The 57,671-nt window shown below is 50.9% G+C and carries 54 protein-coding genes (2 of these 54 running past the window's edge); 45 read left to right on the forward strand and 9 right to left on the reverse strand.

The window, feature by feature from the left end:
* The 14 genes from istB to ETHHA_RS09450 all read left to right on the forward strand — a co-directional run.
* A protein-coding gene (gene istB / locus ETHHA_RS09385) for an IS21-like element helper ATPase IstB (RefSeq protein ID WP_013485743.1) crosses the window boundary here: on the forward strand, positions 1 to 522 show its 3' portion. 276 nt of this gene lie to the left of the window's left edge; 522 of the gene's 798 nt are visible here — the last part of the coding sequence; the start codon falls outside the window, past its left edge; the stop codon is at positions 520 to 522.
* A gap of 445 nt (positions 523 to 967) precedes the next feature.
* Positions 968 to 1,645 carry a response regulator transcription factor gene (locus ETHHA_RS09390; RefSeq protein WP_013485744.1) on the forward strand — a complete coding sequence of 226 codons (678 nt, stop codon included), beginning with the start codon at positions 968 to 970 and terminating at the stop codon, positions 1,643 to 1,645.
* Positions 1,642 to 2,880: a sensor histidine kinase gene (locus ETHHA_RS09395; protein WP_013485745.1), complete on the forward strand. Its 1,239-nt coding sequence runs from the start codon at positions 1,642 to 1,644 to the stop codon at positions 2,878 to 2,880. The genes ETHHA_RS09390 and ETHHA_RS09395 overlap by 4 nt, the downstream gene beginning before the upstream one ends.
* Before the next feature lie 96 nt (positions 2,881 to 2,976).
* Positions 2,977 to 3,657: an ABC transporter ATP-binding protein gene (locus ETHHA_RS09400; protein ID WP_041686807.1), complete on the forward strand. Its 681-nt coding sequence runs from the start codon at positions 2,977 to 2,979 to the stop codon at positions 3,655 to 3,657.
* A gap of 2 nt (positions 3,658 to 3,659) precedes the next feature.
* On the forward strand, positions 3,660 to 6,266 hold the full coding sequence (locus ETHHA_RS09405) for an ABC transporter permease (protein ID WP_041686808.1): 2,607 nt from the start codon (positions 3,660 to 3,662) through the stop codon (positions 6,264 to 6,266).
* A 5-nt stretch (positions 6,267 to 6,271) separates the two neighbouring features.
* Positions 6,272 to 6,718 carry a GntR family transcriptional regulator gene (locus ETHHA_RS14630; RefSeq protein ID WP_013485748.1) on the forward strand — a complete coding sequence of 149 codons (447 nt, stop codon included), beginning with the start codon at positions 6,272 to 6,274 and terminating at the stop codon, positions 6,716 to 6,718.
* A gap of 610 nt (positions 6,719 to 7,328) precedes the next feature.
* Positions 7,329 to 7,754 carry a sigma-70 family RNA polymerase sigma factor gene (locus ETHHA_RS09415; protein WP_013485749.1) on the forward strand — a complete coding sequence of 142 codons (426 nt, stop codon included), beginning with the start codon at positions 7,329 to 7,331 and terminating at the stop codon, positions 7,752 to 7,754.
* Between the two features lie 592 nt (positions 7,755 to 8,346).
* Positions 8,347 to 8,538: a hypothetical protein gene (locus ETHHA_RS09420; protein WP_013485750.1), complete on the forward strand. Its 192-nt coding sequence runs from the start codon at positions 8,347 to 8,349 to the stop codon at positions 8,536 to 8,538.
* A gap of 276 nt (positions 8,539 to 8,814) precedes the next feature.
* Positions 8,815 to 9,633, forward strand: a complete 819-nt coding sequence (locus ETHHA_RS09425; RefSeq protein ID WP_013485751.1) for a ParA family protein — start codon at positions 8,815 to 8,817, stop codon at positions 9,631 to 9,633.
* Positions 9,590 to 10,519, forward strand: a complete 930-nt coding sequence (locus ETHHA_RS09430) for a ParB/RepB/Spo0J family partition protein (protein ID WP_013485752.1) — start codon at positions 9,590 to 9,592, stop codon at positions 10,517 to 10,519. Before ETHHA_RS09425 ends, ETHHA_RS09430 begins: the two co-directional genes overlap by 44 nt.
* A 67-nt stretch (positions 10,520 to 10,586) precedes the next feature.
* Entirely contained in the window at positions 10,587 to 11,180 is a 594-nt protein-coding gene (locus ETHHA_RS09435) for a hypothetical protein (RefSeq protein ID WP_013485753.1), read from the forward strand.
* 43 nt (positions 11,181 to 11,223) lie between these two features.
* Positions 11,224 to 11,814, forward strand: coding sequence for a hypothetical protein (locus ETHHA_RS09440; RefSeq protein WP_013485754.1), 591 nt, complete (start codon positions 11,224 to 11,226; stop codon positions 11,812 to 11,814).
* A 66-nt stretch (positions 11,815 to 11,880) separates the two neighbouring features.
* Positions 11,881 to 13,743 carry a DUF5057 domain-containing protein gene (locus ETHHA_RS09445; protein WP_013485755.1) on the forward strand — a complete coding sequence of 621 codons (1,863 nt, stop codon included), beginning with the start codon at positions 11,881 to 11,883 and terminating at the stop codon, positions 13,741 to 13,743.
* A 28-nt stretch (positions 13,744 to 13,771) separates the two neighbouring features.
* Positions 13,772 to 14,653 carry a DUF6017 domain-containing protein gene (locus ETHHA_RS09450; RefSeq protein WP_013485756.1) on the forward strand — a complete coding sequence of 294 codons (882 nt, stop codon included), beginning with the start codon at positions 13,772 to 13,774 and terminating at the stop codon, positions 14,651 to 14,653.
* Positions 14,654 to 14,746: 93 nt separating this feature from the next.
* On the opposite strand, the gene ETHHA_RS09455 is transcribed toward ETHHA_RS09450, so the two are convergent.
* From ETHHA_RS09455 to ETHHA_RS09475, 5 genes are all read right to left on the reverse strand, one after another.
* The gene (locus ETHHA_RS09455) at positions 14,747 to 15,142 is read right to left on the reverse strand and encodes an arsenate reductase ArsC (RefSeq protein WP_013485757.1); all 396 of its coding nucleotides are present in this window, start codon (positions 15,140 to 15,142) and stop codon (positions 14,747 to 14,749) included.
* Positions 15,143 to 15,164: 22 nt separating this feature from the next.
* Complete coding sequence (locus ETHHA_RS09460) at positions 15,165 to 15,509, reverse strand: thioredoxin family protein (RefSeq protein ID WP_013485758.1); 345 nt, start codon at positions 15,507 to 15,509, stop codon at positions 15,165 to 15,167.
* 35 nt (positions 15,510 to 15,544) lie between these two features.
* A complete protein-coding gene (locus tag ETHHA_RS09465) occupies positions 15,545 to 16,306 on the reverse strand; it encodes a DUF2703 domain-containing protein (protein ID WP_013485759.1) in 762 nt (253 codons plus the stop codon).
* 13 nt (positions 16,307 to 16,319) lie between these two features.
* Complete coding sequence (locus ETHHA_RS09470; protein WP_013485760.1) at positions 16,320 to 17,333, reverse strand: permease; 1,014 nt, start codon at positions 17,331 to 17,333, stop codon at positions 16,320 to 16,322.
* Positions 17,334 to 17,425: 92 nt separating this feature from the next.
* Positions 17,426 to 17,737, reverse strand: coding sequence for an ArsR/SmtB family transcription factor (locus tag ETHHA_RS09475; RefSeq protein ID WP_013485761.1), 312 nt, complete (start codon positions 17,735 to 17,737; stop codon positions 17,426 to 17,428).
* 171 nt (positions 17,738 to 17,908) lie between these two features.
* On the opposite strand from ETHHA_RS09475, the gene ETHHA_RS09480 reads away from it, so the two are divergent.
* The 18 genes from ETHHA_RS09480 (at position 17,909) to ETHHA_RS09565 (ending at position 34,415) form a co-directional block, all read left to right on the forward strand.
* Complete coding sequence (locus ETHHA_RS09480) at positions 17,909 to 18,274, forward strand: DUF7768 domain-containing protein (protein WP_013485762.1); 366 nt, start codon at positions 17,909 to 17,911, stop codon at positions 18,272 to 18,274.
* 1 nt (position 18,275) lies between these two features.
* A complete protein-coding gene (locus tag ETHHA_RS09485; RefSeq protein ID WP_013485763.1) occupies positions 18,276 to 18,488 on the forward strand; it encodes a hypothetical protein in 213 nt (70 codons plus the stop codon).
* A gap of 36 nt (positions 18,489 to 18,524) precedes the next feature.
* Positions 18,525 to 19,016: a PcfB family protein gene (locus tag ETHHA_RS09490; protein WP_013485764.1), complete on the forward strand. Its 492-nt coding sequence runs from the start codon at positions 18,525 to 18,527 to the stop codon at positions 19,014 to 19,016.
* Entirely contained in the window at positions 19,013 to 20,803 is a 1,791-nt protein-coding gene (locus ETHHA_RS09495) for a VirD4-like conjugal transfer protein, CD1115 family (protein ID WP_013485765.1), read from the forward strand. Before ETHHA_RS09490 ends, ETHHA_RS09495 begins: the two co-directional genes overlap by 4 nt.
* Positions 20,804 to 20,843: 40 nt before the next feature.
* A complete protein-coding gene (locus tag ETHHA_RS09500; protein WP_013485766.1) occupies positions 20,844 to 21,059 on the forward strand; it encodes a Maff2 family mobile element protein in 216 nt (71 codons plus the stop codon).
* A gap of 122 nt (positions 21,060 to 21,181) precedes the next feature.
* Entirely contained in the window at positions 21,182 to 21,991 is an 810-nt protein-coding gene (locus ETHHA_RS09505) for a VirB6/TrbL-like conjugal transfer protein, CD1112 family (RefSeq protein ID WP_423219406.1), read from the forward strand.
* A 16-nt stretch (positions 21,992 to 22,007) separates the two neighbouring features.
* Entirely contained in the window at positions 22,008 to 22,418 is a 411-nt protein-coding gene (locus ETHHA_RS09510; RefSeq protein ID WP_013485768.1) for a hypothetical protein, read from the forward strand.
* Positions 22,419 to 22,877 (forward strand): PrgI family protein, encoded by a 459-nt coding sequence (locus ETHHA_RS09515; protein WP_013485769.1) that lies wholly within the window; start codon positions 22,419 to 22,421, stop codon positions 22,875 to 22,877. It abuts the gene before it with no gap.
* Positions 22,777 to 25,200: a VirB4-like conjugal transfer ATPase, CD1110 family gene (locus ETHHA_RS09520; protein ID WP_041686809.1), complete on the forward strand. Its 2,424-nt coding sequence runs from the start codon at positions 22,777 to 22,779 to the stop codon at positions 25,198 to 25,200. Before ETHHA_RS09515 ends, ETHHA_RS09520 begins: the two co-directional genes overlap by 101 nt.
* A gap of 84 nt (positions 25,201 to 25,284) precedes the next feature.
* On the forward strand, positions 25,285 to 25,827 hold the full coding sequence (locus ETHHA_RS09525; RefSeq protein WP_013485771.1) for an NYN domain-containing protein: 543 nt from the start codon (positions 25,285 to 25,287) through the stop codon (positions 25,825 to 25,827).
* A gap of 75 nt (positions 25,828 to 25,902) precedes the next feature.
* Positions 25,903 to 27,630 (forward strand): C40 family peptidase, encoded by a 1,728-nt coding sequence (locus tag ETHHA_RS09530; protein ID WP_013485772.1) that lies wholly within the window; start codon positions 25,903 to 25,905, stop codon positions 27,628 to 27,630.
* Positions 27,631 to 27,649: 19 nt separating this feature from the next.
* Positions 27,650 to 27,895 (forward strand): DUF4315 family protein, encoded by a 246-nt coding sequence (locus ETHHA_RS09535; RefSeq protein WP_013485773.1) that lies wholly within the window; start codon positions 27,650 to 27,652, stop codon positions 27,893 to 27,895.
* Positions 27,882 to 28,592, forward strand: a complete 711-nt coding sequence (locus tag ETHHA_RS09540; protein WP_013485774.1) for a DUF4366 domain-containing protein — start codon at positions 27,882 to 27,884, stop codon at positions 28,590 to 28,592. The genes ETHHA_RS09535 and ETHHA_RS09540 overlap by 14 nt, the downstream gene beginning before the upstream one ends.
* A gap of 156 nt (positions 28,593 to 28,748) precedes the next feature.
* Complete coding sequence (locus ETHHA_RS09545) at positions 28,749 to 30,809, forward strand: DNA topoisomerase 3 (RefSeq protein WP_013485776.1); 2,061 nt, start codon at positions 28,749 to 28,751, stop codon at positions 30,807 to 30,809.
* Positions 30,806 to 31,108, forward strand: coding sequence for a hypothetical protein (locus ETHHA_RS09550; RefSeq protein WP_013485777.1), 303 nt, complete (start codon positions 30,806 to 30,808; stop codon positions 31,106 to 31,108). The genes ETHHA_RS09545 and ETHHA_RS09550 overlap by 4 nt, the downstream gene beginning before the upstream one ends.
* Positions 31,109 to 31,191: 83 nt before the next feature.
* Entirely contained in the window at positions 31,192 to 33,645 is a 2,454-nt protein-coding gene (locus ETHHA_RS16455; RefSeq protein WP_013485778.1) for a YodL domain-containing protein, read from the forward strand.
* A 1-nt stretch (position 33,646) separates the two neighbouring features.
* On the forward strand, positions 33,647 to 33,865 hold the full coding sequence (locus tag ETHHA_RS09560; RefSeq protein ID WP_013485779.1) for a transposon-transfer assisting family protein: 219 nt from the start codon (positions 33,647 to 33,649) through the stop codon (positions 33,863 to 33,865).
* A gap of 79 nt (positions 33,866 to 33,944) precedes the next feature.
* Positions 33,945 to 34,415 (forward strand): GNAT family N-acetyltransferase, encoded by a 471-nt coding sequence (locus ETHHA_RS09565; RefSeq protein WP_013485780.1) that lies wholly within the window; start codon positions 33,945 to 33,947, stop codon positions 34,413 to 34,415.
* Positions 34,416 to 35,014: 599 nt separating this feature from the next.
* Here ETHHA_RS09565 and ETHHA_RS16120 read toward each other — a convergent pair.
* Complete coding sequence (locus ETHHA_RS16120) at positions 35,015 to 35,263, reverse strand: hypothetical protein (RefSeq protein WP_242822064.1); 249 nt, start codon at positions 35,261 to 35,263, stop codon at positions 35,015 to 35,017.
* Between the two features lie 22 nt (positions 35,264 to 35,285).
* Between ETHHA_RS16120 and ETHHA_RS16125 the strand changes: the two genes are divergently transcribed.
* Together ETHHA_RS16125 and ETHHA_RS16460 are read left to right on the forward strand one after the other, a co-directional pair.
* Positions 35,286 to 35,639 carry a TnpV protein gene (locus tag ETHHA_RS16125; RefSeq protein WP_242822065.1) on the forward strand — a complete coding sequence of 118 codons (354 nt, stop codon included), beginning with the start codon at positions 35,286 to 35,288 and terminating at the stop codon, positions 35,637 to 35,639.
* Positions 35,640 to 35,824: 185 nt separating this feature from the next.
* Entirely contained in the window at positions 35,825 to 41,899 is a 6,075-nt protein-coding gene (locus tag ETHHA_RS16460; protein ID WP_479723654.1) for a DEAD/DEAH box helicase family protein, read from the forward strand.
* Between the two features lie 21 nt (positions 41,900 to 41,920).
* Here the strand turns inward: ETHHA_RS16460 and ETHHA_RS09575 are convergent, their stop codons facing one another.
* The gene (locus ETHHA_RS09575; RefSeq protein WP_013485782.1) at positions 41,921 to 42,181 is read right to left on the reverse strand and encodes a hypothetical protein; all 261 of its coding nucleotides are present in this window, start codon (positions 42,179 to 42,181) and stop codon (positions 41,921 to 41,923) included.
* 67 nt (positions 42,182 to 42,248) lie between these two features.
* On the opposite strand from ETHHA_RS09575, the gene ETHHA_RS09580 reads away from it, so the two are divergent.
* From ETHHA_RS09580 to ETHHA_RS09590, 3 genes are all read left to right on the forward strand, one after another.
* Complete coding sequence (locus tag ETHHA_RS09580; protein ID WP_013485783.1) at positions 42,249 to 43,013, forward strand: DUF3849 domain-containing protein; 765 nt, start codon at positions 42,249 to 42,251, stop codon at positions 43,011 to 43,013.
* A 1-nt stretch (position 43,014) separates the two neighbouring features.
* A complete protein-coding gene (locus ETHHA_RS09585; RefSeq protein WP_013485784.1) occupies positions 43,015 to 43,353 on the forward strand; it encodes a plasmid mobilization protein in 339 nt (112 codons plus the stop codon).
* 128 nt (positions 43,354 to 43,481) lie between these two features.
* The gene (locus ETHHA_RS09590; protein ID WP_013485785.1) at positions 43,482 to 43,772 is read left to right on the forward strand and encodes a CD1845 family protein; all 291 of its coding nucleotides are present in this window, start codon (positions 43,482 to 43,484) and stop codon (positions 43,770 to 43,772) included.
* Positions 43,773 to 43,836: 64 nt separating this feature from the next.
* On the opposite strand, the gene ETHHA_RS09595 is transcribed toward ETHHA_RS09590, so the two are convergent.
* Both ETHHA_RS09595 and ETHHA_RS09600 read right to left on the reverse strand, forming a co-directional pair.
* Positions 43,837 to 45,429, reverse strand: coding sequence for a hypothetical protein (locus ETHHA_RS09595; RefSeq protein WP_013485786.1), 1,593 nt, complete (start codon positions 45,427 to 45,429; stop codon positions 43,837 to 43,839).
* 166 nt (positions 45,430 to 45,595) lie between these two features.
* Positions 45,596 to 46,354, reverse strand: coding sequence for an abortive infection family protein (locus tag ETHHA_RS09600; protein WP_013485787.1), 759 nt, complete (start codon positions 46,352 to 46,354; stop codon positions 45,596 to 45,598).
* Between the two features lie 284 nt (positions 46,355 to 46,638).
* Between ETHHA_RS09600 and ETHHA_RS09605 the strand changes: the two genes are divergently transcribed.
* The 8 genes from ETHHA_RS09605 to ETHHA_RS09640 form a co-directional block, all read left to right on the forward strand.
* Positions 46,639 to 48,045 (forward strand): relaxase/mobilization nuclease domain-containing protein, encoded by a 1,407-nt coding sequence (locus ETHHA_RS09605; RefSeq protein ID WP_013485788.1) that lies wholly within the window; start codon positions 46,639 to 46,641, stop codon positions 48,043 to 48,045.
* A 250-nt stretch (positions 48,046 to 48,295) separates the two neighbouring features.
* A complete protein-coding gene (locus ETHHA_RS09610; protein WP_013485789.1) occupies positions 48,296 to 48,505 on the forward strand; it encodes a helix-turn-helix domain-containing protein in 210 nt (69 codons plus the stop codon).
* A 284-nt stretch (positions 48,506 to 48,789) separates the two neighbouring features.
* Positions 48,790 to 49,599: a TIGR02391 family protein gene (locus tag ETHHA_RS09615; RefSeq protein WP_013485790.1), complete on the forward strand. Its 810-nt coding sequence runs from the start codon at positions 48,790 to 48,792 to the stop codon at positions 49,597 to 49,599.
* 98 nt (positions 49,600 to 49,697) lie between these two features.
* Positions 49,698 to 51,233, forward strand: a complete 1,536-nt coding sequence (locus ETHHA_RS09620) for a toll/interleukin-1 receptor domain-containing protein (protein WP_013485791.1) — start codon at positions 49,698 to 49,700, stop codon at positions 51,231 to 51,233.
* A 17-nt stretch (positions 51,234 to 51,250) separates the two neighbouring features.
* Positions 51,251 to 53,131: a site-specific DNA-methyltransferase gene (locus tag ETHHA_RS09625; RefSeq protein ID WP_013485792.1), complete on the forward strand. Its 1,881-nt coding sequence runs from the start codon at positions 51,251 to 51,253 to the stop codon at positions 53,129 to 53,131.
* Positions 53,132 to 53,164: 33 nt separating this feature from the next.
* A complete protein-coding gene (locus ETHHA_RS09630; protein WP_013485793.1) occupies positions 53,165 to 54,370 on the forward strand; it encodes an ImmA/IrrE family metallo-endopeptidase in 1,206 nt (401 codons plus the stop codon).
* On the forward strand, positions 54,355 to 54,843 hold the full coding sequence (locus ETHHA_RS09635) for a DUF4411 family protein (RefSeq protein WP_013485794.1): 489 nt from the start codon (positions 54,355 to 54,357) through the stop codon (positions 54,841 to 54,843). The genes ETHHA_RS09630 and ETHHA_RS09635 overlap by 16 nt, the downstream gene beginning before the upstream one ends.
* A gap of 36 nt (positions 54,844 to 54,879) precedes the next feature.
* Positions 54,880 to 57,671 carry the 5' portion of a type III restriction-modification system endonuclease gene (locus ETHHA_RS09640; RefSeq protein WP_013485795.1) on the forward strand. It continues 337 nt past the right edge of the window, so 2,792 of the gene's 3,129 nt are visible here — the first part of the coding sequence; its start codon is at positions 54,880 to 54,882; its stop codon lies off the right edge, out of view.

The following is a 57,671-nucleotide window of genomic DNA, read 5'->3' on the forward strand; positions in this document are numbered from 1 at the left end:
CTGGCTACCATGCGTTTCCTTGAAAACGGAGAGAATATCGTCTTCCTCGGCCCGCCCGGTGTGGGCAAGACCCATCTGGCCTCAGCACTGGGGCTGGTTGCCGCCAAGCATCGATTCTCCACCTATTACATCAACTGCCACACCCTAATTGAGCAGCTCAAAAAGGCTCATTTTGAGAATAGACTACCGGACAAGCTCAAAACTCTGGGCAAGTACAAAATGCTCATCATTGACGAAATTGGCTATCTCCCGATGGATATTCAGGGGGCGAATCTGTTTTTTCAACTGATTGCGAGACGTTATGAGAGAGTCTCCACGATCTTTACCTCCAATAAGACCTTTTCCCAATGGAATGAGATCTTCGCCGACGTCACTATCGCCTTTGCAATCCTAGACCGTGTTTTGCACCACTGCACCGTTGTCAATATCAAGGGTGAGAGCTATCGCCTTAAAGAGCGAAAGGAGTACATGAAGCAGAAGCAGCACATCGTCAACACCCTTTTCGAGCAGGGCCAAAACTAATTTTTCAACATTTCCTTACCGCTGTTTTCATGCATTTTTTAACTGGCGAAAACCTGCAAATTCAAATCGGCGTTGACACAACGTGGATCAAATTTTGCGGGTAGATCTGCCGGACAGGCAGCGTGAACAGGAACGGGGAAAACAGTGAGAAATGCGTTTGATTTCATGGCGCAAAAGCGCACCTCATGGCGTCCGCGAGGATGCACAGCCGCCCCTGAAAGGGGCGTTCGCAAAAATGGCCGCGAGGCCCATTTTTGCCAGGGGGATGGGGGGCGGGATGCCCTCAACAAGCAGCCTTCGGGTACCCGAAGGCATTGCTTGCGCGCGCGGGCACACACGGGTTAGTTCAGTTATTTGCACATGCAGAAGATATTGTGATATGCTATGACCATAAAAATACTTTTGTTATTTTATCAGAAATTTATATGGAAGGATAATCAAAAATATGGACTACATATTGTTGATAGAAGATGATACTGATCTGGCAGCCGGTTTGCTTTTTACCTTTCAAGAAGAAGGTTTTAAAACGTTGCATGCCGCTTGTGCCGCCGAAGCCAGAGCCAGTTTCAAGAACAAATTTGATTTGGTGGTGCTCGACATCATGCTTCCGGACGGTAATGGATACGACCTCTGCAAAGAGATCCGCGCATTTTCGGATGTTCCCATCTTATTTTTAACATCCTGTGATGATGAGGCGAATACTATTACGGCGCTTGACGGTGGCGGCGACGACTATGTGACCAAACCGTTTAAGCTGGATGTTCTGCTTTCCCGCATCCGGGCGCATCTGCGCCGCCGGAACACACAGCCGCCTCAAGCACCATTTTGTGGAGGTGTGCGTCTGGATGACGCACAGGGGCGCGCTTTTGCGGCAGAGCAGGATCTGCGTCTGACGTTGACGGAATACCGTCTGCTTTCCTTGCTGACGCGTAACGCGGGACTGATTCTGAAACGCGGCCAGCTCTTAGACGCTTTATGGGACGGCAAGGGCGATTTCGTGGATGACAACACACTTTCCGTTCATATCCGGCACCTGCGGGAGAAACTCAGTACGGCAGGCAGCGGGGTTTCCATCCGCACCGTGCGCGGGCTGGGTTATCGGTTAGAGGAGCATGCGACATGAATCTTTGGAGAAGCAAAGGATTTCGACGTACATTTTTGCTGTTCTTGTCTCTGTTTGCCGTGCTAACGATGACCGCTCTCATGGTTTTGTGGCAAAACGGACAGGCCATGACGGCGGCGCTCGTGCGGCAGGATATCGCACTGGCGGGCGGCATGGCGCGCGGCCAACCGACAAAATCGCTCTCTATCCTCACCGGGGAAACGACGTCGGCGGACTTGGACGCTGGTCAAAATCTGCTTGCACCTTACAGTTACAATCAAGAGCTGCCGCTTGCTGCCAGCCGCACCTACCAGCAGATTTTTGACCGGCAGATACTCACGTTTGCCGCGTGCGCCGTCGCTTTGTTTTTGGCCGCTCTTGCGGTGTTTGGAGGCTATGCTGTCCGCATGAACCGCAAGTTCCGCGGCTTGTCGCAGAAGATCGCTTCGGGTGAGTTTTCTGATGCCGAATCCAACCGGGAGGATGGGGATTACGCTGCTTTAGAAGAAGCGGTTTCCGCTCTGGCACGCCGCGCGGATTTTCATGTGCAGGCGCTTCAAAAAGACAAGAACTTTTTGAAAAACCTGCTCTCGGACATTTCTCATCAGATCAAAACGCCCTTGGCGGGCTTGCGGATGTACTGTGACATCCTGCTTTCAAAGCCTGACTTATCGACTGAACAGCGCGTGGACTTTTTGCAGCGCAGCAAACGGCAGATCGAGCGCACGGACTGGCTGGTACAGGGTTTGCTGAAAATGGCGCGCGTGGAAGCGGGGGCAATACGGATGAACCTACGCGATGCCTATCTGGTGGACACAGTCGAGGAGACCGTCGAGCCCTTTACCGAATGGGCACAGCGGCAACAGATTCGTCTGGACGCACAGGTTTCCCCTGATCTGCATTTCAGGCACGATACGGAATGGGTGGCTGAAGCACTGGCCAATTTGATTAAAAACGCGCTGGAGCACACGCCCGCAGGCGGCACGGTCATGATCCGCGCGGAAGAAACGCCGCTAACGGTATCGGTGCACGTGAAGGATAACGGCGAAGGCATCACGCCGGAGGAAATCCCGCACATCTTCGAGCGATTCTACCGCAAAGGCGGCGCGCATACGCAAAATGCCGGAATCGGACTTTCTCTTGCCAAAGAACTGATCGAAAAAAACGGCGGTGAGATTTTCGCGGACAGCACGCCGGGACAAGGCAGCGCCTTTATTGTGACTTTCCTTAAACAGCTTCCTCCGTCCCAATCTTAAGAAATCTTCACCTGAAATTCACTTTAAAATAAGATAAGCGCGTCAAAATGGAGGTGCGGGCAAGAAAATAGGATCAGGAGAAGGGGCGAATTGCAGATGCGTATTGTCATGACAAAGGATTTGTGCAAGGTGTACGGCAAGGGGGAGACCGCCGTACAGGCACTGAAAAGCGTGAATATCGAGGTGGAACAGGGTGAATTTGTCGCCATCGCGGGCGCTTCCGGCAGCGGCAAGTCTACTTTGCTGCACATGTTGGGCGCAGTGGATCTGCCCACCTCCGGCAAAGTGTTGATTGAAAACCGAGACATCTACAAAGAAAGCGAAAAAGGGCTTTCCGTCTTCCGAAGGCGAAAGATCGGCTTTGTTTTTCAGTTTTACAACCTCATCCCGGTGTTGACAGCGGAAGAAAACATCAAGGTGCCGCTTTCGCTGGATGGCAAAGAGCCGGACCCGGCATTTTTGAACGAACTGATCGACACGCTGGGGCTGACCGAGCGGCGAAATCATCTGCCCAACCAGCTTTCGGGCGGGCAGCAGCAGCGCGTCGCCATCGGGCGTGCCATCATCCACAAACCCGCCATCGTGCTTGCGGACGAACCGACCGGCAACCTTGACACGCAAAATGGGCGCGAGATCATCACGCTGCTCAAAAACTCCGTGCGCAAATTCGGACAGACGCTCATCCTTATCACGCATGATCCTGCCATCGCCGCGCAGGCCGACCGCGTCATCCGCATGCAGGATGGGCAGGTGGTGGAAGGGAGGGCGCGGGCGTGAACATGTTTGGCCTCAGCCTGCGCTACATGCGCATGCAGAAAAAGCGTTCCATCCTCACCGCAATCGGCATCACGCTGGCGGTCGCGCTGGTGGCGGGCACCGGCATGCTCATCTCCAGCTTTCAGAACATGCAGATTCAGAGCGCGACGGCAAGCACCGGAAGCTGGCATTATCAGATCACAGGCATCCAGACAGAGGCGCAGGCGCAGACGTTGGCACACAACGTCTTGTTTCAAAGGGCAGGTATTACGGCGGAGGATACCGCCCTATTTTTAGAAGACAAACTGCGCAACACAGCGGTGCAGGCAAAGCCGTATTTAACCCTTCGGGAAACGGATGCGGCGGCGCGTTCTATGCTGCCCTTTACGCTCACCAAGGGCCGCATGCCCAAAAGCAGCGGCGAAATTGCGCTCAGTACCGGAGCACTTTCTCTATTTGCATCCGCACCCGCAATGGGAGACAGCGTTACCCTTCCGGTGGGAACATACGCCTACGCGGAGTCTGCCAATGGATCTGGCCAGAAGTTTGATAAGACGTTTACACAAACCGGCACGCGCACCTTTACCGTGGTCGGCTTTTACCGTGTGGGTTCCGCACAATGGCAGTGGAGCGCGGCGCAGGAGGCGGTTACGACACTGCCGTCCGGTGGCGGCCATACTTATTCCGCTTATGTGCAGATCAAGTCGGGGCTGCCCTTTTATGATTCCGTCGTGAAAGCGGTGCTGGCGGCGGGGATTTCCAAAGACAACATCCATGAAAATGGTCTGGTAGACTGGCTGGGGCAATCCAGCAACACCCGTATCCGGACGATTTTCATCTCTGTTTTTCTGATTTTGGCGATTGTCATTCTTTTGGTGGCGTCGTTGGTGATCCGCAATGCATTTGCCATGTCGGTTTCGGAAAAGATCGGGCAGATCGGCACGCTGCGGTGTTTGGGCGCGTCGCCGCGTCAGGTACGCCATTTGGTGCTTTCCGAGGCGCTCATTCTTTGGGGCATTTCGCTGCCAGTTGGGTTTGGCGGCGGCGCGCTGGCCATCGGTATCGTCACCTATGCCATCCGCAGCATAGACCCAAATGAATTCGGCCATTTTGCGTTGGCGGTGTCCGCGTGGCCTTTCGGGGCTGCCGCTGCTTTGAGCCTGCTCACCGTGCTGCTTTCCGCTGCCGGACCCATCCGCACCGGCACACGCGTCTCTTTGGTGGAGGCGGTGCGCGGCGGAGCAACCTATCGGGATGATCGTATTCGGCACAACAGGCGTGGCCGTGTGTTGGGCAAACTGTTCGGTTTTCCCGCCCTGCTGGCGGCCAAAAACATCCGGCGTAACCCCAAGCGGTTTCGCACGACGCTATTGTCCGTCATCGTCAGCGTGGTGCTGTTCTTTGCGGTGGGCGGATTCACCATCGGCATCGGCGCGTCCATTCAGAATGTTGTCAACGGGATGAGCTGCGATTACCAGTTTTTTTTGGACGACATCAGACAGCCACAGTCCACCACGGCGCTGAACACCTTGGAAAGCGAGGCGGCAAAGAGCCCATATGTGGCCGCCGTCCAGCGAACATTCGAATCGACCTTTTCCATGCAAATACCGATCAAGAGGGTTCCGTCCGGATACTTGGAGGCTTATAAAGCGTTTACAGGAACGAGCCGCGTGGACAAATCGCAAAGTGACACCCTGCTGGCCGGGGTCAATATTTTGAGCATCAACCGGCAAAATTACAAAACTTTAAAGTTTACGGGAAAAGCGCCCACTTATGACGAATTGCTTGCCATGCCAAACGGCGTGCTCTTTTGCCAGACAGAAACGCTGACTTCGGGCCGAGGCCGCATTACGACGCTGCGCTTTGCCGATTATCAGGTGGGTGACACGCTTCAGTTTAATCTTTCACAGCACCGGATGAGCACACCGCTCCTCTCACGAGATTTTATTGTAAAAATCGCGGGCGTTCTGGCGGAAAAGCCGTGGTATGCATATAACGCCGAAGGCTACATTCTTGTGCCGCAGGAGCGGGCGGCACAGTATGACCCATATGAGTGGACTTCTTCTTCCGAAACGGCCGATTTGTCGCTGCGTATTCGATATGTCAAAGGAGCCGAAGACAAAGCCGATGCCCAAATGCAGAATCTGGCACAGACGGTTGCCAGACCGGCTGGGCTTGGCTATTCCTCAGACTACCAAAGCTCCAAAACCAGCCGAAATATGTTTCTCATCATGCAGATTTTCGTCTATGGGTTTGCGGGGGTCATTATCCTGATCTGCTGCATCAATATTTTCAACACGGTGCACGCCAACCTGCAAGGGCGTAAGCGGGAGATCGCCATGTCCCGCGCGGTGGGTATGGACAAAGGGCAGCTTCTGCGCATGCTGCTGCTGGAATGCGGCCTGTATGGACTGATTGGTTCCATATGGGGCGGCATTATCGGTTATCCCATCCAGCTTTTGCTGTTAAAACAATTTGGGTACATTATCTCCGCAGATGCACAATCGCCGGCGATTTTTCTGCTTCTGTCATTCCTCTTCTCCATTGGACTGGGCCTGCTCGCCGGGTATTCCTCTATCCGCGAGATGTTGCGCGCGCCAATCGTCGATGAGATTCGGGCGCAGGAGTAACCGTGATGGAAGATATCTGTGAGGCGTTCCATATTGACAAAAAACTTTCCGTTCCGCTTTTCAAACAGATCATTGTGCAGATTGAGCATTTCATCTTATTGGATATTTGGAAGACCGATACGGTATTACCGTCTTTGCGCACATTGGCGTCTCACTTGAATATAAACGTGAACACCGTGCAAAAATCGTATACTATTCTGAAAGATCAGAATATAATCTATGTATACCACAGTGAGAAGTGGTTGATCTCTGAAAATGCAAAGCACATTTTGCAGTTGGAGTACGAAAAAAGACTTGATGAGTTGTATGAAATTGCTTTTGAGCTATACTTAATGCATGTGGATCAGGCGGAAGTGATTTTTCGCATCCGGCAGGCTTATTTTGATGTTGAAACTTATAAAAAGCATTTAATGGAGAAATGCGGTTCGACATATCTCTCGTCAACCACATAACACAATCAGGTAATAACAACGTGAAAACCAACTTAGCCTATAATACACCATTTTACAAAAACAATGTAAGTTTGAAGGGCTTGGGAAATCAGGCCATTGTGCAAAGAAACTAAGCGACGCTCCGTATGGAACTAAATGCAAAATGACAATCTGAAACTTGATGTGGTTTACCTGCTTTTTTAAATGAAACTCCTGTATAGAGCGAGGCTAAGGTGCTATGCGCTTTAGCCTCGCTTTAATATTGGGCAAACAGTTGGTTCAATTATGACATGCATGTCGGTTCCCGGCGTGTCGCTATAAGTGGCATTTGGGGGGCGGTTTTGTGAGCAAGTTGTTTCAGTGGTTAATTAAAATGACTGCTTTGGTAGAAAATTGTCTTTATTCCAAAGAATCTGAAGCATCATCAAATAAAATTATAATTAATTTTTCAATCAGCATTCAGCTCCTGATAGTGTCGAAAAATGTCGAGCAGCAAGTCGTAAACTTGCTGTCCGGCATTTTTTATTGTCCATTTTGATCAACGCGAAATAACAGGACATCCGGGTTGCCGATCACCGCCTTCTCTGTTTTGGTTTGTTCCCACCCAGAACATCAAAACGGAGAAATCAAAATGACAACCATTAATCTTCGGGATTATTACCCTTCTCTTTATGCAACCGACAGTTTCATCGAAGTCTCGGACGAGGTGGCAGATGCTTTTATCGCGTCGGAGCAGAATGAGAGAGCTTACCAGCGTCGCAGATTCTACAATAAGGCGCAATATTCCCTTGACCAAGACGACGGCATTGAGGAGGCCATATTACACAAGGAGCCGTCTGTCGAATATGTTTTTGATCGTGAATCAACGGTCACACATATCCTTGCGATCCTGGAAACCTTGCCGAAGAAGCAGGCTCGGCGTATTTACACCCTCTACTTTTTGGGTGTCGGCAAATCGACGATTGCGAAGGAGGCGGGCATCACGAAGCGTGCTCTCAATATCAGTATCCAGTGCGGTCTGCGGTACATCAGAAAGGAATTGCTGAAATTTCTATAAAAAGTTTTTCCCGATTTGCCGATTTTTCTCATGGTATATAGAGGGACGTTTTTTCAGCCCCTCGCCCAGCACCTTGAAAATAGAATATCCAGTATTCAGGCTTTCCTTCCGCTGTGTGCCGCTGTTGCGGCGAAGCGACGCGGGATAAACGCCATGACTGCTTGCGGGCTTGCCAGAGAGGCCCGTCAACACAGATCGCATCTAAGGCACGAGCGACACATTTGTTCCCGCATGCCGGTGCGGTTCGCCGGTTGCCATGACCCGCAGCGAAAAGGATACCGTCCATTCGCCCCTTGGCGGGGGGATACCGCGAACAAGGCGTGGGCAGCTCGCAACTGCCAAACCACCTGTCGGCAGTATCACGGATACCGGGGCGCTTCAAGCGCCACAAGCCACCGATAAGCCTGAATGCTCCCCCATACCGGGGGAGAGCTGAGGGGAGGCCCAGCGCCGCCCTGAGAATACGGTATGATGTTCGTAAATACGATTTGCGCTTTCATCTCGAAGATGGAAGACTTGTCGCCACAAGCCGGTTGCCGCGCTTGTGGCGCATGGTGTTCCATCTTCCAAGTCCCGAAAGGAGTGTATTTTCATGCGCTTTTCCAAAGAACTGCATCTGGTAAATCTGCCTGCTGGCTCCAATCTTTCTGCGCCGGAAATTTTACAAACTGAAATTGACGGCTGTTCCGTCACGATGCACTTTGCCGCCGCCTCGAACGATACCGCGATGAAGCAGGTGCGGGAAACGCTCAAAGGTGCCTATCTGCGCTCCATTTCTGAATAAAGGCCTCCCCCGACACATTTGCATTTCGTTGTCCGCTATGGGATAATTTCCATAGAGCCTGTACCTTGAAAAAAGAACATTGAACATGCGTTATTCGGGAAGGTGAAAATGAAGAAGCAAAAGCTCAGTATTCATGCGGGTTTGCGGCGAAGTGGCTCTCGGCCAAACCCTCTCTCAAACCTGAAAAACCCGGCTGAATGACGAATTGCATATCATTTTAGGACGTTCCTGCTTATGGAACGTCCTTTTTTATTTCAGCGGGAGGTGAAAAGTCGAATGACAAACGTAATTGCCGTTGCCAACCAAAAGGGCGGCGTCGGCAAGACCACGACCTGCGCCAACCTCGGCATCGGGCTGGCGCAGGAAGGGAAAAAGGTGCTGTTGGTGGACAGCGATCCGCAAGGTTCCCTGACCATCAGTTTGGGCAATTCCCAGCCCGACCAACTGTCTGTGACGCTGGCGACGGTGATGGGTAAGGTGCTGACGGATGAAGCCATAGACCCAAGGGAGGGACTTCTGCATCATGACGAGGGCGTCGATCTCATGCCCGCCAACATCGAACTTTCCGGAATGGAGGTTTCGCTCGTCAACGCCATGAGCCGCGAGAAGGTCCTGAAGCAATATTTGGACGGCGTGAAGCGCCAATACGACTACGTGCTTCTGGATTGTCCCCCAACGCTGGGGATGCTGACCGTCAACGCGCTGGCCGCAGCCGACAGCGTTCTTATTCCCGTTCAGGCGCAGTATCTACCGGCCAAGGGCCTCGAACAGCTTTTGCAGACAATCAACAAGGTGCGGCGGCAGATCAATCCGAAGCTCAAAATTGACGGCATTCTGCTGACAATGGTGGACAGCCGTACCAACTACGCCAAAGAAATCAGCGCCCTGCTGCGTGATACCTACGGCTCAAAGCTGAAAGTATTTGATGTGGAAATTCCCCATTCCGTCCGCGCCGCCGAAATCAGCGCGGAGGGCAGGAGTATTTTCGCTCACGACCCGAAGGGCAAGGTCGCCGAAGCGTACCGGGAGTTGACGAAGGAGGTGTTGAAGATTGAAAAGCAGCGCCAAAAACATAAGTCTGAACAGCTACGATGATATTTTCTCCACGGAGGAAACCCGCGAGGACGCCAAGCGGGAAAAGGTCACGGATATGCCGCTTTCGGAGCTGCACCCGTTCCCCGACCATCCGTTTCAGGTACGGGACGATGATTCCATGAAAGAAACCGTGGAAAGTATCAAGGAATACGGCGTATTGGTTCCCGCCATCGTCCGTTCCCGCGCGGACGGCGGCTATGAGCTGATTTCCGGCCACCGGCGCAAACACGCCTGCGAACTAGCGGGGCTTCCCACCATGCCGGTGATCGTCCGCGATCTGGACGATGACGCCGCGACCATTATCATGGTTGACAGCAACATCCAGCGTGAAAATATCCTGCCGAGCGAACGGGCCAAGGCGTACAAAATGAAGCTGGAGGCCATACGGCGGCAGGCTGGACGACCATCCAAAGAAAATGTGCCGCAAGTTGCGGCTAATTTCCGTAGTGATGATGAAATAGCGAAAGGAGCCAATATCAGTGGCGATACTGTGCGCCGATATATCCGGCTGAACGAGCTGTCGCCGGAACTTCAACAGATGGTGGACGATAAAAAAATCGCCATGACCCCCGCCGTGGAGCTGTCGTACCTCAAGCCGGAGGAACAGACGCTTTTACTGGACACCATCGAAAGCGAACAGGCCACCCCCTCGCTCTCGCAGGCCCAGCGGCTGAAAAAATTCAGTCAGGAGGGGCATCTCAACGAGGACAGTATGCTTGCCATCATGTCGGAGGAGAAGAAGCCGGAGAAAAACGACCTGACCATTAAGGCGGATAAGCTCCAAAAATATTTCCCAAAATCGTATACCCCGCAGCAGATGGAGCAGGTCATTATCCGGCTGCTGGACGGATGGCAGAAAAGACGGCAGCGGGATCAGGAGAGATAATACACGACGTTTCAGGCGTTCCGAAAGGAGCGCCTTTTTTTATGTCTGAATGAATGGAGGAAACCGCATGACAACTGAACAAGTCAACGAAAGTAAAGGTAAAAAGGAGGATAAAAAGCGAAAGCGCAAATGGCCGTACATTCTTGCGATTCTTCTGCTGTTGCTGCTTCTCCTGCTGCTCTTGCTGCGAAGCTGCGGAAATCAGCATCCCTATCCCTGCCCGTGCCCGTCGCCATCCAGTTCCGCTTCTTCATCGTCCGTTCGGTCTCTGGACGATACCGGGAGCGCGGAGCCGGGAAGCGGCAGCACCCCGTCACGGCAGGAAATCCTGTCCCGGCTTCAAAAGCAGGAAGTCACCGTCACCGACAAGGTAAGCGCGCAGGCTTCCTTTTCCAGCGGTGCGAAAGGCAGCACCGGTACATGGGAAGTGGAGAATCCCTCCTCCAACACCGTCATTATGCAGTGTGAAATCGTGTTGAACGGCGAAACCGTGGCGAAATCCGCGCCGATCTATCCGGGGCAGCACATCGACGGGCTTACCCTGTCCCGTCAGGTTTCATCCGGGAATTACAGCGTGATGGCGACGATTCGGTATTACAACAAGGATACCAAGGCTTACCTCGGAATGGCCGACTACAAAATCCGTCTTTCCGTTTCGTAATCAACCGCTTTTGCGGTTGAAATAAAAGTATGGAGGTTTTCAAATGAAAAACAGATTCAAAAGAGTTCTCGCGGGCATCGTCACCTTTGCCGTGCTCGGCATGACGGCGGCAGTCCCGGCGTTCGCCGCCGACAAGACCGACACCGGTACGGGCAGCGTCACGGGCAACGTGACGATCAACGGCTCCATCTCGCCGCTGACCATTTCCGTCACCCACCCGATCAACGTGGCCTACGCCATCAGCCCGGACGCCGAAACTTTTACCGCGCCGGACATTACCGTGACCAACAACACCAAAGTTGCGGTGATCGCCACGGTGGAATCCCTGAAAGCCGCGTCGGGCGGCTCTCTTACCTTTACCGACGTTGATCCGTCCGCAAAAGCGTGGCGTTCGCTCAACCTCGGGGATTCCAAAAAGTACATCGCGCTCGGCGTTGCGGCCAAAGGCAACTCCGGCTGGAACAGCGGCTACAGCACTTCCACCCATTGGGCGGTGAACGATTCGCCGTTACAGGTTGGGACGCTGAATCCGAGCACTTCCGGCGCGTTGTTCCTGACAGCAGATTACGGCCTCGCCTTCGACGGGGCGTACACGGCCAACCATCAGCTTGTTTTTCAGTTCCAGCTCGCATAAAGGCACAAGTGGGAATCGGCCGGGATTTTCCCGGCCGACCTTTCACGCCGAAAGGGGGATTTTTATTTGAAACAATCATTCAGGCGGCTTTTTCTCGCGCCTCTGCTTGCCGCCGGGATTCTGCTGTCCGGTGCTTCACCCGCATTTGCGGCCTCCGCCGCATCGGTTCTGACACTGACCGCGACGCCGAACCCGTCCGGGAACTTTGTGGCGCTGAACTGGACAAACAGCGACAAAAGCCAGCCGTACAGCTACATGCTCTATTCCAAATCCGCGCATGAATCAACCTTTCAGAGCATTCCCGCCAAAGACAACGCGAAGGTTCTGAACATCTATCCCGTTGTCGCGCCGACTGTTTCCTTTACGACATGGAAGGGTAAAAGTTACACCCTGCCAAAGTCGGCGTCCCTCAAAATGTGGATGGAAACGCCGAACGAATACGATTCCAAGGGATACGGCAAGGGCCTCATTTCCGTGGACGCCGTGTCGATTTCCGATTTCAACGCGAACCCGGACGCTTATCTGAAAAACGCAGACGGCAGTTACAAATACGACGTGCTGTATTTCGGAGCATGGGACGCTTTCGCCAGTCAGGATTTGTCCGCCGTAGCGGAAACCAAGACCGACGCTTTTATCAAAACCGGGCGCGGCGTTCTGTTCGGGCATGACACGATGGTGGACAATGATACAATCTCCATGCCGAATTTCTTCAAACTCGCGCACTACTGCGATATTCAGACCATCCCGCACTATACGGTGCTCGGCAGTTCGCAGATTAAGATTTCCAAGAAGGGCCTGCTTACCAATTACCCTTGGAAAATCGGGGACGTGGGTACAGTTTTGAATGTTCCGATGTCCCATTCCAACCAGCTTGCTTTCGGGGATGTCTGGATGACCTATCAGCAGCCCTACACCTATAGCGGCAGCGCGGAAGCAACCGGACAGAATGGCCAAGGTACGAATACGTTTTATCTGACGAGCTGGTCAAACTGCGCCATGATTCAGACCGGCCATTCCAACGGCGAGGCGACGCCGGACGAGCAGCGTGTTACGGCAAACACCCTGTTTTACCTTGCGCAGATCACGACCGACACAAGCTGGAACGACCACAAGGGGCAGGATTTGGATGCGCCGGACGAACCGGTAATTTCCGGCGTCACGCACAATCCCGGCCGGACGCAGTACACCGTCAACTATTCTTCGCAGGACAACGCGACCGGCTATCAATATTATGTGGAGGCCACCGGCCAGAACGACGGCGCGAAATACGATTCCCCGGTTATATCGACATCCCTAAAAACAGGGATGAAAGGTTATTCCATCGTAGTGGACGACAAGCCGGATACCGTCCCGGACGGGAGCATTACGACCACATCGGACAGCTTCACTTTTTCCCGCCCGTCCGGCAGCAGCTTTTACATCCATATCGCCGCTGTGGACAATGCCGGAAACATTTCAACCGTCGCGCACTACCATACGGACGAACTCGTCTCCGTAACCCATCCGGTCAGTATCGGCTATTCCATTGACCCGAACAGCGATACACCGTTCACCGCACCGGACATTCCGATCACCAACCATTCCACATTTCCAGTCCGGGTTTCCGTCGCGGAGTTGAAAGCGACCTCCGGAATCGGTGACGCCGCCCCCACGGCTTATTCAGACTGGAACAGCCTGACGGCGGCGCAGACCGGAAGTGAGATGGCACTAGGTGTGGGAATCAGCAAAATATCCGGTTCGGGCTGGACGGCGGTTGACCGGGCAACGCCCGTTTACACAGATGATCTTGCGTCGGAAGTACCTTTAGGTACGCTCGGAGCAAACGGAGCGTCGGGGAATCTGGCGCTTACCGCCAAATTCGGTCTGGCATGGGCGAAGGCAACGAATGTGTCACATGAGCTGACCCTAAATTTCACGATTTCAGACTGAACCAGCCATATGGAAGGGAGTGATACAAATGGCGGTTTTTCGTGTGGAACGGACGCGGGACTACACGGTCATGAGCAACCATCACCTGAAAAACAGGGCCTTGTCCCTGAAAGCGAAAGGGCTGCTGTCCATGATGCTCTCCCTTCCGGACGATTGGGATTACACCACGCGGGGCCTTGCCTCCATCTGTCGCGAGGGTGTGGACGCCATCGGAAAGACGCTCAAGGAGCTGGAAAACGCGGGCTATATGGAGCGCCGCCAACTTCGCGGCAAAGACGGACGCATCACGGACACCGAATACACCATTTATGAACAACCGCGCAAGCCGCCGGGTACACCTTTGCCGGATACGGATTCACCAGATACGGAAAAGCCGTATCTGGATAACCCGGATATGGAGAAACCGGATACGGAAAACCCCGCGCAATTAAATACTAAGGGAACTAATATCCCTAAAAAATTAAATACGTATGGAGCAAATACGCATCTATCCAATCCGGCAGACAGGAAACCGGAGGCCGTTGCACCGGCTGATGCGATGGATGCGACGGATTCCTACCGCGAAATCATCAAGGAGAATATTTCCTACGACGTCCTGCGTCAGAGATGCGACCCGGAGCGTCTGGACGAAATTGTGAACATCCTGCTCGACACCGTATGCAGCCGGAAAAAGGAAATCCGAATCGCCGGTGAGGACATGCCCGCCGAAACGGTGAAAAGCAGGTTTTTGAAGCTCGACGACAGCCACATCGAGTATGTACTGGAATGTCTGGACAAAAACACCACCGACATCCGCAATATCCGAAGCTACATCCTGACCGCGCTGTATCAGGCTCCGACCACCATCAGCAGCTACTACTCGGCGCTGGTCAATCACGACATGTACGGAAACGGTCCACCCGGACGGTAGTTATTTCTGGAAGAGGCAATTTCACAGAGATTCGCAGCGTAAAATCAAAGGCCGACAGTTCTTCATTAAACTGCCGGCCAATATGTTTTGTCTCTATTTTAATGATTTTGCTAAGTCTGTAATCTTATCCTCAATTGTATGCATTACGGAAATGAACTCTGCATCGCTTTTCCCCGTTGGGTCAGGTAGTCCCCAATCCTCACGGCGCTTGCATGGCAGATACGGACATTCCACATTGCAGCCCATTGTAACAACCACATCCACGGGAGGGAGTGCCTCAAGTAGCTTCGGACGCTGACTTTGTTCCATATTGATTCCATAGAGTTGCTTCATAAGGCGAACCGCATCGGGGTTTATACGGTCTTTCAATTCCGTGCCAGCGGAATAGCTTTCAAAGATATCGGCGGCAAGGTGCTTTCCCAGTGCCTCGGCGATCTGACTCCGACAGGAGTTATGGACGCAGATAAAGGCTACCTTTGGTTTACTCATGCTAAAACCGTCCTTATAAAATTTATCTGACTTTTTGCAGAATCTTCACAACTTCCTCGGTCTTTAAAACCTTGCCGAAAGAGACCACCTTTCCGTCTATCACAAGGGCAGGCGTTGACATGACACCATAGGCCGCGATCTGTGAGAAATCGGTCACATGGTCAATCGTCGTATCCATGCCGAGTTGCTCCAGCGCTGCTTTGGCAGCTGCTTCAAGCTGGTTGCATTTTGCGCATCCGCTTCCAAGCACCTTTACACTCGCGCCCTCGGTTTTAGCGCTCTCAGCCTTTGCCATGCTTTCCGCATCGCAGTTTCCTCCGCAGCAGCAGGAGGTTGTTTCTTCCTTTTTCTTTTCGAACAGTGACATATTCATTACGCTCCTTTATAAGTTGTTGTTATTGGTTAGCAGCAATTACTCCCGCAGGAGCATGCTGATTTACTGGCTTTACCCTCGTAAAAAGTTTTCAGATTATCCGGCAGTTTATAATCGACGCAGGAACAATTGCCTGTCGTTCCGAATATGGTTTTCAGAATTGCCTCGGCAAGCATTTCTTTGGGAGGCACTTCATAACTTTCCCCATTGTATTCGAATACCCGGCAGTCAACATCAGTTCCGCTGATTTCGCTACAGCATCCGCAACTGTTCTCTTTCACGAACCCGCAAATATCCTGACCGTTTACACGGATCGTCGGAGAGGAAAGAAACCTAAACCGCTCGGCAAGCTCCGCCGTCTTCATCTCGATTTTGTTATACTCGATATCAAAACCGGCAAGCTGCAGCGCGGGGGTAAGCGTCTCCATTACTTCATCAAGCACAGTGTCCGTTCCGATGCAGCGGTTACAGGTCTGCAAATCAAGATAGAGATACTCAACGACAATTTTCTTTTCAGAAGATGTTTCGCATCCGCAGGAACAGAAGGCTTCTTTGGACTCCTGTGCGCCGTTCGGCGGTGTCCAACCGGTATCGTCGCCGACATAGGTAATCGCGCCGACCGGGCACCGATTTCCGCAGCCATGGCAATGGTCAATGCAGGCCTCCGGATTTTTTACGACGGGTGACGGAGCCTTTGCGGAATCATAGACACCGTGGGAACACTTTGCAGCACAGGTGCCGCACTCTGCGCAGGTTAAATAATCAATAACAGGATACCATGTCTTTGCCATAATACTTTCCTCCCTATATAATAAACCCCTGAATCGCGTTAAAGAAGTAACCTACAAGGATAATGCCTATGGTACAGATACCGATGAATAGCGCCAGCAGCTTTGGCTTCACCGCTTTGCGGAGCATGATCATGGACGGCAGGGACAACGTGGTTACGGCCATCATGAATGAGAGGATTGTGCCAAGCTGCGCCCCTTTGTATAACAGTGCCTCCGCAATTGGAATTGTGCCAAAAATATCGGCGTACATCGGAACACCGATAAGAGTTGCCAAAACGACGCCAAAGGGATTTTTGCTGCCGAGCACAAGCGACACCCATTCCGCCGGAATCCAGTTGTGAATAACCGCGCCGATGCCGACGCCGACTAAAATATAGGGAAACACTTTTTTGAAAGTGGACAGCATCTGCTCCTTGGCATAAATCAGTCGGTCTTTTTTTGTCAGGTCCGGCGATTCAATGTCCACGCTGCCCGCTGACAGGATAAAGCTCTCAACATACCGTTCCATATGCAGCTTCTCAATAATCGTGCCTCCGACGACTGCAACGATTAGACCAACGATCACATAAATAATTGCTACTTTTGCACCGAAAATGCTCATCAGCAGAAGTAGCGATCCGAGATCCACCATCGGGGAAGAAATCAGGAACGAAAATGTAACACCAACCGGAAGCCCTGCAGATGTAAACCCAATGAACAGTGGTATAGAGGAACAGGAACAAAACGGCGTCACCGTCCCAAGGAGCGCCGAAATGCAGTTCGCCCAGACACCGTGGAAACGACCGAGAATTCGTTTACTGCGCTCCGGTGGGAAGTAACTTTGGATATAACTGATGAGAAAAATCAGCGAGCACAGAAGTATCGTAATCTTGATTACGTCGTACAGGAAGAATTCAATGCTTCCGCCCAGCCGTGCCGACGTATCAAGTCCAATAGCGGATAGGCCTCTTCCAATCAGCCCATCCAGCCATTTCATGGCAAGGATCTGATACTGGAAGAAATCCCAAATTGCTTTTAGTATTTGCACTGGATAAAAACCTCACTTTCGATAAAAGGACAATCACATCAAAATATTTTGATGTATTCTGCTCTAAAAAAGCCATCATCAGGATGGCTTTTCTATTTGCAGCAGGTATTTTCTTCTGCACCTGCATTCGGTGTAGTCAAATTCTTGAGCAAAGTACTGGCATAGGCGCTGCCCTTTTCACTGATTTTGTAATGCGTCCATTTGCCTTCCTGCCGACTCTCCACAATACCCGATTCAACCAAAATCTTCATGTGGTAAGAAAGTCCTGACTGCCCCAAGTCCAGCTGTTCCAGCAAAACGCAGGCACATTTCTCCCCGCCGCGCAGAAGTTCAAGTATCCTTAACCGTTTTTCATCGCATAATGCTTTGAACACTTTTGCGTCTTCCTCATAAACGGTCGCCAAGTTATCACCTCATATCAAGATTATTTGATATGTATTAGTATATGCGTCAAATCAAGTTTTGTCAATATGAAATACGCAATATCATTATTCAGTTTACGGCCCGCCCGGATGGTAAACGCCCGCGCGGGCTGTTTTTGAACCCAACAAAAACCGGAAAGGAGTAATTTCACCATGAAACGACCCCTCGCATACATCACCGCCCCGTGGGGCGGAAACGAAATTGAAAACACCGAGGACGCGGCAGGGTATTGCCGCAAGGTCTATGACGCAGGCTTTTCGCCTATCTGCCCGGTCCTGTTCCTGCCGCTTTTCCTCAACGACGCCATTCCGCAGGAGCACAAGGACGGCGTGGACATCGCCTGCAACTTTCTGCGCCGCGCCCATGTGCTGGTGGTCTGCGGCAGGAACGTGGACGAAACCGTGAAAAACGACATTGCCACGGCGGAACGGCTGCACATCACCGCCACCACGCTGGACGGCATCCTCACCGTCAAGGGACAGGGCCGGGAAAAATGCCCGGAAAAGGAGCGGAGATAACGTGCCGGATTATCAGAAAATGTACCACTCGCTGTTTAATGACGTGACCGACGCCATCGCAAAGCTCCAGCAGGCGCAGCAGAAAACCGAGGAAATGTATATGGACAGCAAGGAAACCGTCCTCACCCCTTTTGTGAAAAAGAGCGAGGAACAGAAAAATGACCGGAAACCGGCCCCGGCAAAGAAAAAGCCGCCCTCTCACGATGAACGGTGACGGAGGGCGGCTTTCCCATGACAGGAGGTGTTTTGTTTGCAGGAAGAAATTGAAAATCGTTCCGTGACGCTCATCATCAGCGGCACGAAGCTCACGGGCCGGGTGCTCAGAGCGGCAATTGCCAAGTATCTGGCCCACCGGAAAGAGAAGAAAAACGCCAAGGCCCGCGCCGGTCCAGTAATTCCCCATGGTAGGCAGACGGTGAAGCAGCTCGTCGGGCAAAACGCGGGCGTATCCAACATCGAAATCACCGACAGCAACATCCGTTTCTTTGACCGCGTGGCGCGGAAATACGGCGTAGACTACGCCGTAAAAAAGGACCGCAGCGTGTCGCCGCCGAAATATCTCGTCTTTTTCAAGGCGCGGGACGCGGACGCGCTCACCGCCGCTTTCACCGAGTTCACCGCGAAAACTGTGAACCGAGCGAAAAGGCCCTCCGTCCTCTCGCGGCTCCGGCAGTTCAAGGATCTGGTCAAAGCGAATACCGTTGACCGGGTGAGACATAAGGAACAGGAGCGGGCGCGATGAATACAAAAACAAAAAAGCTGCTCCTGATGAATCTGCCGTATCTGTTCGTCGCGCTGTTCGCCACCAAGTTCGGGCAGGCGTGGCGGCTGGCCGCAGGTGCGGACGCTTCCGGGAAACTCCTGCACCTGATGGACGGCCTTACCGCCGCGTTTTCCTCCCCGCTGCCGAGCTTTCATCCGGTTGATGTGGCCGTGGGCGTCCTTCTCGCCGCCGCGCTCCGGCTGGCGGTCTATGTTAAGGGCCGAAACGCCAAGAAATTCCGCAAAAACGTGGAATACGGCTCGGCCCGCTGGGGCAAGGCCGAGGACATCAGGCCGTATATCGACCCGGTTTTTGAAAACAACGTCATTCTCACGCAGACGGAACGGCTTACTATGAACAGCCGACCGAAGGACCCCAAGACGTCCCGGAACAAAAACGTTCTGGTCGTCGGCGGTTCCGGTTCCGGCAAGACGCGGTTTTTCATCAAGCCGAACCTGATGCAGTGCGATTCCAAGGATTATCCGACGAGCTTTGTTGTTACGGACCCGAAGGGCAGCATCGTCGTGGAGTGCGGAATTCTCCTGCGGCGCAGGGGCTACCGCATCAAAATTCTCAACACCATCAACTTCAAAAAATCGATGCACTACAATCCCTTCGCATACATCCATTCGGAGAAAGATATTTTGAAGCTGGTCACAGCGCTGATTACCAACACCAAGGGTGAAGGCAAGGAAGGAGATGATTTTTGGGTGAAAGCCGAGACGCTTTTGTATACGGCGCTCATCGGCTACATCCATTATGAGGCCCCGGTCGAGGAACAGAATTTTGCCACACTGATTGAATTCATCAACGCCTCGGAAGTTCGGGAAGATGATGAGGAATTCAAAAATCCCGTGGATCTCATGTTTGAGGCGCTGGAAAAGGAAAAGCCAAACCACTTCGCCGTCCGGCAGTATAAGAAATATAAGCTGGCGGCGGGCAAGACAGCAAAGTCGATCCTTATTTCCTGCGGCGCGCGAATGGCCCCCTTCGACATTCAGGAGCTTCGTGACCTGACGGCCTACGACGAGCTGGAGCTGGATACGCTGGGCGACCGCAAAACCGCCCTGTTCATCATCATTTCTGATAACGACGACACGTTTAATTTTTTAGTTTCGATGGCCTACACGCAACTTTTCAACCTGCTGTGTGAAAAGGCCGACGATGTGTACGGAGGGCGCTTGCCCGTCCACGTGCGGTGCCTGCTTGACGAATTTGCAAACATCGGGCAGATCCCCAAGTTCGAGAAGCTGATCGCCACTATCCGCAGCCGCGAAATCTCGGCCTGCCTTGTTTTACAGGCGCAGAGCCAGCTCAAGGCCCTGTACAAAGACAACTCCGACACGATCATCGGCAACTGCGACAGCGCCATCTTCCTCGGCGGCAAGGAACGCACGACCCTGAAAGAACTGACCGAATCACTTGGGAAGGAGACAATCGACACCTACAACACCGGCGAAAGCCGGGGCCGCGAAGTATCCCACAGTCTCAATTATCAAAAATTGGGGAAGGATTTAGCTTCGGTCGATGAGCTGTCTGTCCTTGACGGCGGCAAATGTATCCTCCAGCTTCGCGGCGTTCGCCCTTTCCTTTCGGACAAGTACGATATCACAAAGCACCCGAACTACAAGTACCTGTCCGACTACGATTCCCGCAACGCTTTCCATATTGAGAAATTTCTGTCCACCAAATTAAAGTCAAAACCGGACGAGGTGTTCAACACGTATTCCGTTGACCTCTCCGGGGAACCGAAAGCCGCAGAATAGCGGCTTTTTTATATTCATAACCAGAATTAGGAGGTACATTATGAGTTTCTTTCATTCCGCAATCGGCGTTCTCCAGACCCTCGTAATCGCCCTCGGCGCGGGCCTTGCCATTTGGGGCGCGATCAACCTTCTGGAAGGTTACGGCAACGACAATCCGGGAGCGAAAAGTCAAGGCATTAAACAGCTCATGGCGGGCGGCGGCGTAGCCCTGATCGGCATTACGCTGGTTCCGCTGCTCTCCAACCTGTTCGGCTGATGCCAACGCCAAAATACTCCGCGCCCCCATTCACGGGGGTGCGGGAAAGGAGGTGATGCCGCTTGGATTTCATCAAGCAACAGATTACCGAATGGCTGAAAGAAATACTCGTCGGCGGCATCATGAACAACCTATCGGGCATGTTCGACAACGTGAACAGCCAAGTCGGGCAGATCGCCTCTCAGGTGGGAACGACGCCGCAGGCGTGGAACACCGGCATTTACAACATGATCCGGAGCCTGTCCGAAAACGTCATGATGCCCATCGCGGGCCTGATCCTCGCGTTCGTCATGACGTTGGAACTGATCCAGATCATTACCGATAAAAACAATTTTCACGACATCGAAAGCGCCGTTTTCTTTAAGTGGATTTTCAAAACGGCCTGCGCCATCCTCATTGTGACCAACACATGGAATATCGTTATGGGCGTGTTCGACGTGGCGCAGAGCGTGGTCAACAGCGCGGCGGGAATCATCGTTTCCGACACATCCATCGACATCAGTTCCGTCACGGCAAACCTTCAGACGCGGCTCATGGCAATGGACCTCGGCCCCCTGTTCGGGCTGTGGTTCCAGAGTATTTTCGTGGGCTTTACCATGTGGGCGCTCACGATCTGCATTTTCATCATCGTGTACGGGAGGATGATCGAAATCTACTTAGCCACATCCATCGCGCCGATCCCGATGGCGACGATGCTGAACCGGGAATCGGGCGGCATGGGGCAGAACTATCTTCGCTCCCTGTTCGCGCTCGGCTTTCAGGGCTTTCTCATCATCGTCTGCGTGGCGATTTATGCCGTTCTGGTAAAAAGCATCAGCGTGAGCACGGACATCAGCAAGGCAATCTGGACGTGCATGGGCTATACGGTGCTGCTGTGCTTTACACTTTTTAAGACCGGAAGCCTCGCAAAATCCATCTTCAACGCGCATTGACGGAGGTGATATTTCAATGCAGGACAAATTACAGGAACTTCTTGACCGACTGGACGCCAATCTTGAGGATTTTCGGAAAACGTGGGAATCCAGCGATAAGGCAAAGCTGATCGACGGTTCCCGCGAGATCACCGCGATCAGGGACGCTCATTACTATCTGACCGAAAGCCACGGCTTTGAACCGGAGGAAATCGACTATCTTCTTCTGTTTGAAAACCCTTTACAGGTCGTCGCGGACAAATGGCTGGAACGCACGGAAGATCTGAGCGATTTCAGCTTCGCGCTCGACGAGGTGTTTGACAAGCAGGACGCGCTCCGGGATTACGAACGGAAAGAAAAGCCGTCCGTGCTGGAACAACTCCGAAAAGCACCCGGCCTTACACCTGAACCGCGTGAAAAATCCGCGCCAGCGAAGGAGGCGCGATAAATGGCCTATGTTCCCGTCCCCAAGGACCTGACCGCAGTGAAAACGAAGGTCCTGTTCAATTTAACAAAACGGCAGCTTGTATGTTTCAGCGGCGGCGCGCTTGTCGGCGTACCGCTTTTCTTTTTGCTCAAAGGACCTGCGGGTTTCAGCGCCGGAGCCGCTTCCCTTTGCATGGTGCTCGTCATGCTGCCGTTTTTCCTGACGGCCGTCTATGAGAAAAACGGCCTGCCGATGGAAAAGATCGTCCGCAATATCTTTCGGGTGCTTTTCCTCCGGCCAAAACAGCGACCGTATCAGACCAACAATTATTATGCCGTGCTCGCGCGGCAAAGTCAGTTAGACAAGGAGGTGCGTCGGATTGTCGGTAAAAAAGCAAAAACCGGCTGCGAGGCGGTCATTGTCCCACGCCGAGAGGCGTCAGATCGAAGCCGCCGTCGCAAAGGCCCAGCAGACCGATAAGAAAAAACAGTCGGCGCAGGACAGCATTCCGTTTCAGCGGATGTTCCCAGACGGAATCTGCCGCGTGACCGACAGCTATTACACGAAAACCGTTCAGTTTCAGGACATCAACTATCAGCTCAACCAGAACGAGGATAAGACCGCTATTTTTGAGGGTTGGTGCGATTTCCTCAACTATTTCGACAGCTCCATTAAATTTCAGCTCTCGTTTCTGAACCTTTCCGCGACGCGGGACAGCTTTGCGAAAAGCGTCACTATCCCGCCGCAGGGCGACGATTTTGACAGCCTGCGCTCGGAGTACACGGAAATGCTCCGAAACCAGCTTGCAAAAGGCAACAACGGCCTCATCAAAACCAAGTACCTGACCTTCGGCATCGAAGCGGACAGCCTGAAAGCGGCCAAGCCCCGGCTGGAGCGTATCGAGATCGACATTCTCAACAATTTCAAACACCTCGGTGTAACAGCCACTTCCCTGAACGGCGCGGACCGTCTGCGGCTGCTGCACGACATCCTCCGCATGGACGCGCCGGAGCCGTTCCGCTTTTCGTGGGACTGGCTGGCCCCTTCCGGCCTGTCCGTCAAGGATTTCATCGCCCCCAGCTCGTTTGAGTTCAAAAGCGGCAGCATGTTCAGCATGGGACGTCAAGTAGGCGCGGTCAGTTTTCTCCAAATCCTCGCGCCGGAGCTGAACGACCGGATGCTGGCCGATTTTCTCGACATGGAATCCAGCCTCATCGTCACCATGCACATCCAGTCCATCGACCAGGTGAGCGCCATCAAGACGGTGAAACGAAAAATTACGGACCTCGATTCCATGAAGATTCAGGAACAGAAAAAGGCCATCCGTTCCGGGTACGACATGGACATCATCCCCTCCGACCTCGCCACCTACGGCGAGGAAGCCAAGAAACTTTTGCAGGATTTACAGTCCCGCAACGAGCGCATGTTTCTTGTGACCTTTCTCGTCCTCAACGTGGCCGAGAATAGGCAGCGGCTCGACAACAATGTGTTTCAGGCGAGCTCCCTCGCGCAAAAATACAACTGCGCGCTGACCCGTCTCGACTTCCGGCAGGAAGAAGGTCTGATGAGCAGTCTGCCACTTGGATTGAATCAGGTGGAAATCCAGCGGGGCCTGACCACGTCGAGCACCGCCATTTTTATCCCCTTTACCACGCAGGAGTTGTTCCAGACTGGGCGCGAGGCGCTGTACTGCGGGCTGAACGCTTTGTCCAACAACCTCATCATGGTGGATCGGAAGCTCCTGAAAAACCCGAACGGCCTGATCCTCGGCACACCGGGCGCGGGCAAATCCTTCGCCGCCAAGCGCGAAATCGTCAACGTGTTCCTCGTTACGAACGACGACATCATTGTCTGCGACCCGGAGGCCGAATACGGCCCGCTGATCGAACGGCTGCACGGGCAGATCATCAAAATATCGCCCGCGTCCACCGATTATATCAATCCGATGGACATCAACCTCAACTACTCCGAGGAAGAAAATCCGCTTTCGCTCAAGTCCGATTTCATTCTGTCGCTCTGCGAACTGATCGTCGGCGGCAAGGAGGGATTGCAGCCTGTGGAAAAGACGGTCATCGACCGCTGCGTGAGGCTGGTGTACCGAAATTACCTCAGTGATCCGCGCCCGGAGAGCATGCCGGTTCTGGAGGATTTGTACAACGAGCTGCGGCGACAGGACGAAAAGGAAGCGCAGTACGTCGCCACGGCCCTTGAAATCTACGTCACCGGCTCCCTCAACGTGTTCAACCACCGCACCACCGTGAACGTGAGAAACCGCGTCATCAGCTACGACATCCGGGAGCTTGGCAAGCAGCTCAAAAAAATCGGGATGCTCATCGTGCAGGATCAAGTCTGGAACCGCGTCACCGTCAACCGGGCCGTGGGCAAATCCACCCGCTACTATATCGACGAGTTCCATCTGCTCTTAAAAGAAGAACAGACCGCCGCTTATTCCGTGGAAATCTGGAAGCGGTTCCGCAAGTGGGGCGGCATCCCGACCGGAATTACGCAGAACATCAAGGACCTTCTTTCCTCACGCGAGATCGAGAACATCTTTGAAAACTCGGATTACATCTATATGCTCAATCAGGCGTCCGGCGACCGCCAGATTCTCGCCAAGCAGCTCGGCATTTCGCCGCACCAGCTTTCCTACGTCACCCATTCCGGCGAGGGCGAAGGGCTGCTGTTCTACGGAAACGTCATTTTGCCTTTCGTGGACCATTTCCCGAAAAGCACGGAGCTGTACCGCGTCATGACCACCAAGCCGCAGGAAGTAACTAAGGAGCAAATAATAGAACGATCATGAAACGAGAATTACCACGATGTCCTATTTTAATATGGCTTAATATGGTATAATTACAAAAAAGGCATATAAGGAGGCAGTTCGTTAATGGGGAAATTTGTATACGTTGATAACTCTAACGTTTGGATCGAAGGTAAATATTACTCAGCAGTTAAAAAAGGCATGGTAGCAAATATATTCGATGCACATGAGAACAAAATTTGTGACATGCCGTGGGGGTATGATTTCGGGAAACTCCTAAATATTTCTTGCGAGGGTGACGAAAATTCATTAAAACGTGCCGTCCTATATGGCTCAAAGCCAACTGACAATGATAGTTTATGGAATGCGGCACGTCGGTTCGGATTCGAAGTGTATCACCCTGAACGAAATGTAAAAAACAAGGAAAAACGCGTAGACACTGGATTTGATAAAGAGGTATTAAAAGACCTATACAAATCTGTTATTGGTCATGATGATAACATTATACTTGTTGCCGGAGATGCAGACCATGTTCCAGTTGCGGAAGCCATCGTAGAAGAAGGAATGAAGTTTACACTGGTATTTTGGGATAATGCGTCCGAAACTCTTAAAAATATGGCATCAAAATTTATCAGCCTGAATAACTACATAGCAGAAATCACTCGGTAAATATATCGTTCAATTTGGTGATATGAACCCGCACATTGTGGCGGGTTTTTTCATGCCCAAAAGGAGGTGACTGTGATGGAAAAACGAGCGCCCCGTCTGCAATTTACGGACGAAGAACGTGCCGACCCTGTATTGAAAAAATCTGTCCGCAGAGAGCAGAAAGCGGCGGTAAAAGCTGACCGCGCACAGGCCAAAGTCCCGAAAAGGACCGCTTTAAGACGGCAGCCCGCCGTTGACCCGGCCACCGGCAAGGTCACGACGCGCCTGAAATTTGAGGAGGTGGACAAGAAGAAGCCGTCCAAGCTCACCCACGCCGTCCGGGACGCGCCCGGAAACGCCGTTCTGATGCAGTTTCATCGGGAAATCCGGCAGTCCGAGGACGAAAACGTAGGTGTAGAGGCTGCGCATAAGAGCGAGGAAGCTACTGAAACGGGCGGGTGTCTGATGCGCAGCGCCCACCGTTCCCACAAGCTGAAACCCTACCGAAAATCGGCAAAAGCGGAAAAACGGCTTGACCGCGCCAATCTCGGCTATTTGCAGAAAAAGGCCGTACGGGACAATCCGCAGCCCTCCGGAAATCCTTTTGCCCACTGGCGGCAGAAGCGGGCCGTCAAAAAACAGTATGCCGCCGCGAAACGAACCGGACAGTTTACAGGTTCCGCCGGGAAAACTGCCGAAAACACTGTCAAAGCGGGAAAAACGGCGGCGCGGGAGAGCAGACGGGCGGCGGCTTTTGTCGGGCGGCATCGGAACGGTTTTCTGATTGTTGCGGGCGTTTTTCTGGTGCTGGTCCTGCTTCTGAACGTCCTGTCCTCCAGCTCGGTTCTGCTGGAAGGGGCGCTGTCCGGCGTTGCCGTGTCCACATATCCTTCCACGGACGACGCCATGCTCGGCGCGGAAGCCGCTTACGCCCAAAAGGAAGCGGACCTTCAGAACGAAATCAACCGTTACAAGCAGAGGCACGGCGGGTACGACGAATATCACTATACGCTCGACAAAATCGGTCACGACCCCTATGTACTGATCTCCATTCTGACGGCGTGGCACGGCGGTGAATGGACGCTGGATGAAGTCCGGGACATGCTTTCCACCCTGTTCTCAAAAGAATACCAACTGACGCAGACCGTGGAGACGGAAACCCGCTACCGAACGGAAACGGATACCGTGACGGACCCGGACGGCACGACTCACACCGAAACCCGGCAGGTCCCCTATACCTACACCATCTGCAACGTGAAGCTGCACAACGAGGATTTGTCCCATATACCCATCTCCATCATGAACGAAGATCAGGTTGGCGTGTACTCGATGTACATGTCCACCCTCGGCAACCGGCCCGACCTTTTCCCCACGTCGGCCTATCCGAACGCCTCCACCGTCAAAAAGCCCACGGAGTATGACATTCCCCCAGAGGAAATGACAGACGCGCGGTTCGCCGCCATGATGACGGAGGCACGGAAATACATCGGCTATCCTTACGTTTGGGGCGGCAGCAGCCCGAAAACCTCGTTCGACTGCTCCGGCTACGTGTCGTGGGTGATCAATCACAGCGGGTGGAACGTGGGACGGCTGGGGGCGCAGGGCCTCTGCGACATCTGCACTCCGGTTTCTCCCGTCGATGCAAAACCCGGCGACCTTGTTTTCTTTGAACACACCTACGATACCGACGGCATATCCCATGTGGGCATCTACGTCGGAAACGGTATGATGCTCGCGGCGGGGGACCCCATCGGCTACTCGAATATCGAAACAAGTTATTGGCAGAGCCATTTTTACACGTTCGGCAGATTACCGAATCCATAACAGATTGGAGGAATCAACCGTGAACCCGAAATTCAAGAAAATTGACGCCGAGTATGAAAAGAACGCGGCGAAAATCTCCGCGCTGCAAACCCGGCAGAAGGAGCTGGAAAAGCAGCGCCGGGAACTGGAAAATCTCGATATTGTCGGCCTTGTGCGGGGCATGGGCATGACAGCGGAGGAACTCTCCGCGCTCATGAAAGCGTCCCGCGAAAATCGGCCCGTATCCGATCAGAATAAGCAGGAGGAAAATCATGAAGAAATCTAAAATCCGCATACTGGTTTGCCTGATGGCCGCCGTGTCCTGCACGGCGGCCTTTTCCGTCAACGCCCTCGCAGCGACTCCGACGACGAGCAGCACCGGTTCCGCGCAGAGCGGCACGGCATCGTCGGAGGCGTCCATGAAGCCTCTGACGCCGGATGGGGCCGGAACCGTGATCGACAATGTGACAAACGAGGACGGCAAGGAGTTTTTCACGATCACCACGCCGAGCAAGCACGTCTTTTACCTGATTATCGACCGTCAGAAAGATGCCGAAAACGTCTATTTTCTTGACGCCGTTACGGACAAGGATCTGCTTGCGCTTGCAAAGAGCGACAACGAGGACGTTTCCGGTTCTTCCCCGTCCAAGACCGTTTCTACACCGGAAACACCCCCCGCGCAGACCACATCCACGCCCACGGCTTCATCCGCTTCCCGACCGGAAAAGCAGAACAGCAGCGCCAGAATTGCGGCAATCGCCGTACTCTCAGCCATTCTCATCGGTGTGGCGGTGTGGTTCTTCAAATTCCGCAAGCCGGGTAAAAAAGATAAGAATAGACCCGACCCGGACGATTACGATTACGCCGATGATGGGGATGAGGAATCCAAGCCAGAGGATGAACCGGATTTACCTGACGAAGAAACCGAGCAAAAAGATGAACCGGAAGCTTCCGACGATGAAACGGAGCGTGAGGACGAATGACCTTTTTCACCGACAGCCCTTTTGAGCGGATGATGGTGCAAAAACCGCAGTACAGGCGGGAGGAACGGCCTCCCGCCCCGCCGAAAGGCCGTCCCGAACAATCCCATGACTGTTACCGAGGCCTTATCATCACGCCGAAACGAAAGGGGAATGAAAATGCGGTTTGTAATCAGTGAAAAGCCCTCGGTTGCCCAAAGCATCGCCGCCGTAATCGGCGCGAAGCAGCGCGGCGACGGGTTTCTGGAGGGTAACGGCTACCTCGTTTCATGGTGCCTCGGCCATCTGGCGGAGCTGGCAAGCGCCGACGCCTACGATGAAAAATACGCCAAGTGGCGGCGCGAGGATTTGCCCATTCTGCCGGAGAACTGGCGGTTTACCGTAAGCGGGGACAAACAAAAGCAGTTTGCTATTCTCCGCACCCTGATGCGCCGCGACGATGTGGATGAAGTCATCAACGCCTGCGATGCTGGACGCGAGGGCGAACTGATCTTCCGCACCGTGTACGATATGGCAGGCTGCTCCAAACCGATGAAACGGCTCTGGATTTCCTCAATGGAGGATGAAGCCATCCGACAGGGCTTTGCCGATCTGAAACCGGGGCGGGACTATGACGGGCTGCATCAGTCCGCTCTCTGCCGCTCCAAAGCCGACTGGCTGGTGGGCATCAACGCGACGCGCCTGTTTTCGGCCCTCTACCACCGAACTCTGAATGTCGGGCGCGTCATGTCTCCGACTCTGGCGCTCCTTGTGCAGCGGGAAGCGGAGATTTCCGCGTTTCAGCCGGAGCCATTCTATACGGTCAGCCTCGACTGCGGCACCTTTACCGCCATCGGCGACAAGCTGAAAACAAAGTCGGAGGCCGAGGCTGTTGCCGCCGCCTGCAAAGGGAAAACGGCCACCGTCAGGGCCGTGGAGCGGAAAGAAAAATCTGAGAAGCCGCCCGCGCTCTACGATTTGACTACTCTCCAGCGCGACGCCAACCGACTGCTCGGCTACACGGCCCAGCAGACGCTGGACTATCTGCAATCGCTCTATGAAAAAAAGCTCTGCACCTACCCCCGCACCGACAGCCGGTTTCTGACGAACGACATGAAAGCCTCCGTTCCGGCGTTTGCTTCCGTCGCCGCCGCAATCTGCGGTACGGACGTTCCCGAAAGCCTCAACGCCGGTCAGGTCTGCGACAGCGCGAAGGTCAGCGACCATCACGCCGTCGTTCCCACGTCCGGCGCGGGCAAAGCGGATGTTTCCGCGCTGCCTGCCGGGGAGCGTGAAATTCTGCGGCTCGTTTCACGGCAGCTTCTCTGCGCGGTCGGCAGTCCGCACCAATACGCCGAAACCGCCGTCACGCTGGACTGCACCGGGTATGGATTTGCCGCCAAGGGCAAAACGGTTCTCGTTCCCGGCTGGAAATCCTGTTTTCAGGAACAGGCCGACAAACCACTGCCGGAACTGGCAGAGGGTCAGGACATCGCTGTTGCCTCTGTTTCCGTCAAGGAGGGAAAAACCTCGCCGCCCAAGCATTATACGGAAGATACCTTGCTTTCCGCGATGGAGACGGCGGGCGCGAAGGATATGCCGGATGATGCGGAAAGAAAAGGTTTGGGCACCCCCGCCACCCGCGCGGCCATTTTGGAAAAGCTCGTTACTACCGGATTTGTGGAACGGAAAAAGGCCAAGAAAACCGTCAACCTCATCCCGTCTCAGGTCGGCGTGTCGCTCGTCACCGTTCTGCCGGAGCAGCTTCAATCCCCGCTGCTGACCGCCGAATGGGAAAACCGGCTCAAGCAGGTGGAGCACGGAAAACTGGAACCGGACGCTTTTATGAACGGGATTTCATCCATGCTCCGGGAGCTTATAAAAACCTATACGCCGGTCAAGGGCGCGGAGGTGCTGTTCCCCTCCGGGCGTGAGGCAGTCGGCAAATGCCCCCGCTGCGGCGGCAGCGTGACCGAGAGCAAAAAGGGATTCTTTTGCGAAAACGACGGTTGCCGCTTCGGGCTTTGGAAGGACAACCGGTTTTTCGCCGCCAAGAAAAAGGTCCTGACGAAAGCTGTCGCCGCAGCGTTCCTAAAGGATGGGCGCGTAAGGCTCACCGGATGTTATTCCGAAAAGACCGGCAAAACTTACGACGCCACGGTGATTTTGGAGGACACCGGGGGGCGCGTCAATTTTAAGCTGGAATTTGATTCGGGGACGAAAAAGCGTGGCGGATCATGAAACTTACCAAATACGAGCGGGAGACGATTATCTGCTATAACGAGGAAGAAGCGACGGCCAGCGTTTATACGTACAATAAAAAGCTCATCCAAAAGCTCAAACGGCTCTCGAAGAAATACCCCGACAAGGTGAAGCCGGAGCGCCCGGAGCATCGCGGGGCTGTTAGCTATCTTGTCCCCAAACGCTGTGTTTCCGTTCGGGAACCGTACAGCGACCGGCGGCGCGAAGCCGACAGTTTACGAGCCAAAGCAGCCAGAATACGCCCTCCCAGCAGGAGCATACGCTCCGAAAACAAATAATGAGCGCGCTCCCGCATAGGTTTATCCCGGCCTGTGCGGGGGCGCGCTTTTTTCAATTCTATGATCTGCGAAAGGAGCACACTATGGCCGAAAAGAATAAGGAACGATTGAAAGAGATCACCGACAGCATCGAACAGGGTATCAAAGACCTGTTCCAGAGCGACCGGTACGCGCAGTACCTCCGTACCATGTCGCGGTTTCACCGCTACTCCGTCAACAACACCATGCTGATTTACATGCAGAAGCCGGACGCCACCCTTGTGGCCGGGTTCAACAAATGGCGCGATCAGTTCACCCGGAACGTCATGCGGGGCGAAAAAGGCATCAAAATCATCGCGCCCACGCCGTTCAAAAAGAAAATCGAGGAAGAAAAGCTCGACCCCGATACCAAGGCTCCCGTGCTGGACGCGGACGGCGAGATCATCATGGAGGAAAAGGAAATCAAAATCCCCATGTACAAGGTGGTTTCCGTTTTTGACGTGTCGCAGACCGAGGGGAATCCTCTGCCGACATTGGCAAACGATCTTACGGGAAATGTGAAGCAGTATGAAATTTTCATGGAGGCGCTGCGGCGTTCGTCCCCCGTTCCGCTTGCTTTTGAGGCGATGGAGCCGAACACGGACGGCTATTTCAGCGAAAAAGACCAGCGTATCGCCATCCGTTCCGACATGAGCGAGGTCCAGACCGTTTCCGCTGCCGTCCACGAAATCACCCACGCCACGCTGCACAACTATGAGCAGGCCCGCCTTGCCGCCGCGCAAGGCGACGAAACCGCCGAGCCGCCCAAACCAAAAGACCGGAATACCGAAGAAGTAGAGGCCGAGAGCGTTTCTTATGCCGTCTGCCAGTATTACGGCATTCAGACCGGCGAAAACAGCTTCGGCTATATTGCTTCATGGAGCCGTGACAAGGAATTGCCGGAGCTGCGGGCCTCTTTGGAAACGATCAATAAAACCGCTTCCGGCCTCATCACCGACATTGACCGGAACTTCCGCGAGGTCTTAAAAGAGTATGGTCCCGTTCTGGAGCAGTTTGCCGGGGACGTATATCAGTACACGGCCTCCGTGATGGAGCCGCCGTTTCCTTTGAATTCCATCGAGGAAGAAGTCCCGGCCATTGTGGAAGATTTAAAAAGCGGTTACGGAAAAGACACCCGCGACGCCATTCGGAACGCCGCCAAAGTTGAGGGCGCGGCGTCCCCGGATGAACTTCTGCGGCGGCTGGACGAAATTGAAAAAATCTACCCGCCGAGAGAAACCGAGGCGATGTATCTGCTGGACAATGCCGCCTACCTTTATTTGAAGGAAAACGAGAACGGATACGGCTATACCCTTTACGATAAGGAAAATCTGCGGGAAACTGCAAACGGGTTTGCAGAAGAAGGCGTCAGTTCCATTCCGACCGCATACGAACAGGCGCTTGCCCTTGAACACCTGACCCCTGCGGCCTCGGAAAAGGTACCGCTTGACATTCTCCGGGATATCGCCGCCGTGCGTGAACAGGATGTACAGAAATATATCCGTAAAAATCATATAAACATGGGTGATCATCAGAACGCCGCACCAGAAGCGCAGACAGCCCCCGACCAACCGAAAGCGGCGGACATGCTGCCGGATGCGCCGGAACAGGCACTTGACGAATACCCCATGCCGGATTCGGAGCTGACCATGGTGGATCTGGAAGCCTGCGGGTATCTGGACGGCGATCTGCTGCCCCTCTCCAAAGACCGGGCACTGGAGCTTTTTGAGCAGGACCTCACCGTTTACATGATTGAGGACGGCGGCGCAAGCATGGCATTCGACCCGGATGAGATTCAGGCCCACAGTGGCCTGTTCGCCGTCAGCCACGAGGAATGGGAAGAAAGTCGGGAATTTTCCGCAGCCATAGAGGACCGGATGAAGCATCAGGAGCAGCGGGAAGCCGCTTTTTTGAAAGCTTCTCAGGACGCTTTCGCCATTTATCAGGTGAAGGACGGCGACGAGTTGCGGGACATCCGATTTGAACCGCTCAGTTGGCTGGAATCCAAAGGCGTTTCCGTGGATCACGGCAATTATGATCTTGCCTATACCGCGCCGCTCACGGATCAGGGCAGCACGGATGACAGGCTGGGAGCATTGTGGGACAGATTCAACAACGATCATCCCGCCGATTATCACAGGCCGAGCCTGTCCGTCAGCGACATCATTGCCTTAAAGCAGAACGGCGTTGTATCCTGTCATTACGTGGACAGCTTCGGTTTCAAGGAAATCCCGGCCTTTCTGAAACCGGAAAACTACCTGAAAAGCGCGGAAATGGCAATGGAGGACGATTACGACATGATCGACGGTATTATCGACAACGGAAAAAATCCCACCGTCGCGGAGTTGGAGCAGCAAGCCAAAACCGGCCAGCCGATCTCCCTTCTGGAGCTTGCCGAGGCGGAGCGGCGGGAGCATGATGAAAAGAAAAAATCCGTCGTGGAACGGCTCAGAAATCAGCCGGTCAGCCGGGAACACAAAAAAACAGCGCCCGACAGAGGCGTGGAAATGGAGCGGTGATATGTTTACAAACGATGAAATCAACCTGATGTGCATTTACAACACCGGGACGCGGGATGGCCTTATCGCGGAGCTGACGCAGATGCGCAGCTATCTCGGCGCGGAGGAAACGGAGCTTCTGGCCCTAACGGATTCCGCGCTGGAAAAACTCCGGAACATGAGCAATGGGGAATATACCGCGCTCAACCTGTTACCGGATTTTGATGAGGAAGTTGAATAACAGCTTTGCTCCATGTGGTGACATTTCCCTGAATGTGCGATATACTGATAGACAAACAAAAAGTGGAGGTGAACCACATATGTACATCAGACGATTTAATGATGATGATGCGGAAGAAATCTCAAATCTGGTTTGCAGAAATTTTAAAGAAGTCAATATAAGAGATTATTCTGCTGATGAAATGGAAAGACTGGCAGAAAGCTATAACGCAGAAAAAATAAGTGTTTTAGCTTCCTCCGCTCATATGTATGTTGCCTGTGACAGCAACAGAGTTGTTGGTACAGGTTCAATATCCGGCTATTGGGGTAGCAAAACCGAGAGTATTTTGCTTACAATTTTTGTTTTACCCGAATATCAGCATAAAGGTATTGGAAGCAGCATTATTCAAGCTTTGGAGTCTGACGAATATTTTCTCAGAGCGAGCCGTATTGAGATACCCGCTTCCATTACCGCCTGTGAATTCTATATTAAGATGGGATATAACTTCAAAGGCGGTAAAAAAGAGCTTGACGACGAGGGACACTATCAAATGGAAAAGTTCAGATGTTGAATCCTATTATTAATTGAAATAATTTTTATCTATCATGAGAGCAGCCTTCGGGCTGTTCTTTTTTTGTCCAAAACACTGGAAGGAGGATTTTCAATATGCCGAGTAATGTGCAGGCTCTGGCACAAATGGCAGACCACGCGGCGACGCAGATCACCGCCAGTCATGAAAGCTGGACGGATTTTCTGAAAACCGCCGCCCGGCTCTACAAATATCCGTATCACGAGCAACTCATGATCTACGCCCAGCGCCCCGACGCGACTGCCTGCGCCGGGTATGAGCTTTGGAACGATAAAATGCGGCGGTATGTCCGGCGCGGCAGCAAGGGAATTGCGCTCATCGACGCTTCCGGAGACAGGCCGGGAATCCGGTATGTCTTTGACATTTCCGACACGGGCGGCAGGGAAAATTCCCGCCGCCCTTATCTTTGGCAGTACCGGCCGGAGCATGAAGACGCGGTTACGGCGGCGCTGGAACGGGAGTATGAGATTTCCGGCGAAAAGGGGCTTTCCGATCAGTTGGAGCAGATCGCCGGACAGTTGGCAAACGAATATTGGCAGGAGCATCAGTATGATATTCTCCACACCGTTGACGGCAGCTTTTTAGAGGAATATGATGAGTTCAACATCGGAACGCAGTTCCGAAGCGCCGCAGCCGTCAGCATCACCTATGCGGTTTTGTCCCGCTGCGGACTGGAACCCGACGAATACTTTGAGCATGAGGATTTTCTGAGCATCTTCGATTTCAACACGCCCGATACCGTCGCCGCCCTCGGCTCGGCGGTCAGTGAGGCAAGCGAACGGGTGCTGCGGCAGATCGAAGTCACCGTCAAAAATCAGGAACGCGAACATCTCGCGGAAAGGAGCGCCACACATGGAGAACAACCTGACTTACAGCCGGAACGGGGATTATCTGATTCCCGATCTGACGATTACGGAGCAGACGGAGAGCATCGGCAAATACGGGAGGATGCGGAAAAATTACCTGAAAGAGCACCGGCCGGTGCTGTACAACAGCCTGCTGCTGTCGGAGCAACTATACCCGCACCTGTTGGAGATCGAGCGGACGGCGATGGCGCGGCTGGAACACATGATGCCGGAACTGATGAAATCGACGGGCATGACGGAAAACTTGAAAGCGTCCGACCCGATGCGCTGGGTGGGACTCATGAACGACCTGAAAGCGCAGGCCGAGGAAACGATTCTGACGGAGCTTATCTACAGCTAAGTTTCTTCCCGTCGGAGCAGGAACAAATACAGCGAATCAACGAAGCGGAGAGCGAAAAGCCCTCCGCTTTTTCTGTGCCCGCGCCGCAAAAGCCGGAAAAGCGCAATACGGCCCAAGCCGACATTGACACCGCCCTTCAGGAGTGGAACGGCAGTATTGAAAGTAAACGCGCCGTTATCCGTTACATGCGGGAACATGCCCGAGACAAGGACACGGCGGCTTTTCTGCGTACCGAGTACGGTGACAATCTTCCGGCGTTTCCCGTAACCGTGGGACACACATCGACGGATCTGCCTTGGTCGAAAGTGCAGCGGCGAATCGCCCAGCTCATCCGGGAAAATCGGTTTTACACGCAGGAAGAACAGCCCGCTCCGCCCGATCTGAGTGGCCAACCGATCACCCGCACCGGCGATACCATCGAGAACGGTATCACTTTCCATAATGTGGTCTTGACGCTTTCCGGCGCGCAAAGGGATGATACCCAGCGGACGATTCCCGACAGCGCCGCAATTTTATATCCTTACAAGGTGGGCGACACGGTATATCTGGACAATAAGCCCTTTGAGATCACCGACATCGGTACTTCCGACATCCAGCTCCGCGACCCTGCACTTGCCTATCCCATCTTTCGCGCCGAAAGCCGGGAGGACTTTGAAAGTTTGCTGCGGCAGGATTCCCGGAACGGTCCCATCACGGAATTTCTGGCTGCGGACTTGGAGCACACGGACGCCGATCTGCGGGAAGCCCTGACCTCCGGCCTGCTGGAACAGCGGGACAAGGAACATATCGCGGGATATTTCCGCGAAAACGAGGGCAATACCCGCGTAGCCCAGCGCCTTTCCGAAACCTACGCCGGTACTTCCGATACGATGGAACTGACCACCGGCGAAACGGCGGATTTCTTTGCCACCACCACGGGTTTCGAGGTTGATATTCACGACAAATACAACAGCAAACGGAGCGCCCGGTGGGAAGAAATCTCTCCTATCCTCCGCGCTTTGTACCAGCATGAGCAGGACGGCTTTTCCCATGAGCCGGTTCTGCGGAAGCCTGCAAATCTGGAGGGCAAGCCATCCTATGAGGTTGGCGATCACTCGGTGCTGGATTACGGCGGGCAGGAGCTGTCCGGCACCGTGGGATACGTCGGGGATAAGGATGTGCGCATCGACACCGGCCCCAATTCATGGAGCCATGAGGTTGTCAGCCGCGACGCCTTTGAAAACGGCATCCGGCGGGACGAACGCGACGCCTCTTTGTTTACATCAGAGCAGTCCACCGCCGAAAACTTCCGCATCACGGATGATCATTTGGGCGAGGGCGGCGCAAAAACCAAGTACGGCTTTAATATCGCGGCCATCTGCACCTTGAAACAGATTGAGGCCGAGGGCCGCACGGCGACGCCGGAGGAACAGGAAATCCTCTCCCGGTATGTCGGCTGGGGCGGCATCCCGCAGGCGTTTGACCCGAATAACGCCTCATGGTCAAAGGAATATGCGGAGCTGATCGGCGCGCTGACCGCCGAGGAATACGAAATGGCGCGGGCCTCCACCCTGAACGCCCACTACACCAGCCCCACGGTGATTCGGGCTATCTATGAAGCTGTCGGCAACATGGGCTTCCAGACCGGAAACATTCTGGAACCGGCCTGCGGCGTCGGCAACTTTTTCGGCCTGCTGCCGGAAAGCATGGCGGCGTCCCGGCTCTACGGCGTGGAGCTGGACAGCATCACGGGCCGGATCGCCAAACAGCTCTATCCCAACGCCAAGATCATCGTGGCGGGCTTTGAAACCACCGACCGGAAAGACTTTTTCGATTTGGCCGTGGGCAACGTGCCGTTCGGCAGCTACAAGGTTTCCGACCGGGCCTATAACAAGCTCGGTTTCCCGATCCATGATTACTTTTTCGCCAAAACGCTCGATCAGGTGCGTCCGGGCGGCGTGATCGCATTTGTCACCAGCCGCTACACGATGGATAAACAGTCGCCGGAGGTGCGGCGGTACATTGCCCAGCGTGCGGATTTACTCGGCGCGATTCGTCTGCCCAGCGACGCTTTCAAGGCCAACGCCGGAACGGAAGTCACCACCGACATCCTTTTTCTCCAAAAGCGCGACCGCCCCATCGACATTGAGCCGGATTGGGTGCATTTGGGCCAGACTGAGGACGGAATCCCCGTCAACAGCTATTTTGCCGATCATCCCGAAATGGTACTGGGAACCATCCAATGGGACGATAAGATGCACGGCGACAAAAAGGAAACGGCCTGCGAGCCGTTCCCCGACGCCAATCTCTCCGAACAGCTCCACGAGGCGGTTTCCCACCTTCAGGGGCAGATGGCTGAAGCGGAACTGCCCGATCTCGGTGAGAACGAGGAAATCGACGATTCCATCCCGGCAGACCCCAACGTAAAAAACTACTCCTATACCGTTGTGGACGGCAAGGTGTACTATCGGGAGAATTCCCGCATGGTGCGGCCGGAACTGAACGAAACAGCCAAGGCCCGCGTCATGGGCATGGTGGAACTGCGGGACTGTGTGCAGAAGCTCATCAGCCAGCAACTCGACGAATACGCTTCCGACGCGGAAATCCGAAACACGCAAGCGGAATTGAATCGGCTCTACGACACTTTTTCCACAAAATACGGCCTGATTAACTCTCGCGGCAACAGTCTCGCGTTCTCGGAGGATTCCTCGTATTATCTGCTCTGTTCTTTGGAAGTGATCGACGAGGACGGCAAGCTGGAACGCAAGGCCGATATGTTTACCAAGCGCACCATCCGTCAGCGGAAAATCGTCACTTCCGTGGATACGGCATCAGAAGCTCTCTCGCTCTCCATCGCGGAAAAGGCGCTGGTAGACATGGACTACATGGCATCCCTCACCGGCAAGTCGCCGGAGGCGCTGGCCGACGAGCTGCGTGGCGTCATTTTCCGAGATTTGGGCGAACAGGACCCGGCAAGCGTTCCGAAAGCATTTTATAATCTGGAGAAAATTCCGTTTGTCACCGCCGATGAATACCTGTCCGGCAACGTGCGCCGCAAGCTGCGGCTGGCCAAGGCTCTCGCGGAAATGCGGCCCGACCTCGCGGAGAAAATATCTCCAAACATTGAGGCACTGGAGGCCGCCCAGCCGAAGGATCTTGACGCCTCGGAAATCGAGGTGCGCCTCGGCGCGACCTGGATCGACAAAGGGTACATCCAGCAGTTCATGGTTGAGCTGCTCAACCCGCCGTCCGGTGTGCGCAACGGCATCCAGGTAAACTACTCCACATTTACAGCGGAATGGGCTATATCCAATAAAAACAGCGTCGGCTACAACAACGTGGCGGCTTACGTCACTTACGGCACCGACCGGGCCAACGCCTACCGGATTCTGGAGGACAGCCTAAATCTACGGGACACGCGGATTTACGACACCGTGACCGACCCGGACGGCAAGGAGCGCCGCGTCCTCAATTCCAAGGAAACCACCCTCGCCCAGCAGAAGCAGCAGGCCATCAAGGACGCTTTCCGCGACTGGATCTGGAAAGACCCGGAACGGCGTCAGACCCTGACGAAAAAATACAACGAGCTGTTCAATTCCAGCCGCCCGCGTGAATACGACGGTCGGCATCTTGTATTCCCCGGCATGAATCCTGAAATCAAGCTGCGGGAGCATCAATTAAACGCCGTGGCGCACCAGCTTTACGGCGGCAACACCCTGCTGGCACACGTCGTGGGCGCGGGCAAAACCTACGAAATGATCGCCGCCGCAATGGAGGGCAAGCGGCTGGGGCTGTGCCAAAAATCCCTGTTCGCCGTTCCGAACCACCTGACGGAGCAGTGGGCCTCCGAATTTCTGCGGCTGTATCCTTCCGCGAATATCCTCGTCACCACCAAAAAGGATTTTGAAAAACGCAACCGCAAAAAGTTCTGCGCCCGGATCGCCACCGGCGACTACGACGCGATCATCATGGGGCATTCGCAGTTTGAAAAAATCCCTGTCTCTCTGGAACGCCAAAAAAGGCTTATTCAGGAGCAGATATGGGAAATTGAAAACGGGCTGGAAGAACTCAAAGGCAGTGGTGCGGAACAGTTTACCATCAAGCAGTTGGAGCGCACGAAAAAGGGCCTTGAGGCCCGGCTGAAGCGGCTCAACGACAACTCCCGCAAGGATGATGTCGTTACCTTTGAGCAGTTAGGCGTGGACCGCCTGTTCGTGGACGAGGCGCACAATTACAAAAACCTGTTTCTCTACACGAAAATGCGCAACGTGGCGGGCCTCTCCACCACCGATGCACAGAAGTCCAGCGACATGTTTCTGAAATGCCGGTATCTCGATGAGATCACGCACAGCCGGGGCGTCGTGTTCGCCACCGGAACGCCGGTTTCCAACAGTATGACGGAATTGTATACGATGATGCGCTATCTCCAGTACGAAACCCTGAAAGATAGGAATCTCGTTCATTTCGACTGCTGGGCCTCGACGTTCGGGGAAACCGTAACGGCCATCGAACTGGCCCCGGAGGGGACCGGCTACCGGGCGCGGACGCGCTTTGCCCGGTTCTACAATCTGCCGGAACTGATGACGCTGTTCAAGGAAGCGGCGGACATCAAGACAGCCGACCAGCTCAATCTTCCAACACCAAAAGCCGTATATCACAACGAAGTCGCGCAGCCCTCGGAGCTTCAGAAAGAAATGGTAAAAAAGCTCTCGGAGCGCGCCGCCGCCGTCCATTCCGGCGACATCGACCCGCATTTGGACAACATGCTCAAGATTACGTCGGACGGGCGCAAGCTCGGCCTCGATCAGCGCGTCATCAACCCCATGCTGCCCGACAATCCCAACAGCAAGGTCAATCTATGCGTCAACAACGTTTTCCGTTTCTGGCACGACGGGCAAGACAAAAAGCTGACACAGCTCATTTTCTGTGATATTTCCACCCCGAAAGGCCGCGCCGCCGCCAAGGAAAACCGGGCGGTTCGGGCCGCTGGGAAACTCGCGGGCGACACGGAGCTTCACGCTTTGCAGGACGCCACACCGGAGGCCGACGCGCCGGAAGCGTTCAGCGTCTACTCGGACATCCGCGACAAGCTCATCGCGCGGGGCGTCCCCGCCGGTGAGATAGCGTTCATCCACGACGCCGACACCGAAGTAAAGAAAAAGGAACTGTTCGCCAAGGTGCGCGCCGGACAGGTGCGCGTCCTGATGGGCAGCACCGCCAAGATGGGGGCCGGGATGAACGTACAGGACCTTTTGATCGCCTCTCACGATTTGGACTGCCCGTGGCGTCCCGGTGATTTGGAGCAGCGGTCCGGGCGTATCATCCGGCAGTACAATACCAACCCCGAAGGACACATTTTCCGTTACGTCACCGAAGGGACATTTGACAGCTATTTGTGGCAAACCGTAGAGAATAAGCAGAAATTCATTTCGCAGATCATGACCAGCAAAAGCCCCGTCCGCTCCTGTGAGGACATCGATGAAACGGCGCTCTCTTATGCGGAAATCAAGGCCCTGTGCGCCGGGGACGAGCGGATCAAGGAGAAGATGGACCTCGATATGGACGTGGCCAAGCTGAAACTGATGAAAGCCAACCACCAGAGCCAGCAATTCCGGCTGGAAGATAATCTGCTCAAATACTTCCCGGAGGAAATTGAGCGGAATAAAGGTTTCATCAAGGGTCTGGAAACGGATATGGCAACGCTGGAAGCGCACCCGCACCCGAAGGACGGCTTTGCCGGAATGGTGGTGCGCAGCGATTCTCTCACAGACAAGGACAACGCCGGAGCCGCTATTCTCGAAGCCTGCAAAGAAGTCAAGGGGCTGGAACCGATGGAGATCGGCAGTTACCGGGGCTTTACCATGTCACTGTCCGTGGAGGGGTTCGGACAGGATTTCATCCTCACCCTCAAAGGGCAAATGACTCACCGCGTCGCGCTGGGCAAGGACGCGCGCGGCAATCTCATTCGTATTGACAATGCCCTTTCCGATATGCCGAGGCGGTTGCAGAATGTCCACGCCCAGCTTGATAATCTTCATTCGCAGATGGATGCGGCAAAGGCCGAGATCGGAAAGCCATTCCCGCAGGAAGCGGAGCTTGCGCAAAAGAGCGCCCGCCTCGCGGAGCTGAACGTCCTGCTGGACATCGATAGCCGCGCCCTCGCTCAGAGGCAGACATCGGAGGTTCTGGAGAAAAACGAAAGGCCCTCCTTACTGGAGAGCCTGAAGAAGCCCTGTATCTGCGGGACGGGTAAAAAACCGAAACATGAATTGGCCCGATAAAGAAAAGGCTCCGGCATAGATTTATTTTGTGTCGGAGCCGTCATTTTGGGCGGCTACGGCTTTTGCCCTGCGTTTCTGCTTTTGCTCGGTTTTCTTCCGGCGTTTTTCATCTATCTCATGCAGCCAGACGCTGACCGGCGCTTTCCACGGTTCACTTTTATTGGGGATGTTTTTTACAAGGCTGCTCGGGTTCAGGCCGAGGTGTTTGGCAAGCTCAATATTCTCGCTGTTCAGTCGGCATTTCTTTTTCGTATCCTGCCACATCTGTTCACTGTATGCCATTCGCGCGCCCCCATTTATGTCGCAAATTATACCATAAATCAGGTCAAAAAAATCAGGAGGATAAAAAATGAATACGATACCTGTCTACAAATATCCCGCCGCTTACACGCGGGAAAATAATGAGCTGGAACAATACCGTGCATCCCACAAGGCGAACATTGCCTGCCGGGATGCCATCGATGACGCCATACGGGACAACTACCGCAATAATTGTCTCGGCAGCGACACCGCAAAACAGGTCATTGCCGAGTTCGGATTTGACCGCACTCTCTATGTGCTTGCGAACACTGTCCGCGAGAAAGATTGGGATGGGCGCATTGACCGCAAAAATAAGGATTGGGCGCGGACGATTCCTGTCTTTGACGATGAGAACGGCTTTGGGGATAATCGAAACCTCGAATTTATCGTAGATAGAGCGCATCCCGGTCTGGTAGACCTTTTCATCAATCAGGCGCGGCGCGAATATCTGCTGACCCAGCCTCTGACCAAAGAGGACATTCAGTCGGAGGCCGCGCGGCTGCTCCGGCGTCTGCAATCTGAGCGTGAACCGAACAGCCCCAGCGGCACGCATTTCATGGCGCAGATTTCGCCGGATTTTCTGATCCGTGCTTCCACCAAAGACCAGGACCGGCTGTTCGCGCTGCTGCCATTCAAATCTCTGTCCTTTTCCGCACTCAAGGATCGGAAAGGAATTTTCGCGTTCATCCAAAAGGATGAAAACCGCGACCAACCTCTTCGCCAGCGCAAGCCGTCCGTGCGAAAAAAGCTGCAAAAAACACAGGCCGAGCCAAAGTCGCCTGCCTCATCCAAGGGCAAAGAAATGGAGCTGTAACATGGCGAATCGCAACCGGCAAATCCAGCTCAAGTTCCGCGTCACCCCGCAGGAGCGCGAAATGATCGAACAGAAGATGGCGCAGCTCGGTACGAAAAACATGGCGGCGTATCTCCGTAAAATCTCCATCGACGGGTATGTCATCAGGCTGGAACTGCCGGAGCTGAAGGAGATGGTTTCCCTCCTGCGCCGGTCGAGTAACAACCTTAACCAGCTCACCAAACGGGTGAATGAAACAGGGCGCGTTTACGACGCAGATTTGGAGGATATCGTCCAAAATCAGGAACGGCTGTGGCAGGCGGCTAACGATATTCTTTCCGTACTTGTAAAATTAAAATAGGGGCGTATGTTCCGAAAAGTGGGGCGGTTTACACTGTGTAAGCCTCCCCGCCATTTTTTTGCCGCATCCTTGCATAAAACGGCATAGGCGTTATAGTTGTAGTAGAAATTGTAAAGGGGGCCGATTTTATGAGGCTGATACTGAAAATACTCGTCGCTCCGGTCATCGTGGTCCTGACCGTTTTCGTCTGGATCTGCTCCGCTCTACTGTACTGCTCGGCGTGGGTATTCGGCCTCGCGGGAACGGTCCTCGGCATCTTCGGTGTGCTGGCGCTGATTACCCATCAGGTTACAAACGGGATCATCCTGCTGGTGATGGCGTTCCTCGTCAGTCCGTTCGGAATCCCGATGGCGGCGGCGTGGCTGATCGGCAAGATACAGGATTTGCGGTACGCAATTCAGGATCGGGTTTACGGCTGAAAAGATCACTTAAGTATCTAAGTATAAACATTTTGCGAAGTACAAACAGTGTACCAGCTTCATTTTATAGTGGCATTGACTCGAAACAAATCGCAGGTATTTTGAACGTAAAATCCCCATACTTTATGACTTGGTATGTTATTGATGCATCCTCGGGCAGGGATTCCTCGTATTCGTGGTTACGGATAGCATGGAACACACTGCTAATTGGTTTGCTCGAAAATAATTCCTTCAGCTTTTTCAAGTCAATTACAGGGATGTATTTATGCTGGGTCCTAATATTATGCCTTGCAACCACACAACAAAATAAATCAATTTTGTCACCATCGTCAACGTCAAACACTTGCTTAATAAACCGTTTCCGATCACTCATGGCATACGTCATAATTGATTCAGATTGTTTACAGCCGTGAGTAACCTCATCTTCTCGAGCATATACCTCCTTTGAGGAATCCGCGGCAGCAAACCACTTAAGTTCACATAGCAAAGCAGCGTTTGAGGCTGCATCCAACAGTCCAAAATCCACATCAGGCAAGCGCCCACCAAGGTTTTTGTGCTTTGTGAGTTTTAGAGTAGTTGCACGAGGGATAGCAGCCTCTATTTCCTGTACCATCAAATCTTCTAAATCATTTACCTCTTTTGAGTGCTCCGAATCGCTTCTTGAACTTACAACTGCAAGTAGATTCCGTTCCGGGCGGGAGCCAAGAAATAACATAGGGGCGATGATTGTTAATTCATTACTAAGCACGGTTATCGGCTGATACATGATATCTACATTACGCTTGGACGGTTCAAAAGTAATGTATTTCACAATACTCTCGACCGATTCTTTTTTCAATCCGCTTATCGATACAATATAGTCTACTATCTTGCTTATTGTCAGAATTATTGTGCTATTTCGCAATCTGATTAACGGGTCTTTTATTGTAATGCAGCTGAGAAAATGTATGTAACAAAGTGCTGCGATACATGTCCATGCTTGCCGGTAGTCATCTAGTGTAAACAGGTCAAACTTCCATGAGTCGGGCAAGGTTTTTGAAGAATTCCATTGATCGTTTGCAATTTCAAGAAATGGATCTATTATTTCGTTTGTTAATTCGTAACACAGGCATCCGTCCTCAATGCGAACTCTTTTTTGTAATTCTGCATTAGCCTTTGCTATCTTTACCGGATTAATACAATCCATGAAACTGCCGAGTGTAGACTGGCTTGCTTCTCTGAGAATATCGCTCCACGCAGAATTATTGTGATCCGCCGGAAAATCAAAAGTAACTGTGTTGTCATCAACTTTGGCTAATAACCGTTTCCTTGAAAATGAAATATAGCCACTACATATCACTGAGTACGGATACGCATAATTAGTAAGTAGAGAAACACACTGATTGTATCTCTCTTCAGAAATGTCGGTAGCAATTTGCACGGTTGCAGTGGGTAAGTCACTTTTCTCAACCCAATACAATGCCTGGTTTAACGCATCCATATGATCTGTTATCTTTCTTAGAGCCAATGGATTCAACATGCTGCTCATTACCGAGAGAGAGCACAGGTCTTCAAAAGCAGACAACAATTCATATGTCACCTGTTCTTTCGTTCCGGAAAAAGCAGGGTGCCTCTTATGTAAATTATCAATGACGTTTTCGATTTCACGGATATCCATTTTTCCTCTTTTCCCCCAAGTTGGCTACTCAAAAATGACAGAACACTTAAAGCCAAAGCCATAATACCACAAATTTCTGTTTATCAAGCTGCGTGTTATTGCTACAATCGGTTGGTCCGTCATAAACAAACTACGAACTCAGGACACTGATGTTATTGTAAAGTTATTACATTTCGAGTTTATGTATGAGAGTAAGAGTTGCCGTAACTATTGTAACTACATATTCAGCTTCAGCTTTATCCAACACCTCGTTATCATGAGCGTAGCTCTTGTCGTTCCTGATTGTATTATATTTTTCAAATGTAGATATACTCATTTTCAAAGCCTGATTGGCAAACTCAGACTCAAACACTTTATTCTCTTTATAGTACTTTGCAAGTGCCCCAACCAAGCTATGAATCGGGTAATTTTCCCCGGTATTATCAGAAACAGGAATTCCATGCTTCAAACAAATAGTTCTGAAGAATTTAGTTGAGTATGTGTGTAACCTATCAAGTACCAAAGTCGGTTCATTTCTACTAAGTGCCTCATAAATATCTCTTGATAATATTTCAAACGATTCACCATGTTCTTCCGGAAGGATTATTTCAAAATCATCATCAGAAATAATATAGTCTATATTTCTTATAAGATATCCTGTTGTACTCGGTCTTAGTAGTTTTTGTATCGCGTCTTTCAATACTTGGTCCTTTGGCTTTAAAAAATCAATATTACTTTGCGATCCTTCAAAAGTAAAATCCAAAGCCTTTTTATCCCAATTATCGCCCTTTAATCCTGCATAATATGCCAGCCCCTTATCTTCATACTCAATTTTGCAATGCCGAAGTACCTGTGCTATATCACTGCTTCTATTTTGTTGTAAGAATCGCACCAATTTCTCATGAAAGTTGTCAGGAACTTCATAAGTGAAGTCATACTGTCCCATGTTTTCACCCCATATATATTTATCTCAACAAATCCCTGCTTGTCGGAATATGTATTATTGCTGTAACAGGTTTGTTCGCCATAAACAAATATTGTCTATGGCGACTTCGCATAATGCTATTATCTACAAAGCCTCAATCCCAATGGTTACTCATTTTTATTCGGCAAATTATTACATATATTATAGCAAATTAAATCGCAATTTGTAAGTCATCCACATGTTTTGCTTGAAAAACAGTTTGAGAAGCTTCATAGCTTTCTTTTCATTTTATGGGGGGAATGTTTATGGCAACGACGCGGCTGATGCCGCTGCATACCGGCAAGGGCCGGGATGTCGGAACGGCAATCAGCGATATTATTGATTACGCAGAAAACCCGAAGAAAACGGATTACGGAAGGCTTATTACTGGCTTTGAATGCGACAGCCGGACAGCCGATGCCGAGTTCCTTTTTTCCAAACGGCAGTATGCCGCGCTCACCGGCAGGACGCGCGGCGCGGACGATGTGATCGCCTACCATCTCCGGCAGTCTTTTATTCCCGGCGAGGTCACGCCGGAGGAAGCAAACCGGATCGGCGGTGAGCTTGCCAAACGCTTTACAAACGGGAACCATGCTTTCATTGTCTGCACCCACATTGACAAACACCACATTCACAATCATATCATTTGGAATTCCACATCCCTCGACTGTACCCGGAAATTCCGAAACTTTTGGGGCAGTACAAGAGCCGTGCGGCGGCTGAATGATACGCTGTGTATTGAGAACGGGTTGTCTATCGTGGAAAATCCGAAGCGGCGCGGCAAGAGCTACAACAAGTGGCTGGGCGATCAGGCAAAGCCCTCCAACCGGGAATTTTTGCGTGTGGCAATAGACGCATCTCTTGCCCAGAAGCCTGCCGATTTCGACGCGCTCCTGAAGCTCTTGCGGGATGCCGGATATGAAGTCAAACCGGGGAAAATTCCCGCCCTGCGCGGAAAAAATCAAAAGCGGTTTATCCGGTTGGATACGCTGGGCAGCGGCTACAGTGAAGCGGAACTTCGGGCCGTCCTCTCCGGCAAAAAAGCACACACTCCGCGCAAAAAAATCATCCGGCCCACGTCGGAAAAACAAGTCGATCTGCTGGTGGATATTCAGGCCAAGCTCCGCGCAGGAAAAGGCGCCGGTTACGAGCGCTGGGCCAAGGTGTTCAACCTCAAGCAGATGGCGCAGACAGTGAACTATCTGACCGAGCACAATCTGCTGGGGTACGATGCGCTGGCCGCTAAAACGGCTTTGGCAACCGCCCGGTACAATGAGCTTTCCACACAAATCAAAGCGGCTGAAAAACGGATGGCCGAGATCGCCGTTTTGAAAACACAGATCATCAATTACGCCAAGACCCGCGACACCTATGTTGCCTACCGCAAGGCGGGGTATTCAAAAAAGTTCCTTTCGGAGCATGAGAGCGACATTCTTCTGCACAAGGCGGCGAAGGAATCATTCGACGAACTGGGCGTGAAAAAGCTTCCTACTGTCAAGAGCTTACAGGCCGAATATGCGGCGCTTCTGGCAGAGAAAAAAGCGGCTTACGCTGACTATCGCAAGGCCCGCGACGAAATGAAAGAGCTGTTGACCGTGAAAGCAAACGCCGATCATCTGCTTGGCCCCGACAGTCGCGAGGCGGAGAAAGAAAAAGGGACTGTTGCAAAATAGCTTTGCCGGAAAATAGTGCACAAAAAATGCGTCTTGATTGGGCTTTCAAAACCGTTTCAAGGCGCATTTTCTTGATTTTATGGCTGCTACTTTGTGCAATTTGCTATCACAAATTCATTTTGCAACAGCCCCCCGGAATGTTTGAAAATAGAGTATAGAAATATATTGATCGATATATATTATGTTGAATTATGCATTATTTAGTGCTACAATATTTGTGTTATTTCCATTTCGACAGAGAGGTATCAAAATGAAAGCAAGCTACAAAAGGCTTTGGAAACTTCTTATTGATAAAGATATGAAGAAAAAAGACTTAATGGAGCAGGCCGGTATCAGTTCGTTTTCGATCCGTAAACTCAACCGCGGCGAGAATGTCACAATGGATGTTCTCGGAAAGATATGCAAGGCGCTGAATTGTACACTGGATGATATCTGTGAGTTTGAAGATATCGATAATTGAAAGATATGGTTGCGGGACTGTGTGACAAGGCTGGCGGTAAGAAATCCGAGTTGAGGTGCAGATGCCGTTTCACTTATACTGCACGATCAAATGCCTTTCAAAGTTATCGCGATTGATAAAGGATAAAATTGCTCCGACAGGATTTAGTGCGGAGGCATAAGACCAGTTTTGCATTGACATGCGGCTGGAATTGTAACTGAAACAACAAATTAGGAAGTTTACTGAAAAAGAAAGCTAACCATGAAGGTTATAAAAGAATTAATTGTAAGAGTGGAGGGTTCATTATGAGCCTGCAAGTACGGTGTTTCAACCGTGGGCAAATAGAAGCACTGAGTAAGGCTCTTGGCGATTATATGACTGGAAGCGAAATTACAAAACTTCTTTGCCAATGCGAAATTGAAGATAATAGTAATCAATCTACAAAATGGCGTCGGTTGGACTATAGTTTTATTGAACGTCAAAATCAAGATCAATCCCCAAATGCGATTCTTCGTTTTGTCAAAGAAGCTCTACAGCCCGTACTTTTTATGAATGAAAAAGAAAAGTACGAAGAATTTCGGATAGATGTAAATCAAGTATTACTTACTGCCGGATTAGAAGTACAAAGAGATGGCTCTCTGAAATTCACTACTGTCGCGACAACCATTGATGAAGTGAAGCGTAGAACACAGAATTTGGAACGTAGTTTACGTCAGAGGAATGTGCATGAATGTGTTCTGAAATACTGCAAGGAAGAATTACTCCAAGAAAACTACTTTCACGCTGTGTTCGAAGCAGCAAAGAGCTTATCCGATCGGATCAGGGAAATGACTTCATTATCTTCGGATGGGTACAAATTGTTTGATGAAGCATTCAAAATCAACTCTCCATATTTGGCAATTAATAAACTGCAAACAAGTAGTGAACAAAATCAGCAGAATGGGCTTCATCAAATGTTAAGTGGTATAACCTCCATGGTCAGAAATGTAACTGCCCATGAGCCAAAAATCAAGTGGATCATTAATGAAAATGATGCTGTAGATATTCTCTGCACAATTTCTTTTCTACATAAACAACTCGACCAGTGTATTATTGTGCCACACTTTAATCCATAAGCATGCAGCCAGATAATTGGATATGAGCATATGGTTCAACATAAACAAACATGGGGACAATTTCACGGAAGAGAATTAATTATGGAGGTCAAAATGCTATGACGCAAGCCAAGAGACAATTCGTTGAGAATTATATTAACTCTTTGTCAAATGCAGTTGATACCTATAACAATTCTGAACCATATGCAACTAATCAAGTTGAAGATGATTTGTTTGACACAATTATTGAAATCCGAAATGTGTTTTCGAAAGAGATTCCGAATATAGAAGATGTTGTTTTGCTTAAAAACGGTACAGGTCTTCGTGATGCGAATTCAGTGCTTGGAATTTTGAGATTATATTTAGTAAATGAAGATGATCATACAAATGCGAAAATTCCATTGATCACCGACAAGAAAAAAGGAGGAAAAATATTTATCAGCCACAGGAGCACTGATAAGAAGATTGCTGATATTATTGAAAATTTTTTAACTTCTTGCGGTATTTCATACAGTAATATTTTTTGTTCGTCACTACCGGGAAATGATATTGAAGAAAAAATATCTTTGGAAGTTAAAGAAAATATGAAAGCAAGCGTACTGAACATTGCTTTGTTATCCGTTGATTATTATCAAAGCGTATATTGTCAAAATGAGGCAGGAATCATTTGGTTCCTTGATACCGAAAAAATAGTGATAGCATTACCTGAAATTGATGACAGTCTCATGGAAGGATTCCTGAATAGCGAGTACAAAATAAGGCGACTTAGCAATAAGAGCGATATTTCCGCGATATGTGATATTGTAAAGAAGTTTTTCCCTGATTTTGTATCTTCAAATGCCAAACTCAATGCCAACATTGATCACCTGATTGAACAATATGACAGCGTTATTAAAGCAAGAAAAATAGAGCCTTCAGCTATACCAAGTGAAACCAACGTGTTAGAGAAAAGAATTTTGTCAAATGAATTTTCTGATGGAGAGTTGTTTGTCCTTAATTACTTCTATGATACTCAAACCAATTCTATAAGCGACGATTTTAAACAAATAAATGACTGGATTCAAAAAAAGAAAGTTACAATATCAGTGAAAGAAGCATTTGATGTATTAATAGACGATGAAATCATTATATTTATCGACGGAGGATTTACACACGCCAGTACATATAATATGGAAATTAATACTTATAGGGAACTAAGGAAGTTGTCACAAAAAGCCGTTGATATCTTTGAAAAGAATTGCACACGACATAAAGCAGTAACAACTTTAATAAAAAGCGGGAACACTGTTGACAATTTGATAATCAAAGGCTTTTCAGAGCCCGAAATTTTGCTTGTTAAGTACATAATCGATTTGCAGAGGGAAAAATTGTACGCAGGCTGGCAAAGTGATCAAGAAATTAAAATGATTCGGAATTGGGAAGAAATTAACACTTTAAACGATACCCTTTCTCAAAATTATATCGATGTGCTTTCAAAGTTTGAGATAAGGAAATTTATTGAGCCTTGTGCAAAGACTTCGTATGGCAACACAAAAGAGTATAAATTAATAGATAGTTTTTTGGAAAGTCTAAACGGACTGAGTCAGTCGGCATTGGATAAGATACAGTCAACAATGGATGAAAATCAATTTACTGAACCAGAATTGCCGTTTTGATGATGGAGGGAGAAGAAATGCCTGAAATACTGGATGGGATGAGCATGAATCTTGAAAAATCTAACATGGACAAGTTAAAAGCAGCATTTCCAGAATGCTTTGCCGAAGGTAAGCTGGATATTGACAAGCTACTGTCGTTGTGTGGCGAGTATATCGACAATGATTTTGAAAAATACAAATTTGAGTGGAAGGGTAAGGCAGAGTGCTTGAAGCTGGCACAAAAACGTTCCACTGGTACGCTACGCCCATGCCCGGAGGAAAGTGTCAATTGGGACACGACGCAGAACCTTTACATAGAAGGCGATAATTTGGAAGTTCTAAAGCTCTTGCAGACTTCCTACTACCGCAAGGTCAAGATGATTTATATCGACCCGCCCTACAACACCGGCAATGACTTTGTCTATGCAGATGATTTTGCCGACCCAATGGCGCGGTATAAGGAAGTCACGCAACAGACTACCAAGTCAAACCCTGAGACTATGGGACGTTTCCACACCAACTGGCTTAACATGATGTACCCCCGTCTTCGTCTTGCTGCAAACCTTCTGCGGGACGATGGTGTGATTTTTATAAGTATTGATGATGGTGAGCAAACAAACCTCAGAAAACTATGCGATGAGGTATTCGGTGAAGAAAATTTTATTGCACAGATAATTTGGCAGAAAGTATATAGCCCTCGCATGGATGTTCAAGGTTTTTCAGTATCACACGACTATATACTTTGTTATGTGAAGCAGAGTTTTGACAGCATACATAAAGAAACTTTCGCTCAAAATAGTGCACAGTTTAATTTCGTCGATCAACAAAGCGGGCAAAAATATCGACGTAGGAGTGTCCGAAAAGAAGGAAGCCATTCAACAAGAAGCGAACGTCCAAATTTGTGGTTCCCCCTTATGGCTCCGGATGGAACAGAGGTGTATCCTGTAAAGCCAGATGGCACCGAAGGCTGCTGGAGATGGAGTAAAGGCACTTATATAGAAAACCAATCAAAAGGAATTGTTGAGTGGGTTCAAACAGAAAATGGTTGGCAAGTATACGCTAAGCAATATCTTAAAGAGGAAGCTACAAAACCGCCCGAAACTTTATGGTTTCATCAAGAAGTAGGTCATAATCATGCCGCAATGGAGGAATTAAAGAAATTATTAGGAGCTAAAGTTTTTGATAGTCCAAAGCCTAAGAATCTTATAGAAAAAATGCTTAGAATTGCTACAACTGGTGATGAAGATATTATACTCGATTTCTTTTCAGGTTCGGCTACAACGGCCCATGCAGTTATGCAGCTTAATGCAGAAGACGGAGGCAACCGTCGTTTTATTCTTGTGCAACTTCCCGAAGTATGCGACGAGAACAGCGAAGCCTATAAAGCCGGTTATAAGAACATCTGCGAAGTCGGCAAAGAGCGTATTCGCCGTGCGGGAAGGAAACTGACCGAAACCGATGGTCAAATGCAACTTGGCGAGGATGACAAGGAACCGTTGGATATTGGCTTCCGGGTGTATAAACTGGACTCTTCAAACCTGAAGACTTGGGATGATACACCAATTGAAGACAATCAGCTCAACATTCTATACAAACGCATGAATGGCATGATCCACCGAGTGAAGTACGATCGGTCCGAGATGGATATGGTCTGTGAAATTATGCTAAAGCTTGGTGCGCCCTTGACTTGTCCAGTCTCTAAAATTGAGATAAACAGCAAATCTGCCTACACTGTAGGTGAGGACTGCACGCTGCTCATCTGCTTAGCTGAGAATATTCAGCCTTCCGATGTGGAGGCAATCGCTGAATATGCTGCGGCAATAGTCGTCATTGCCCGCGACAGCTTCGCCGACGATACAGCTATGGCAAATGCCTACTATATATTGCGAGATAAAGGCATAGAACTGAAACTGGTGTAAATACACCTATATAGTTAAGGGGGAGATGATTTTGTGGCGATATTAAAAGCTTTAATAAACAAGGAAACTCTTAGGATGATCTGTGAAACAAAGCGAGTTGAAGTTTCTTATATTGCAGATAAAATCAGTTGCAAGCCAACTTCAAAAGTTGATGGATGGCTTAATCTTACCTCGGAAACTCTGCCGACTTTTAATCAGGCAAAAAAAATTGCATCTTGCTTGCATATTCCTTTTGCCGGATTATATATGAAACCCGAAGATGTTCCAAAAAAGCAGCTCCCTAAAATTGTTAATCGTCGCGTTCTTCTCAACGAATTTAGTCCAAACGAAAGTTCTTTAAATATAGCTATATCAGATTTACTTGAAACCCGTGACCTACTAATTTCCATAAAGCAAGAGTTAAAAGAGCCTACTTCCTCCTTTAATGTTGCGATTGATACAAATACGACTGATGTGGCAGTAGCTTTGGCAATTCGAAAATTCTTTGAGATTAGTCTAGAGGAGCAATTCAGAAAGTCATCTGCCCGCCAGTTTTATTTATATGTGCGCCAGCAGATTGAGGCAAAAGGTGTATTCATCCAATGTTTTACGGATGTCGATTTGGAGACAGCTCGGGGATTGGCCATTTTTGATGACGTCATACCCATCATTGGAATCAATGAGAAAGATCGTCCACCGGCAAAGACATTTTCTATTATCCATGAACTGGTTCATTTGTTAAAACGTCAGTCATCGCTATGCAATGAATTTGTAAGTGCATTTTCTAAGAACGCCGAGGAAATATTTTGCAATGCTGTTGCAGGCGAATTGCTTGTACCAAGAGATGCATTGTTTGCTAAACTGCATAGCAGGAACCTGTCTTCGAACTTTGCAATTTCTGATATTCAAAACTTAGCAAATGATTTTTCAGTAAGCAAAGAAGTTATTTCCAGGAGGTTGCTTGACAATGGGGTCATTAATGAAGTGGAATATACTGCTTATAATGACGAATTTCGAAAGCTAATAGAAACTGAAAAAGAAGAACAGCGAATAGCTCGATCCGAAGGGCGTGCACCAACGATACCAAAATATCCCGATAGAGAAGCAATTGACCGAACAAGTTCAAGCCTATGTCGTTCTTTGTTCAAGGGCTATACCGAAGACGTTTTCAGCAAACAAGATGTGTCACGCTATCTTGGAATCAGCCAAAAGTATGCGGACAAATTTCTTGGGGAGGTGTCGAAATGGTACGTCAGATGAGTCTATTCTCAAAAAAACTGCCGTATAAATACATTATCGACAGCTCGTCTATTTTCTCCCAGAAGGACAACGAACCCCACAGGCGGACAGTATATCGAGGGTTATGGAAACGTATAGAACAATTAATTCAAGAAAAAGAGATAGTAACATCTTCTGAAATAGCCGACGAGATTAAAGATAAGGATTTGGAATCCTGGCTGCAAAACCAACAGTGCGTTATTCTTCCCGTTGACGAATCCATACAGCAAAATGTAACCAGAGTTGTTTCCAATAATCCAAAGCTTGTGGACTTCAAACAAGTAAAATCATCGGGGGATGCGTTCCTAATTGCTACTGCAATGGAGTACCACTTAACTATTATTACTGAAGAAAATCAAGATAGCCCTTATAAGATACCAAAGGTTGCCGAAAACATGGGCGTAAAGGCTATTGATATTAATGAGCTTTGTCAAATTGAGGATTGGCAATTTTAATATGCTTTGATACTGTCTAAGAAAAGTTGGGGTTATATGAAACTTAAATTCAAAAATCAGGATTTTCAAACCGATGCGATGAACGCCGTGGTTGATCTGTTCACCGGGCAGGAAAAAACGCGAAGTACCTTTTCTGTGGTAGAAGAGAAACAGATGTCGCTCATGAATAGTCTCGGCATAGGCAATGCTCTGTATATTGACGCGCAAACGCTTTCTGACAATATGCACACTGTTCAGAAACGTAATAATTTACCTATGACACCCAATGCGTCGGATATGCAGTTCTGTATTGAGATGGAGACGGGTACTGGCAAGACCTATGTTTACACCAAAACCATTTTTGAGCTAAATCGTAAATATGGTTTCACCAAGTTTATCATAGTTGTACCTTCTATCGCCATTCGCGAAGGGGTCTATAAGTCCTTTGAAGTCACGAAAGAGCACTTCGGACTGCAATATGACAATGTGCCGTGCCGGTATTTTATTTACAATTCCGCAAAGCTCTCCGATGTGCGGCAGTTCGCCACAAGCGCCAACATCGAAATTATGATCATAAATATTGACGCTTTCAAAAAATCCGAGAATATCATTAATCAGGCACAGGATAGATTGAATGGTGAGACCGCTATGCGGTACATTCAAGATACTCACCCCATTGTCATCATTGATGAGCCGCAGAGTGTGGACAATACACCAAAGGCAAAGGATGCCATTGCCTCCCTGAACCCACTGTGCGTGCTACGCTATTCTGCCACACACCGTGAGAAGATTAACTTGCTTTATCGTCTGACGCCGGTGGACGCATATCTGATGGGATTGGTTAAGCAGATTTCCGTATCATCCAATCAGGTGGCTGGTGGCTTCAACCAGCCGTATGTCCGCCTGCTTTCCGTTTCAAATGACAAGGGCTTCCGCGCTAAGATAGAGATCGATGTAAAGGGTAAAGATAGCATTGTGTCTCGCAAGACGCTAACTGTCAAACCAGGTGATGATCTGTTCCTGCTTTCTGGGGAACGGGATCTTTACGAGGGCTATTCCATCGTTGGAATTGATTGTACCCCAGGTTATGAACATATCGAATTTGGCAACACCGAAGAAGTGGCGCTGAACAAAGCCATCGGTGACGTAGATGAGGGCATCGTTAAACGAGCGCAAATCCGCCGCACCATCGAGGCACATCTTGATAAAGAATTACGTTACACCAATAAGGGTATTAAGGTTCTTTCGCTATTTTTCATTGATAAAGTGGATAAATATCGCCACGAGGACGGTACTCCCGGCATTTACGCTAAAATGTTTGAGGAATGTTATTCCGAACTGATTGCAAAACCAAAGTATGCTCCCATACGGGAGCGATTCACTTCCGATGTCTCTAAAGTACATAACGGTTATTTTTCACAGGATAAGAAGGGACGCCTGAAGGACACCAAGGGTGACACACAGGCGGACGATGACACCTACAACACCATTATGCGCGACAAGGAATGGTTATTGTCCTTCGACTGTCCGCTGCGCTTTATCTTTTCCCATTCTGCGTTGAAAGAGGGTTGGGACAATCCAAATGTGTTTCAGGTCTGCACGCTGATTGACCAAAAATCCACTTTTACCTGCCGTCAGAAGATCGGACGCGGTATGCGCCTGTGCGTCAATCAGGATGGTGAACGGATTGAGGATAGGAATATCAATATCCTTCATGTTATGGCAACCGAGAGTTTCGCGGAGTTTGCGGATAACCTGCAAAAGGAAATTGAGGACGACACCGGCATGAAGTTCGGTATGTTACAACTCGATTTGTTCTCTGGTATGGTTTATGAAGACAAGCGAGAGGTTGAAAAGGCTGTCACGTCGGAACAGGCGGAGAAAGTCGTAGAAGCTCTCAAGGCTAGCGGGGTCATTGCGGCGAACGGCAAAGTGGATACTGCTGTAAAACCGAAAGAAATAATCCTTCCGGCAGAACTCTCCGAGATTAAACAAACTGTGGCCGCGGTAATTGAACATACGGATACCATTGCGCCGGAAACTTTTGCTGGTGAGATCTACACGAAAACTGTGGTCGAGGAAAAACAGATGACCTATGAGGATGCGCAGGAACTGATGGAACATTTTGAGAAAAAAGGCTACATCACCAGCGCTGGCAAGATGAAAGACACTATGAAAAACGCCCTCAAAACCGGAACGCTTGATCTACCGAAAAAGTACGAGACTGCGCGGAATCGTTTTGAGACAATCATTGCGAATGCTGACCGCAAGCCTCCGGTGCGCGACGCTTCCAAGGACGTGGTAGTGCACATCAAAAAGCAAGTCATGATGTCTCCGGAATTTCTGGAGCTGTGGAACAAGATCAAACAGAAAACAGTCTACCGCGTTAACATTGACACAAATAAGCTGATTGAAAACTGCATCAAGGCGTTGCAGGAAATGCCAGTCATTCCAAAAACACGGCTCATTTCTCAGACAGCGGATATTCATATTGAAAAAGCTGGTATATATCACACGGAGCGCGAAATGCGCACAATGGATATCGATAATTCCTATCAGACACTGCCTGACCTGATTACCGCTATCAGTGATGAGACACTTTTGACGCCTGTTACGGTCAATGAAATTCTTGTACATAGCGGGCGGTGCGGCGACTTTCTGAACAATCCGGAAGCCTTTCTGGAAAAGGCTACGGAGATCATCCGAAGCAACCGCCATGCTCTGGCTATCGACGGTATTAGCTATGTAAAACTGGATGGTAAGGAATACTATGTGCAGGAGATTTTTGACACTGCTGAACTGATTGCCAACCTTGATCGCAATGCGGTCAAGGTTGAACATAGTGTCTA

The sequence above is a fragment of the Ethanoligenens harbinense YUAN-3 genome (assembly GCF_000178115.2).
Classification (GTDB): Bacteria; Bacillota; Clostridia; order Oscillospirales; family Ethanoligenentaceae; genus Ethanoligenens; species Ethanoligenens harbinense.

Bases quoted from the DNA above. Each gene is read 5' to 3' on its own strand.
- ETHHA_RS09585 (WP_013485784.1), top strand. From the start codon at position 43,015: ATGGCGAATCGCAACCGGCAAATCCAGCTCAAGTTCCGCGTCACCCCG.
- ETHHA_RS09610 (WP_013485789.1), top strand. From the start codon at position 48,296: ATGAAAGCAAGCTACAAAAGGCTTTGGAAACTTCTTATTGATAAAGAT.
- ETHHA_RS09540 (WP_013485774.1), top strand. From the start codon at position 27,882: ATGAAGAAATCTAAAATCCGCATACTGGTTTGCCTGATGGCCGCCGTG.
- ETHHA_RS09395 (WP_013485745.1), top strand. From the start codon at position 1,642: ATGAATCTTTGGAGAAGCAAAGGATTTCGACGTACATTTTTGCTGTTC.
- ETHHA_RS09400 (WP_041686807.1), top strand. From the start codon at position 2,977: ATGCGTATTGTCATGACAAAGGATTTGTGCAAGGTGTACGGCAAGGGG.
- ETHHA_RS09500 (WP_013485766.1), top strand. From the start codon at position 20,844: ATGAGTTTCTTTCATTCCGCAATCGGCGTTCTCCAGACCCTCGTAATC.
- ETHHA_RS09560 (WP_013485779.1), top strand. From the start codon at position 33,647: ATGTTTACAAACGATGAAATCAACCTGATGTGCATTTACAACACCGGG.
- ETHHA_RS09450 (WP_013485756.1), top strand. From the start codon at position 13,772: ATGGCGGTTTTTCGTGTGGAACGGACGCGGGACTACACGGTCATGAGC.
- ETHHA_RS09575 (WP_013485782.1), bottom strand. From the start codon at position 42,181: ATGGCATACAGTGAACAGATGTGGCAGGATACGAAAAAGAAATGCCGA.
- ETHHA_RS09545 (WP_013485776.1), top strand. From the start codon at position 28,749: ATGCGGTTTGTAATCAGTGAAAAGCCCTCGGTTGCCCAAAGCATCGCC.
- ETHHA_RS09635 (WP_013485794.1), top strand. From the start codon at position 54,355: ATGGTACGTCAGATGAGTCTATTCTCAAAAAAACTGCCGTATAAATAC.
- ETHHA_RS09515 (WP_013485769.1), top strand. From the start codon at position 22,419: ATGGCCTATGTTCCCGTCCCCAAGGACCTGACCGCAGTGAAAACGAAG.
- ETHHA_RS09590 (WP_013485785.1), top strand. From the start codon at position 43,482: ATGAGGCTGATACTGAAAATACTCGTCGCTCCGGTCATCGTGGTCCTG.
- ETHHA_RS09495 (WP_013485765.1), top strand. From the start codon at position 19,013: ATGAATACAAAAACAAAAAAGCTGCTCCTGATGAATCTGCCGTATCTG.
- ETHHA_RS09580 (WP_013485783.1), top strand. From the start codon at position 42,249: ATGAATACGATACCTGTCTACAAATATCCCGCCGCTTACACGCGGGAA.
- ETHHA_RS09530 (WP_013485772.1), top strand. From the start codon at position 25,903: ATGGAAAAACGAGCGCCCCGTCTGCAATTTACGGACGAAGAACGTGCC.
- ETHHA_RS09605 (WP_013485788.1), top strand. From the start codon at position 46,639: ATGGCAACGACGCGGCTGATGCCGCTGCATACCGGCAAGGGCCGGGAT.
- ETHHA_RS09460 (WP_013485758.1), bottom strand. From the start codon at position 15,509: ATGTCACTGTTCGAAAAGAAAAAGGAAGAAACAACCTCCTGCTGCTGC.
- ETHHA_RS09505 (WP_423219406.1), top strand. From the start codon at position 21,182: ATGAACAACCTATCGGGCATGTTCGACAACGTGAACAGCCAAGTCGGG.
- ETHHA_RS09455 (WP_013485757.1), bottom strand. From the start codon at position 15,142: ATGAGTAAACCAAAGGTAGCCTTTATCTGCGTCCATAACTCCTGTCGG.
- ETHHA_RS09565 (WP_013485780.1), top strand. From the start codon at position 33,945: ATGTACATCAGACGATTTAATGATGATGATGCGGAAGAAATCTCAAAT.
- ETHHA_RS16455 (WP_013485778.1), top strand. From the start codon at position 31,192: ATGGCCGAAAAGAATAAGGAACGATTGAAAGAGATCACCGACAGCATC.
- ETHHA_RS09415 (WP_013485749.1), top strand. From the start codon at position 7,329: ATGACAACCATTAATCTTCGGGATTATTACCCTTCTCTTTATGCAACC.
- ETHHA_RS09390 (WP_013485744.1), top strand. From the start codon at position 968: ATGGACTACATATTGTTGATAGAAGATGATACTGATCTGGCAGCCGGT.
- ETHHA_RS16460 (WP_479723654.1), top strand. From the start codon at position 35,825: ATGCGGGAACATGCCCGAGACAAGGACACGGCGGCTTTTCTGCGTACC.
- ETHHA_RS09465 (WP_013485759.1), bottom strand. From the start codon at position 16,306: ATGGCAAAGACATGGTATCCTGTTATTGATTATTTAACCTGCGCAGAG.
- ETHHA_RS09420 (WP_013485750.1), top strand. From the start codon at position 8,347: ATGCGCTTTTCCAAAGAACTGCATCTGGTAAATCTGCCTGCTGGCTCC.
- ETHHA_RS16125 (WP_242822065.1), top strand. From the start codon at position 35,286: ATGGAGAACAACCTGACTTACAGCCGGAACGGGGATTATCTGATTCCC.
- ETHHA_RS09595 (WP_013485786.1), bottom strand. From the start codon at position 45,429: ATGGATATCCGTGAAATCGAAAACGTCATTGATAATTTACATAAGAGG.
- ETHHA_RS09525 (WP_013485771.1), top strand. From the start codon at position 25,285: ATGGGGAAATTTGTATACGTTGATAACTCTAACGTTTGGATCGAAGGT.
- ETHHA_RS16120 (WP_242822064.1), bottom strand. From the start codon at position 35,263: ATGTTCGCGTTCCTGATTTTTGACGGTGACTTCGATCTGCCGCAGCAC.
- ETHHA_RS09510 (WP_013485768.1), top strand. From the start codon at position 22,008: ATGCAGGACAAATTACAGGAACTTCTTGACCGACTGGACGCCAATCTT.
- ETHHA_RS09435 (WP_013485753.1), top strand. From the start codon at position 10,587: ATGACAACTGAACAAGTCAACGAAAGTAAAGGTAAAAAGGAGGATAAA.
- ETHHA_RS09480 (WP_013485762.1), top strand. From the start codon at position 17,909: ATGAAACGACCCCTCGCATACATCACCGCCCCGTGGGGCGGAAACGAA.
- ETHHA_RS09550 (WP_013485777.1), top strand. From the start codon at position 30,806: ATGAAACTTACCAAATACGAGCGGGAGACGATTATCTGCTATAACGAG.
- ETHHA_RS09425 (WP_013485751.1), top strand. From the start codon at position 8,815: ATGACAAACGTAATTGCCGTTGCCAACCAAAAGGGCGGCGTCGGCAAG.
- ETHHA_RS09620 (WP_013485791.1), top strand. From the start codon at position 49,698: ATGACGCAAGCCAAGAGACAATTCGTTGAGAATTATATTAACTCTTTG.
- ETHHA_RS09440 (WP_013485754.1), top strand. From the start codon at position 11,224: ATGAAAAACAGATTCAAAAGAGTTCTCGCGGGCATCGTCACCTTTGCC.
- ETHHA_RS09625 (WP_013485792.1), top strand. From the start codon at position 51,251: ATGCCTGAAATACTGGATGGGATGAGCATGAATCTTGAAAAATCTAAC.
- ETHHA_RS09615 (WP_013485790.1), top strand. From the start codon at position 48,790: ATGAGCCTGCAAGTACGGTGTTTCAACCGTGGGCAAATAGAAGCACTG.
- ETHHA_RS09405 (WP_041686808.1), top strand. From the start codon at position 3,660: ATGTTTGGCCTCAGCCTGCGCTACATGCGCATGCAGAAAAAGCGTTCC.
- ETHHA_RS14630 (WP_013485748.1), top strand. From the start codon at position 6,272: ATGGAAGATATCTGTGAGGCGTTCCATATTGACAAAAAACTTTCCGTT.
- ETHHA_RS09600 (WP_013485787.1), bottom strand. From the start codon at position 46,354: ATGGGACAGTATGACTTCACTTATGAAGTTCCTGACAACTTTCATGAG.